This is a genomic window from Polaromonas sp. (assembly GCF_029945925.1).
Lineage (GTDB): Bacteria > Pseudomonadota > Gammaproteobacteria > Burkholderiales > Burkholderiaceae_C > Polaromonas.
Genome location: NZ_JAQSDN010000049.1, coordinates 111,248 through 168,918, shown reverse-complemented (window position 1 = coordinate 168,918; position 57,671 = coordinate 111,248). Strand labels below are relative to the sequence as shown.

The window sequence follows — 57,671 nt, the reverse complement described above, 5'->3', positions numbered from 1 at the left end:
CGCACCGGTCAATGTGATGGCGTGATCGCCACAGCATTCCGCACCCGCCAGTTCAACCAGGTGGCAGGAGCCATCGATTCACTGGGTGCCACCACCATCGTCAAGGATGGCAAGATCGACATGGCGGCCAGCTACGAAGTGGTGCGCCGCATCGTGCAAACCTACTCCGATCCCAAGGCTGGCAAGCTGATGATCGATGGCAACTACGAAGTGGGTGGCGTGATCCCACTGGGCGCGGCCTACCCCGTCGTCAACGACCGCAAGATCAACACCGTGGAAGCCCTGGCCGGCAAGCGCATTGCCTCGTTCGACTACGACAAGGCCCAGGCCGTGATGATCCAGAAGATCGGCGCGCAACCCGTGTCGGCCGACATCATGAACTTCTCGTCAAAGTTCAACAACGGAGCGGTGGACTTCATCGCCGCGCCCACGCTGGCCTACAAGCCCCTGGAACTGTACAAGGGCATCGGCAAGAATGGCGCCATGGTGCGCTTCCCGATCCTGATCCTGACTTACCAAGTCATCCTGAACAGGACCAAGTTCCCCGAGGGTTTTGGCGACCAATCACGCGACTACTGGCTGACCCAGTTCGACCGCGCCTTGCAATTGGTCAAACAATCCGACGCCAGCATCCCTCCATCCACCTGGATGGAGTTGAGTTCTGAGAATGCTTACAAGTACACCCTGATGCTGCGCGAGTCACGCATCGACATCGCTCAGAAGGGCCTGTATGACAAGCGGGGGCTGAAAATCATCAAACGCATTCGTTGCAGCGTGAATCCTGCAGATCCTGAATGCGCGACCAAATCAGAAGAAGACTGGAAGTAAAAATTCAGGCCCCATGAAGGCCTGACTTCAAACCAAACCGGGGGCTCAAAGCCCCCTTTTTCCTACTGGTGGACGCATTTTGCTGCGATGCACCAACTGAGCGATCATGATCACTTCCAACCCTCGACAAATTTTGGGCCGTTCCCCGCTGGAATGGTTCTCTAGCCTACCGGTGTTTGCACTGCTGCTGCTGACCTTGATCATTGGCACCGGTGAAATGATGCACGGCCAGTTGCTCCGACTGGGTGAGTCCATGTTCGGCGATCCGGCCGCACAAGTGCAGTATTTCATGCTGCGGGCAGAGCCGACCAAGCCGTCGTGCGATGCCAATCAAGACATCGAGGTGGAGCTCCAGAAGCAGGCCGCAGCCAAAGCCAGCGGCAGCACCGCTGGCGACGACGTTGATGATCTCTTCGGCGAGCAAGCTCCCCAAGATCCGACCGTGGCGCGCAAGTCCATGGAACAAGCCATCCAAATTTGCAAGGCCAAGCACGATCTTTATCGCCGCGTGCAAGAGCATCAGACCACCCAGGTCAAGATCTACCGCACCATCGAGACCAGCTTCTTCGGTCTGTTCCAGGTGGGCACTGAGAACCGCCCTCTGATTCTGCTGCTGATGGTGTCCATCGCCGCCATCACCACCACGCTGGGGTTCCACCACATCGGGATCCGTCCCGGCCACTACACCCGAGACTACCTGGTGCAATCCATCTCCCAGGCCGTTGCGGCCGGATTGCTGCTGTACTCGTGTGTCAGCTACTACCAGATCCTGCAAGGGTCCGGCGTGCCGATCGAACACCCTCTGCTGCACTACGTGTGGATGGCCTTCTCCGCCTCTATCCTGGTGATCAACCTCAAGCGCATCGTGATCCCGGTGAAGTCGGAGCATGGCGAAGGCACCTGGGGTGCCGCCTTGCTGGCCATCCCGCTGTATGCATACATGGGCATCAACGCAGGCCTGTACTTTCTGCTGAATAAGCACCCCGCTGGTCTGGCCATCTACGTCAACCAGCTGATGGAGCTGCCCACCATCTTCCTGAATCTGGGCCTGTTCATTTGGGCGGGCATGCTGCTCAAGCAAAGCCGCATCATCGACTTGTTCATGGACCTGCTGCGTCCGTGGCGCCTGTCGCCTCAGTTGCTGACCTACATCATCCTGTTGGCCGCTGCCGTGCCCACCGCCTACACCGGCGCCTCGGGCATCTTTGTGATCGCCGCAGCCGGCATCATCTACCACGAGGTGCGCGCCTCGGGCGGTTCGCGCCAGTTCGCATTGGCCGCCACGGCCATGTCAGGCTCGCTGGGCGTGGTGCTGCGCCCTTGCCTGCTGGTAGTGCTGATTGCCGCGCTGAACAAAGAAGTGACGACCAACGGCCTGTACCACTGGGGCTTCTACGTCTTCCTGCTGACCTCAACACTGTTCTTCCTGACCTCCCAGATGCTGCGCACGCAGCGTGCCTCGATCGAATCGTTCCGCGTGGCGATCCCCGGCACCCTGCGCGCCGTGATTCCCACCCTGCCCTACCTGGGCGTGGTGGTCGTCGTGGTGGCCACGTACGAATACGCGCTGGACACCAAGCTGAACGAAATCACGGCGCCCACGATCATGCCGGTGATGCTGTTGATCATCCTGATCTTCGACAAGATCATCAACAAAGGCAAAACCGAGATCACGCCCGACTACGCCAGCCATCGCCAGCCCGGCGTGGAGCGCTCCATCCGTTTCGCCACCAACGAGACCATCGGCCACATTGGCGCCCTGCTCAGCCTGATGACCTTGTCACTGGCAATGGGCGGCGTGATCGAGCGCTCGGAGATCATGAACCACTTCCCGCACGTGTTCGAGAACCATTGGACGGCCATGGCTTTCCTGGTGATCACCATGGTGTTCCTCGGCATGATCATGGATCCGTTCGGCGCCGTCGTGCTGGTGTCTGGCACCCTGGCCCCAATCGCTTTTGCCAATGGCATCGATCCAGTCCACCTCTGGATGATGGTGCTGGTGGCGTTCGAGTTGGGCTACCTGTCCCCCCCCGTGGCGCTGAACCAATTGCTGACGCGACAGGTCATCGGCGAAGCCGAGGTCAAGCTGGCCGACGGCGAAGTCAAACACCTGGGCTTCTACCGACGCCATGAGCGCTGGATCCTGCCCCCGGTGGTCATGGTCATCGGCCTGGCCATCGTGGCCTTCGGACCGTTGGCGGTGCAGGACTTCCCGGAGTTGGCCTTCGTGAAAGATTGGTTCCCGCTGCCGCCCCCCTAAGCCAGCGGGGTAACTTCTCGACCAACCCGGTCCCTGTGCATGCAAGGGCCGGGTTTTTTCTTTGATACTGGCTGCATGAACTTGCCTCCCCCCCGTTCTGCCTTGTGGGCCCACCGACTGGCACTGCTCTTGGTTTTACCCCTGTCAGCGTGCAGCACCCTGCAAAGCGGCGCCGTCCAGTTGATCGGCTGGACATCGCCGCCCACCGTCCCGCCGACGGCGGCCACCCCCGCCCAGATACCCGTCCTCGGGCAAGCCCCGGCTTTTGACACGGTCATCAAAGGCGCGGAGCGCATGGACGGCCTGCTGCCTTTGTGGAAACGGCAAGACAAGGTCTGGATCGAACTGGTGCCTGCCAATCTGGGCCGCGCTTTTTTCTTGTCACCCACGGTGGTCACTGGCATTGGCGAGGCCGGTGTTTTTGGTGGGCTGATCACAAGCCGTTCCGCCCAGGTCGGTCGCCCACAGTGGGTAGAGTTCCGCCGAGTACAACAGCAAGTGCAACTGCTGGCCATGAACGCGGCCTACACGGCGCAAAAAGGCACGCCTCAGGAATTGGCGGTTCAGGCCGCGTTTTCGCCCAGCCTGTTGGCCAGCGTGGGCGTGGCCAGTGCACCACAGGCCCAGACGGGGGCCATCCTGATCGAAGCCAACCCCTTGTGGGTGAACGACATGTTGGGCTTGGGGCTGCAGCTTCAGCGCGCCTACAAACAAAACTATGCGCTGGATTCGCGAAATTCGGCGCTGTCGGTGGCGCGCACCCAAAGCGACCACTTGAGTTTTGACATCCTGCACCATTTCGCCACCAGCGCCCTCGCGGCGGGCAGCGGCACCGCGGGCGGAGTGGCGCCAGGTGTGCCCACCTCCGTGCCAGACCCACGCAGCCTGTTCATCAATGTGCGCTACAGCCTGAGGTCCTTGCCGGAAACCGCCATGAAACCGCGCGCTGCAGATCCCCGCGTTGGTTACTTCACCACCACGGTGGCCGACTTCACGCAAGACCTGGCACGCACCCCGCGGCAGCGCTTCATCAGCCGTTGGAGGCTGGAGAAAAAGGACCCGGCCGCTGCCCTGTCCGAGCCCACGCGGCCCATCGTCTATCAGCTCGACCCCAACATTCCGCTGGCCTATCGTCAGGTCATCACCGAAGGTATCCTGGCCTGGAACCAGGCCTTTGAAGCCATCGGCATCAGAGACGCGATTCAGGTGCGCGCGCCGTCGCCCGGCAAGGCGGACGAGGCGCTGGGTTCAACCCGGGCCACTGTGCGCTGGATGACCAACAGCCAACCCGGTTTTGGTGCCATCGGGCCCACGCATGTGGACCCACGCACTGGCGAAATCCTGCAGGCGGACATCGCCCTGGAAAGCCTGTCATCGCGTTCGATTCGCACCTTGCGCAGCGAAATCATCGCCGCACCATCCGCCCACTCGGCCGACGATCAGTGCACGCATGCGGCTGAAGCGGCCGAACAACTGGGCTATGGCCTGGACCTGCTGACGGCATCAGGCCGCCTGGACCCGGACAGCCCAGACGTTCAGGCCTTCGTGTTGGCCTATCTGAAAGACACGACCATGCACGAGGTGGGACACACCTTGGGTTTGCGGCACAACTTTCGGGGCTCGCGCTGGCACACCGCAGAGCAACTGGCCGATCCCGCTTTGACGCTGCGTGAAGGCAATAGCGCCTCGGTGATGGACTACGCGCCGATCAACCTGCCGCTCCCAGGCCAACCCGCACCCGCCGCTTTCCAGACCACCTTGGGGCCTTACGACCATTGGGCCATCGAGTATGGCTACAAGCCTTTGGGCAGCGCTGAGACGGCCGAGTTGCAGCGCATCGCCGAGCGCAGCGCCGACCCGATCTGGTCAGACAAGTTGGACTTTGGCACCGACGAGGACGATTACCTGGGGCTCGACCCCCAATCGCTCACCTTTGACCTGGGCCGTGACCCCCTGGTCTTTGCCCGCCAGCGTTTGACCATCGCCAAAGACTTGATCGCCCGCCAAGCCCCGGAAAAAACGGGCGCAGCCCACGACCCCAGTTTGTTGCGCCGACGGGTCACCTACGCTTTGCGCGACGTGGGACGCACCTCGCAAATCCTGTTGCGCCAGGTTGGCGGCTTGATCACTCGGCGCAACCCGAGCGACAACGGGCGGGATCCCCTGGACCCCTTGCCCGCCGCCACGCAGCGAACGGCCCTGGACCTGATTGCCCAGGAGCTGTTGTCACCGCGGGCCCTGAGCCTGTCGCCCGCCCTGCAACGTCGCATGGCGCCCGACTACTTTGAGCGGAGCGAGGGCAGCGGCACCCGGACCGACTTCTCCCTGGCCGACACCTTGCTATCGTTGCAGCGCCTGGTCCTGGACACGCTGATGGCCGATGGCCTGGGCGAGCGCATGTTGGACAACATCGACCGCACACGCGACCGCCGTGAAGCGCCGCTGACGCTGCGCGAACTGCACCAGCGCGTGACGGATGCCGTTTGGGGCACATCCGGGACCGCTCCCACGGGCGATGATGCGCCTTGGCGGCGCAATCTGCAGCGAGAGCACGTGAACCGGCTGTCCGCCTTGGTGCTGCGATCGGCCAGCAACCGGGCCGATGTGCGCTCTGTGGTTCGCGAGCAAGCCAGAAATTTGCTGACCACGCTTCGGTCCAGGCCATGGGGCGGCAGCCCCTCCAGCACCTCCGAGGCACACCGTCGCGATTGCGTTGAGACCCTGGAGCGAGCCCTCAACGCGTCGGTGGTTCGCGCAAGCCCCTGAAGGAGGGAGATCGGCAGGCCTGACAATGGGCGCTGCCACTTTTTGCCCACCATGGACCTGCCCACGATTTTCTCCGCCTCCGGCCCCCTGGCCCGCGCCTTCGATGGCTACCACGTGCGCCACGAGCAAATCGAAATGGCGCAGGCGGTGGCGCAAGCCATCCACGACGCCAGCACCGTGGTGCTGGAGGCTGGCACTGGCGTGGGCAAGACCGCGGCCTACTTGGTGCCCTCGCTGCTGGAAGGCGGCAAGGTCATCGTGTCCACCGGCACCAAGGCGCTGCAAGACCAGCTCTTTCACCGCGACCTGCCCGCCGTGCGCGCAGCCCTGGCCGTGCCGGTCAAGGTGGCCTTGCTGAAAGGCCGCAGCAACTACCTGTGCTGGCACCACCTGAACGGCGCCAATCAGGACGCGATGCTGAGCACCCGCCAAGAGGTCAAAGACCTGGGCCTGATCAACCGCTTCATCCACCTTAGCCCCACGGGCGACAAGGCCGAATGCCCGACCGTGCCCGAGCACGCCACCATCTGGGCCCGCGTCACGTCAACGCGTGAGAATTGCCTGGGCAGCGAGTGCAAGCACTACACCGATTGCTTCGTGATGAAAGCCCGGCGCGAAGCCCAGGATGCCGACGTCGTCGTGGTCAACCACCACCTGTTCTTCGCCGACCTGATGCTGCGTGAAGAAGGCGTGCCCGAGTTGCTGCCCAACGCCCAGACCGTCATCTTTGACGAAGCACACCAGTTGCCCGACACCGCCACGCTGTTCTTTGGCGACTCGGTCTCGACCGCGCAGTTGCTCGACCTGCTGCGGGACGCCCTGGCCACCGGCCAGACCCAGGCTCGCGATGGGGCGAAATGGAATGATGTGCTGGCCCCGCTGGACCGCGCCACCCGTGATCTGCGCCTGTGTTTTGGGCCTCAAACGCAGCGGTTGGCCCAGCCCCAATTGGGCACGGCCCATCCTTTGCACGCCGCCCTGCTGACCTTGCGCGAAGCCTTGTCCGAGGTGCGAGACGCGCTGGAATCACAAGCCGACCGCAGCCCCGACCTAGCCCAGTTGCAGCGCCGCGCCCATGCGTTGATGCAACGCCTGTCGGCCTGGGGTGCGCCCGAGCGGGCCAACGAGCCCGAGCTGTGCTGGGTCGATGTGGGCACCCATGGCCTGCAACTGCACCGCACGCCCATCTCCGTGGCCGACGTGTTCCGCCGCCAGCGCCTGGGGCTCACCGACAACGCGTTCGAGTCTGACGAGAACCCTGGCAACGAGGCCGGGCCTGACACAGACGAAGCCAAGAATGAAGTCCCGCGCAGGGCCTGGATCTTCACCTCGGCCACCCTGGCGGTCAAAAACGACTTCACGCATTTCACGCAGGCCCTGGGCCTGGAAGATGCGCACTGCCAGGCTTGGTCCAGCCCCTACGATTACCCGACGCAGGCCATGCTGTATGTGCCGGAAGGCCTGCCACCGCCAAGTGCCGCGAACCACACCGAAGCGCTGGTGGAATCCGCCTTGCCCCTGATCCGTGCCAACCGGGGCCGCGCCTTTGTGCTGTGCACCAGCCACCGCGCCGTGCAGCGGGCGGCTGATCACCTCAAGAAGCTGTTCGATCAAGGCGGCGATCCGTTCCCCGTGATGCGGCAAGGGGATGCGCCCCGCACCACCCTGCTGGACGACTTCAAGCGCGCGGGCAATGCGGTGCTGGTGGGCAGCCACAGCTTCTGGGAAGGCATCGACGTCAAGGGCGATGCACTCACGCTGGTGGTGATCGACAAACTGCCCTTCGCACCACCCGATGACCCAGTCTTGGCCAAGCGCCTGGAACTGCTGGAGCAAGAAGGCGGCAACCCCTTCATGGAGCACCAGGTGCCGCAAGCCATCATCGCGCTCAAGCAGGGCGCTGGTCGGCTGATCCGCAGTGAGACCGACCGGGGCGTACTCATGATCGGCGACGTGCGTTTGATCGAAAAGCCTTACGGCAAGCGGATCTGGCAAAGCCTGCCGCCCATGAAGCGCAGCCGCAAGGAAGACGAGGTGGTGGCTTTTCTGAGCACCCTCTGACGAGGCTTGTTGGCGCACAAGCCCGGCCAAGCTGCTCGGTCAAACTTCCAAGTTGTCGATCAGGCGGGTCTTGCCCAACTTGGCGGCGGTCACCACCACCAGGGGTTCGCTGCCCAGCAATTCGGAGGCTGAAGGCGGCAGCAAGTCGCGCTGGCGGCGGATGCTGACGTAGTCTGGCACCCAGCCCTGCTGCGTGAGCTTATCCAGGGCCTGCGCCTCGATCTTTGCCAGGCCATCGCAGGGCAAGCCAGTGCGGCCTGCCAGGACGAGGTCCCGCACCCGCTGCAACGCCTGGGACAACTGCACCGCCTGGGCTCGCTCTTCGGCACTCAGGTAACCATTGCGTGAAGACAAAGCCAGGCCATCCTCGGCGCGCGCGGTGTCACCGCCCACGATGTCGATGGGCAGGGCCAGCTGCCGCACCATGCCCTTGATGACCATGAGTTGCTGGTAGTCCTTCTTGCCAAACACCGCCGCGCGCGGGTGCACGATGTTGAACAGCTTGGCCACCACCGTGCACACGCCCGTGAAAAAGCCAGGCCGGAATTCGCCTTCCAGCAAACTGGCCAGCTCTTCCGGCGGCAGCACCTTGTAGCCTTGCGGCTGCGGGTACAACTCAGCTTCATCGGGCGCGAAGACCACGTCGCAACCCGCACCAGCCAACAACTCGGCATCACGGGCCAGGGTGCGCGGGTAGCGGTCGAAGTCCTCGTGGGGCCCGAACTGCAGGCGGTTGACGAAGATGCTGGCGATCACCAGCCCACGGCCCCAAGCCGCCTGGTCGGCCAAGCCGCGAGCCTGTCGGATCAAGGCCAGGTGGCCTTCGTGCAGGTTGCCCATCGTGGGCACGAACACCGGCGCATTCGGGGCTTCGGCCACGGTGGTGCGCAACTCGGCAATGGTGTGGATGATCTTCATCGGGGGCGACAACCGTCAATCAATAACCGTGGATGGCTTCATCGGGGAAGCTGCCGTCTTTGACGGTCGACACAAAGCGGCGGATGGCATCGTCGATCGAGCCGCCCTCGGCCATGAAGTTGCGCACAAAGCGCGGCAGCTTGCCCCGCGTGATGTTCAGCATGTCGTGCAGCACCAGCACCTGGCCGGCCGTGCGTTGGCCCGCGCCAATGCCGATGGTGATCATGCCCGGGTTGTCGGTCTGCACGGCGGCGGCGACATCGGAGGGCATCAGCTCAAGCACCGCCATCGCGGCGCCGGCCTGCGCCAACTCCTTCGCATGGCGGCGCAGGGTCTCGGCCCCGGCCGCATCGCGACCTTGGATGCGGTAGCCCCCCAGCGCGTGCACGCTTTGCGGCGTCAGGCCCAGGTGGGCGCACACAGGGATGCCACGCTCGGTGAGGAAGTGCACGGTCTCGGCCGTCCAGCCGCCACCTTCGAGCTTGACCATGTGGGCACCGGCTTGCATCAAGGCCACGCTGGAGCGCAAGGCTTGCTCGCGGCTTTCCTGGTAGCTGCCAAAGGGCAGGTCGCTGACCACCCAGGTGTGGCGGTTGGCACGCACCACACAGCGTGTGTGGTAAATGATGTCGCCCAGGGACACGGGCACCGTGCTGGACTGGCCTTGCACGACCATGCCCAAGGAGTCACCGATCAGGATGCAGTCCACCCCGCAATCGTCCAGCAGGCGGGTCATCGACGACTCGTAGCAGGTCAGCATGGTGATTTTTTCACCCTGCGAATGCATCTCGCGCAGGCGGTGCAGGTTCAAGGGCTTGCGGGCGGGCAAGGCAGCGGGGGTCACTGAACTCATGTCGCGGGGGTCTGGTGCCAAAGTGGCGCGATTCTAGGCCGACAAGCCGCCGCGTGCGCGGGAAATTCTGCAAGCGCCCACCGGGGAGTGGGACTAGCATGTCAGTTCGTGGTGGATGAGGCTTGGACCAGACATGGCCGCTTGGTGGACAACGTTGAATCAAATCGGGCTGGAAAAGGTTTTCCTGCTCCTGATGGGTCCGATTTTCATGGCCTGCATGGCATTCGAGGCCTGGTGGCTGAACCGTCGGCAGCAACAGACTTACACGGTCAAAGGCACCGCCATCAACACCAGCCTGGCCCTGAGCCACGCAGTGGCCGACGGCATCGCCTGGGCCTTATTGGTCGGCCTGTTTGATCTGATCTACCAGCATCGCCTGTTCAACATCGCCATCACCTGGTGGAGCGTGGTCGGGCTGCTCGTGGCGCAAGACTTTTGCTATTACTGGTTTCACCGCGCCAGCCACCGCGTGCGCTGGATGTGGGCCAGCCATGTGACGCATCATTCTGGCGAAACCATGAACCTGTCGACCGCCTTGCGGCAAAGTCCCACTTACCCCATCTCTGGCATGTGGGTGTTCTGGCTGCCCCTGGCCTGGCTGGGGTTCGAAACCCGCCACGTGATCCTGGTGGTGGCCGTGAGCTTGGCCTATCAATTCTTTGTGCACACCGAGTCCGTGCGCAAGCTGCCCCGGTGGTTCGAGGCTGTCTTCAACACGCCCTCGCACCACCGCGTGCACCACGCTCGCAACCCACAGTACCTGGACCGCAACTACGCGGGGGTGCTGATCATCTGGGACAAGCTGTTCGGCAGCTTCGTGCCCGAAGAGGCACCCTGCGATTACGGCATCGTCAAGCAAATCCACACCCACAATCCCCTGGTGATGATGTTCCACGAGTGGCAGGCCATGGGGCGCGATGCGAGGCGGCCCGGGCCGCTGTGGCTGCGTTTGAAGCACCTGTGGGCGCCGCCCGACTGGGAGCGCGTGGAGCGCAAGGCGCGCCGATGACCGATCAGGCCGGGTGGTAGGCCAGGCGCACGTAGATGGGCGCAAACGCCTCGGCCTGCGTGATCTCGAGCAAGCGCTCCTTACCCAACTCCAGCAGGGCGATGAAAGTCACCACCAGCACGGGCGGGCCCCGCGACACGTCGAACAGGTGTTCAAACTCCACAAAACGCTGGCCCTGCAAGCGTCGCAGCACGATGCCCATGTGCTCGCGCACCGACAGCTCTTCGCGCGTGATGATGTGGTGGGTGTTGAGCTTGGCGCGCTTGAGGATGTCGGCCCAGGCCTCGCGCAAATCCACCAGGGCGACATCGGGGTGGCGCACGCGCACCGACGGGTCGTTGTGCACCTGCACGCGCAGAAAATCGCGGCCCAGTTGCGGGATCCGGGTCAGCCCCGCCGCGGCGAGCTTCATCTGCTCGTATTCGATCAGGCGGCGAACCAGTTCGGCGCGCGGGTCCTCGGCCTCTTCACCGTCTTCCGACTTCTTGGGCGGCAACAGCATCCGAGACTTGATCTCGATCAGCATGGCCGCCATCAGCAGGTAATCGGATGCCAGCTCGAGGTTGTGCTTGCGGATCTGATCCACGTAGGCCAAATACTGGCGCGTCACGTCGGCCAGCGGGATGTCCAGGATGTTGAAGTTCTGCTTGCGGATCAGGTAGAGCAGCAAGTCCAGCGGGCCTTCAAAGGTCTCCAGGAACACCTCTAGCGCGTCTGGCGGGATGTACAAATCCAGCGGCATCTGGAACAAGGGCTCGCCATACAGGCGCGCCATCGCCACGCGGTCAACGACCTCGGGCAAACGGTTCTCGTCCAGGACTTGTTCGCTCACGCGCGTCTTTCAATCAAACCGAAAAAGCTCAGTCGCCCTTGGTTTGATAGACGTAGGGCTGCTGGGCCACGTTCGATTCGCGGAAGTCGAGCTGGGCGTCGCGGTCAACGGCCTTGTCCCAGAGCAATGAGCGGCCCTGGCGCTGGCGGTCTTCCAGCTGAGGGTCGCGCTGCTTCAGGCTGTCGATGAACTGCGTCACGTCAGACTTGTAGGGCTTCCAGAAAAGCGGCATGGTGGGCACCAGTCAAAAGAGAGAATCAATCCGGCATTTTATCGGCCTGCGCCGCGCTTGAGGGCCAGGGCCGCCGCCACAATCAGCCCTTATGCAGGAAATCGAACTTAAATTTCAGATCCCGGCCGATTCGCTGGGGCATTTGTCGGCCGAGATTGAACGCTTGCCGGGTCACGCGCGGGAGCGTCTTCAGGCGCATTACTTTGACACGCCGGATCGCCGCCTGGGCCAAGCACGCAGCGCCTTGCGGCTTCGCAAGGAAGGTGAACGCTGGGTTCAGACGCTGAAAGCGTCGGGCGCGAACACGATGATCCGGCTGGAAGACAACCAGCCCGCGCGGGCGCCCACCGAGGGCAGCGCCGCCCGAATTGACTTGAGCCTGCACCTGGGCTCGCCAGCCGAAGCCTCGCTCGTCAGGACGCTGGGCTGGCATCCAGACCAGGACCGGCAAGGCGAACAGACCGGACTGGTCGAGCTGTACCGCACCGACATTTGGCGCCAGACTGCCCGCGTGGCGGTGGGCCAAGGCACGCCCAAGGCCGGCGTGGTCGAGCTGGCCTTGGACCTGGGGCACATCCACGCGGGCGATTTGAGCGTGGCGGTGCAAGAACTGGAGATCGAACTGGTGAGCGGCCACCCGATGGCCGTCATCGCCATGGCCCGAGATTGGGTGCTTGGCCACCACCTTTGGCTGGACACCCAGACCAAGGCGCACCGGGGTGATCGCTTGGCGCGCCAGGCCGCGGGCGAGGCAGCAGTGGCTGTTTCGCCATCGAAGACCCGCGTCGGTGTCGACCTGGCCCAGGCTTTGGAACAACTCACGGACGCCATGAGCGCCGTCGCCGCCAGCCCGGCCCCTGACCTGCGGCAGGTCAAATCGTGGCGGCAGTCATTGCAGGGCCTGGTTGTGATGAGCCAGGCCCATCCAGCCGGGGGCTCGACCGACCCGCAAGCGTCGCCCTTTCCCCATGGCGCCATGCCTGAGGTTCAAGCCTTGCTGCTGGCGCTGCAAGACCATGGACAAAGCGCCGCTTTGGCTCGCGCGCCCCGCACCACCCTGCTTTGCCTTGACCTGTTTGCCGCGCTGCTGTGAGGCCCGCGGCTCACAGCAAGGCACGCATGGCACTCACCAAATCACTGAATCAATTGATGCGCCCGCAGCAAGGCCGAGGGCAAATCCTTGACCACATTGGCCGCGCCCAAAGTTTCATCATGGTGAGCCCGGTGGATCAAGCCCAGCGGTTGCTCGTTGACTTCGCACAGCACCAGTGGGATGTCCTGGCGCGCCAGGGCACGCCGCAACTGGAGCAAAGCCTCCAGCCCGGAGGTGTCGATCGCGATCAGCCGGTGAGCTTCCAGCACCACCACGCGGGCACTCGATGGCAACTGGTCGGCCAGGTCCTCGACCTTGCCCACCGCGCCAAAAAACAACACGCCATACAACTTGAACACCGCGATTTGTGGATCGACCATGGCCAATGGCTCGATGCGGAAGAGCGTGCTCATGCGGTAAATGAAGAACACGCAGGCCAGCACCAGGCCCACCTCCACCGCCACGGTCAGGTCAAAAATGACGGTCAGCAAAAAAGTGCCAACCAGAATGGTTCGGTAGGTGTAGTTGAAGTGGCGCAGCTTGATGAACTCGCGCCACTCACCCATGTTCCAGGCCACGAACAGCAAAATGCCCGACAGCACCGGCAAAGGCACGTGAACAGCCAAGGGCGCGGCCACCAGCACGATCAGCAGCAAAGCCAAGGCATGGACCATGCCGGCCACCGGGCTGGTGGCGCCGGCCCGCACATTGGTCACCGTCCGGGCGATGGTGCCCGTGGCCGGAATGCCGCCGAAGAACGGCGCCACCATGTTGGCCACGCCTTGCGCCATCAGTTCCTGGTTGGGGTTGTGACGCCGCAGGTCCGTGAGGTTGTCGGCCACGCGGGCACACAGCAAGGACTCGATCGCGCCCAGCAAGGCAATCGTGATCGTGGGAATGAACAGATTGCGCACGCCCTCCCAGCTGAAATCTGGCCAGGCCAGGTGCGGCAAGGCCTGGGGGATGCCACCAAAACGAGAGCCGATGGTGGCCACCGGCAGTTGCAGCAACGTGGCCACCACGGTCAGCACCAGCAAGACCACCATGGGCGCCGGCATGCGAGACGCCAGGCGGAAAGAGCGGGCCTCCAGCATGATCTTGGGCAGCATGCGCCCGGGCGAGAACATCCGGGGCCAAGCCCACAGGCACAGCACCGTCAACACACCCAGCCCCAAGGCAAAGGGATTGAACTCATGCGCATGGGCGGCGATGGTCATGATCTGCCCGACAAAATCAGCCGGCATGCGCTCGGGGCTCAAGCCCAGCAGGTCCTTGAACTGAGACAAGGCGATCAGCACCGCGATGCCATTGGTGAAACCGATGACGATGCTGACCGGGATGTACCGCACCAGCACGCCCAGGCGGAACAGGCCCAGCACGAACAACAGCATGCCCGCCATCACGGTGGAGATCAGCAGGTTGGCCACGCCGTAATGCTGAACGATACCGTAGACGATGACGATGAAGGCGCCCGCCGGCCCCCCAATCTGCACGCTGGATCCGCCCAGGGCTGAGATCAGAAAGCCCGCGATGATGGCGGTGAACAAGCCTGCTTCTGGCTTGACCCCCGAGGCGATCGCGAAGGCCATGGCCAATGGCAAGGCCACGATGCCCACCGTGAGGCCCGCCCCCAGGTCGGCCATGAACCGGCCCCGGTTGTAGCCCTTCAGGTCGTCCAGCAGGCGGGGTCGGAAAGGGGCCAGGTCAAGGCCCAAACGCCTGATCCAGGTCGTCGGCAAAAGGCGGCTCATAGGGCGTTCAGGTGAGCAAGCCTTGTGCCAGATCTCGGTTTAGCGGACGCGCATACCGGGTTGTGCGCCGGGGAAGGGTTCCAGCACGTAGATGCCGGGATGGGCCTTCTCATCGGCGTGCGAGCCGGCCAGCACCATGCCTTCGCTGATGCCGAACTTCATCTTGCGCGGCGCCAGGTTGGCCACCATCACGGTCAGCTTGCCGACCAAGTCTTCGGGCTTGTAGGCCGACTTGATGCCGCTGAAGACATTGCGCATGCGGCCTTCGCCCACATCCAGCGTCAGGCGCAACAGCTTGTCGGAGCCCTCGATATGCTCGGCGTTGACGATCTTGGCAATGCGCAGATCGACCTTGGCGAAATCGTCGATGGTGATCGTGGGGGCGATCTCCTCGCCGCCGGGCCGCCCCAAGGCCAGGTGCTCCCCCTCGGGGGGCATGGGGGCTTTAATCCCGCCGCCGGGCTTGGGGGCCTCGACCACGGCAGGTGCTGGGGGCTCGAACAGCGCTTCCAGCATCTTCGGATCGACCCGGGTCATCAGGTGTTCGTACTTGCGGATGGTGGTGACCGGCGTGGCACGTTCGGCCCAGTTCAAGGGCTGGTCAAAGCCCAGGAAGTCAAAGGCACGGCGGGTGACATCCGGCAGGATGGGGCTGAGGAACAGCGTCAAATACTTGAAGCCTTCCATGCAGGCCGAGAGCACTTCGTGCAAGGCGCTGTTCGCGGCATGCTGGGCGCTGTCCTTCGCCAGCTCCCAAGGCTTGGCCGTGTCGAAGTACTGGTTGATCTCGTCGGCGGCGGCCATGATGTCGCGCAAGGCCTTGCCGAACTCGCGCTTGTCGAGCGACTCGGCGATCACGGCTTCGCGGCTGATCACGGCCTGCAGCGGGATCATCTCTTGCAGCTTGCCTTCGTCGCCCGCATCCAGGTGCGCCAGGTTGCCTTCAAAGTACTTGTGGATGAAGTTGGAGCAGCGGCTGGCGATGTTGACGTACTTGCCCACCAGGTCGCTGTTGACGCGCGCCACGAAGTCTTCGGGGTTGAAATCCACATCTTCGACCTTGCTGTTGAGCTTGGCGGCGATGTAGTAACGCAGCCATTCGGGGTTCATGCCCAGGCTCAGGTACTTGAGCGGGTCCAGGCCGGTGCCTCGGCTCTTGCTCATCTTGTCGCCGTTGTTGATGGTCATGAAGCCATGCACATTGACTTGCGACGGCAGCTTGCGGCCGCTGAACTTCAGCATCGCGGGCCAGAACAGGGTGTGGAAGTAGGTGATGTCCTTGCCGATGAAGTGCACCTGCTCCACCGCCGGGTCGGCCATGAACTCATCAAAACTGCGGGTCTCGCCATACTTGGCCTTGGGGCCACCGTGGGCGAAATAACTTTTCAGCGAGGCCAAGTAGCCTACCGGCGCGTCCAGCCACACGTAGAAATACTTGCCCGGCGAGTCCTTGGGTAAATCAGGAATCTCGATGCCAAAGTAAGGTGCGTCGCGGCTGATGTCCCAATCGCTCAGGCCACCCTCGCCGTTTTCATCTTTGGTGAACCACTCGCGGATCTTGTTGCCGACCTCGGATTGCAGCTTGCCATCTTGCGTCCAGGCCTCCAGGAACTCGGCGCAGCGCGGATCGGACAACTTGAAGAAATAGTGGTCGCTGGTCTTGCGCACCGGCGTGGCACCGCTCAGGGCCGAATAGGGGTTCTTCAGTTCGATGGGCGAATACACCGCACCGCACACCTCGCACGAATCGCCATATTGATCCTTGGCGCCGCACTTGGGGCACTCGCCCTTGATGAAGCGGTCGGGCAGGAACATGCTCTTCTCGGGGTCGAAGAACTGTTCGACCGGACGCACGGTGATCAGGCCCGCCTCGCGCAGGGCCCCGTAAATCTCTTTCGCCAGCGAATGATTTTCCGGGCTGTCGGTGGACGACCAATGGTCGAACGCGATGTGAAAACCGTCCAGGTAAGGCTTGCGGCCCGCCGCGATGTCGGCCACAAACTGTTGCGGCGTCTTGCCAGCTTTTTCAGCCGCGATCATGATGGGGGCGCCGTGGGCATCGTCCGCCCCCACGAAGTGAACGCGGTGCCCTTGCATGCGCTGGAACCGCACCCAGATGTCGGCCTGGATGTACTCCATGATGTGGCCCACGTGAAAGTGGCCGTTGGCATAAGGCAGGGCTGTCGTGACAAAGAGCTGACGTGGCATGGCGACAAGGGCTTGGGGAAAGTCCGTGATTTTAGGCCGCGCTAGACTGACTGCCTGGATTAGTTTTCACATCCATCTTCCCTCCTCGCCTGCCCACCGACTTTGCCAGCATGACCCTACCCGCACCATCCGCCTTAGAAACCGCCGCACGCGCCGCGCTCAGCGCCGTCATCGACCCCCTGACCGATCAGGATTGGGTCAGCGGCAAGCAGCTCAAATCGCTGCGGGTGGAACAAGGTCAAGCCACCGTGGACATTACCCTGGGCTACCCGGCCCCGTCGCGCTGGCCCGCCTACACGGCCCTGGTCATGCAAGCGCTTGACGACGTGCCCGGCATTTCCAACGTGGAAGTGAACTGGAGCACCAAGGTTCAGACGCATGCCGCGCCGCGCGGCCAAGCCCCTCTGCCGGGCGTGAAAAACCTGATCGGCATCGCCTCCGGCAAAGGCGGTGTGGGCAAAAGCACCACCGCCATCAACCTGGCCCTGGCCCTGGCCGCTGAAGGCGCCAGCGTGGGAATGCTCGACGCCGACATCTACGGCCCCAGCCAACCCCTGATGATGGGCCTGAGCGGCCGCCCGGACAGCCCCGACGGCAAAAGCATCGAGCCGCTGCGCAATCACGGCCTGCAGATGATGTCGATCGGCCTGCTCATCGACGAGAACGCACCCACCATCTGGCGCGGCCCCATGGCCACCCAGGCGGTTGAACAACTGCTGCGCCAGACCCGCTGGGGCGCCACCGATGAGCCACTGGACTACCTCATCGTCGACATGCCACCTGGCACCGGTGACATCCACCTGACCCTGTGCCAACGCGCCCCGCTCACCGCCGCCGTGATTGTCACCACCCCGCAGGACATCGCCCTGCTGGACGCCCGCAAGGGCCTGCGCATGTTCGAGAAAGTGGGCGTGCCGGTGCTGGGCGTGGTCGAGAACATGGCCACCTACCACTGCCCCCAATGCGGCCACGAAGCCCACATCTTTGGCGAAGACGGCGGCAAACGCCTGGCCGAAGAGACCGGCGTGCCCTCGCTGGGCTCCATGCCTTTGGACCTGAACATTCGCCAGCAGGCCGACAGCGGCAACCCCACCGTCGCGGCCGACCCGAACGGCAGGCTGGCGGGCCTGTACAAGGACATGGCCCAACGCCTGGCCGCCGGCTTGTCCAAGTTGCCCAGAGACTATTCGGGCAAGTTGCCGGGCGTGACCGTCGCGCCCAAAGCCTGACCTCCTTCAAGACCCGCCGCCCAGTCATGAGCAACCGCCTCGACGACGCTTGGTTCGATCTGGTGCCCCAGGCCTTGGTTGAATTCGACGAACATGGCCGCCTGCTGCGCAGCAACGCGGCCTTTGCCACACTGATGGGCAAAGCCGTGGCCCCTGGCGCGCTGCTGGGCCATGAGTCTGAAGCGCTGCAAAAACTCACCGGCTGGGATGCCCCACTGGCCTTGCTGGGCCTGGCGCCTGGCGCACCGCCCTTGAGCAACCTGGCCTGCGTCGCCCAGGGCACCGCCAACCAACGCTATCTGCGCAGCGAGGTCCATGCCCACCCACGCTTGGCAGGCCAGCCCGAGCGCTTTCTGTGTGTGGTGCACGACACCAACCCCATGGCCTTCGTGGTGCAGACGCCGCGCCCACCCGACTTCACCAACACCAGCGGCGAACCCACCGGCATGATGGGGTTCGACCAGGACCAGTTGCTGCACGAGTTGCGCACCATCCTCGAAAGCAGCCCCGCCGGCATCGCCTACCTGCGCGACAACATCCTGGTGCGTTGCAACCGCCGCTTCGAACGCATGCTGGGCTTGAGCCCCGGCACCTTGACTGGGCAGCACCTGGACGCCTTGCTGGACAGCGATCCGCGCATCCGCCGCGTCGTCGATCAGTCCAAGGTCGAGTTGCTGAGCACCGGCCAGTTCGAAAGCGAGCTGGAAATCGTCGCTCCGGGCTACCCCACGCGCTGGTATGCGCTGTCGGTGCGCCGCATCGGCCCCCGCACCGACACCCTGGAAGTGATTGCCGTGCTGTCGGACATCACGCGCATCCGCTCGCAACAAGCCCAGTTGGAAGCCCTGGGCCGCGACCGCGACCTGATGTTCACCATGTCCGGCGTGGGCATCGCCTTCGTGCGCGACGGCCTGGTGCACAGCGCCAACCCGGCCCTGGCCAGCTTGCTGGGACTGGACCACCAGGACATGGCGGGCCGGCCCCTCGCCAGCCTGTACATCACCGATGTCGATACCAGCACCCTCGCCAGAACCGACGACCAGATCCTGGCGCAGCTCAGCGAGCAAGGCCACTGGCAAGGCGAGCGGGCCCTGCGGCATCCTCGCGGCACGCCCTTGTGGGCCGAAGTCAACCTGCGCCTGGTCAAGCCCGACCACCCTGAAGAAGGTTTCATTGCCTCCTTCGTCAATGTCGACGACCGCCACCGCGCCGAGCAGAACCTCACACTGCAAGCCGACCGCACCCGCGCCATCCTGGACTCGGTGTTCGTGGGCATCGTCACGCTGGATTCGGGCGGCATCGCCTGGATGAACCGCTCAGCCCGGCGCATGTTCGGTGGCGACCTGCCCGACTTTCTGGGGCACCCGCTCAGCACCGTCGCCACGCCCGACATTGACCACCCCTTCCGCCTGACCGGCTACCTGGACGACCTGCTCGATGGCCAGTCCCACACCTTCGAATGCCAAGTCATGGGCCGGGACGGGCGCGTCTTCTGGGTCGTCGGCAACGCCGTGGTCACCCTCGGTGAGTTCAACGAGCGCCAGATCACCTATGCCCTGATGGACATCGACCGGCGCCGCGAAGCCGAGGCCCTGACGGTGGAAGCTCAAGCCACCCTGCAGCGCATCATCGAGATGGCACCCATGACCATCACGCTGTGCGACGCCAAAACCCTGACCGTGATCCAGGCCAACCAGGCCGCCTCGGCGTTCATGAAGATCGAGCCCGCCAGGGCACCCGGCTTGACCCCAGAGCAGATCCACGGCGCAGACCGGGGGCGGCAATTGCGCGCGGACATGCTCAGGGCCCTCGATTCGGCCAAACCACTGCAGCGCGAGTACAAATTCGAGCAAGGCTCGGGCATGCAAACCTGGGACGTCAGCTACCTGCCCTTGTCACACGATGGCCAGACCGCCGACCAACTGCTGCTGGTGGCCTCGGATGTCAGCGAGCAACGCGCCGCCGAGCAAGCCCGGCTGGAGGCCGCCATTGCGCAGCGTGAAATGCTGGTCAAGGAAGTGCACCACCGCATCAAGAACAACCTGCAAGGCGTGGCCGGACTGCTGCAGCAGATCGCGGCCCGCAAGCCGGAAGTCGCCTCGGCCATCTCCGAGGTGGTCGGCCAGGTTCAGGCCATCGCCCAGGTCTATGGACTACAGGTGGGCGCGGGCGGCCCATTGCGCCTGAAAAACGTCATCGAAGCGATTGCACAGTCGGTGCAGCGCACCTTCAACCGAACCATCACCCTGGTGGTGGAAGGCTGCAACACCTCGGATTGGCAACTGCCGGAAGCCGAATCCATCCCCATCGCGCTCAGCCTCAATGAACTGCTCACCAACGCCCACAAGCATGGGCAGGCTGGCGAGTCCCTGACCTGCTCCATGCTCTGCAGTGAACAACAGGTCTGCATCGAGATCCGCAACACGGGCGTGCTGCCCGAAGGCTTCAACGTTCACCGGGTTCCTGGCGGCGTGTCTGGGCTGGGGCTGGTCCGAGCCCTGCTGCCCCGCCGCAGCTCCAAGCTCAGCATGACGCAGGAGGGCGAACAGGTCGTGACCCGAATCGAGCTGAACCCGCCGGGCGTCAGTTTGGTGCTCACCCCCCACATCCCGGGTGCTCCCTCTGGCCAGCAGATTGCACTTTGGCCACAATGAGGGAGGAATGCCGTGCAAAATGGCGAATCAGTCTTGACGTGATCTGAGGCCCTGGGCCTTCGCCGCGTTCCAGGGCTTCTCGGCCCAACGAGGATGGACGTGAATCACAAAGGCAAAATTTTGGTGGTAGACGATGATCGGCTGGTGCTGGCCACGTTGACCCATGGCCTGTCACAAGCCGGCTACGAGGTGATCGACGCCGACAACGGCGACGACGCCATCCTGCTGGCCCACGAACACAAGCCCGAACTGGCCCTGCTGGACATCCGCATGGAAGGCAAAACCGGCTTCGACGTGGCCGCCTACCTGCGCGAGTATTGCCAGATCCCCTTCATGTTCCTGTCGGCTTTTGCCGACGAGGCCACGGTAGCGCAGGTCAAGGAGCTGGGCGCCGTGACCTACCTGGTCAAGCCGCTGGACATCCAGCAGATCGTGCCTGCCGTGGAATCCGCCTTCGCCAACCGGCGCAAAAACGCCGCCGAAGCGGAAGCCCAGGCCACGCAGACGGCCACCCAGGCCAAAACGTCCGCATCCGCGTCAAGCGCAGATCCTTTGGCGCAGACCGTGGCGCTGGCCGTGGGCATCGTCATGCACCGGCATTCGCTGGGGCGCGGCCAGGCCCTGGATCGCTTGCGCAAACAGGCGCAGCAAGAAGGTCGCACCACCGAGGCCTGGTGTGAACGCCTCTTGGACGCTCAGGAAGTTTTGTCCGGCTTGGGGCCGCTGAACTGACCGAACCGAAGCATTTCAGTCCAGGCGCCTATGGGCTTGCGCTTGTGCGGCGCTGATCAGCGTGAAGTAGAAGCAGGCGCCCTTCCCTGACTGGGCTTCGGCCCACACACGGCCTTCGTGGCGCGCGATGATGTTCTTGACGCCCGCCAGGCCCACCCCGGTGCCTGGGAACTCCTTGGCACTGTGCAGCCGCTGGAACAAGCCAAACAACTTGTCAGCGTGCTGCATGTCAAAACCGGCGCCGTTGTCCTTCACGTAAAACACCGCTGGATTAGTGGCTGGCATCACCCCAACTTCGATGCACGGGTGATCCACCTTGGCGCTGTATTTCAAGGCATTGCCCATCAGGTTGTCCAACACGCGCCGCACCAGCGTGGGATCGGCCTCGGCCACCATGCCATCGGCCACCCTGAACTCGGCGCGCCGACTCGCCTGACCGGTCGCCAACCCTTCGTCGCGCTCCAGATCGGACAGGTCCTTGACGACCTCTTTCGCCAGCAAGCTGAGGTCAATGCACTCGCGCCCCACGGGCTCCCGTGCCAGTTGAGCCTGCGCCAGGATAGCGTCGATCATGCCGCTCATGCGGGTGGAGGCTGCAAGCACACGGTCCAGGTGGTCATTGCCAACCCGGTCCAGCACCTTGCCGTAATCCTCTTTGAGGATGCGCGTGAAACCATCGACCACGCGCAACGGCGCCCTCAAGTCGTGTGACAAGGCATAACGCAAGACTTCTTGGTCGGCCTCGCTCAAGGCGGGCACGCGGTCGTCGTCAGACACCGCCGACTCAGGAGCACTCATCACCTCAGTCGGTGTAATGGGTGGCGCAGCTGGGTTGATCCCTGCTTCTGGCGCAGGCAACCATGCCAAGGCCGTTCCCCACACCACGCACCATAGCAACAGGAACAGGCTGTGTGCCCAAGCAGGCGCCTCCAGCAGCACCATCACGACGAGCGTCACCAAACCCGCCGCGCCCCACCCCATTAACTGGATTTGAGACCGCCGACGGAGCGACACCCGACTTAAAAAAGAATGATTACCCGGCATTCAAATGATTGTAAGAAGGACCGCAAGGGGTTTCTTCTGCTGGTTGACCATTTCACTGTGCCTGTAAAGTCCGTGATTAGTTAACGATTGGACACAGTATGCCCCTGCGGTCCCCTGGCAACGGGGCTGACTTACCCAAGGATCGTCACGCGATATCCCCGGACAAGGAAATCATGCGCTTACCGTGGACCTTTATTCTCGCCCTGAGCGCCCTGGTCATGACGACCGTGGCGACCGTGGGCTGGGGTTTGAGCGGGCTTGGGCTGGCTTTGGCTGGTTGGGCATCCGCTGGCATCGGCTATTTGGCGCGCCAAGGGCAGAACCCAGCGGCCGACCAGCCGGGCACGACACGGCCCCCCGAAGCGGTCATGGACGAAGAATTGCTGCCACAAGTGTCGTCTCACGACAACGCGGAGGCACAACGCTGGCTGGCCCTGAGTCAAGAAATCGCCGAAGCCGCCCATGGCGCCAACTCGCTGGCCCAGGCCTTGCAACGGGTCGGCCAAACCCTGCACCAGCACATGGGCTCCAAAGCGTGGGTCTGCCTGCGGGTGGACGGGTGGAATGGCGAGTCGGCCTTGCTGCGCCCTTGGGTGAATGCCGACAGCGATGCCGGGGACATCATTGACGTCACGGCCATCGCCACCACCCAACGCGATGAACGCCCACTCGGTCAGGCCTTGAGCACCCTGAGGCCCAGTTCGGCCCAGGGCGAAGATGAACTGTCGGCGTTGTCCACTTGTCCCTGGCGCTCGCCCCAAACCCACAAAGTGCTGGCCGTGCCCGTCTCGGTCGAAGGCTGGCCGCTGGCCTTGCTGGAGTTCGACGACCCGCAACAGGACTGCATCGGCCTGTCGCACGTGCTGGACATTGCCGCCATCCAGTTGGGTTTTGTCGCCCAGCGAGATGCCAACCTGGCCCACATGGCCACCAGCGCCGAACACCTGGGTCGCCTGGCCCTGGTCGCCTCGCGCATCAGCAGCGGCGTGGCCATCACTGACCGCCACGGCACCATCGAGTGGATCAACAGCGCCTTCGTGGCCTTGACCGGTTGGCCGGAGGAAAAAGTTTTGGGCCGCAAGCTGGGCGACCTGCTGGAGCAGGAAGTCAGCGCCCCCAACACGGTGCGAGAGCTGGAAGACCACCTGTCCCGGGGCGTGCCTTTCCGCCTGTCCTATGAGGCGGCGCGTCAGGGCGGCCAGCTCATCACGCGCTACTGGGGCGAGATCGACGCCATCCAGATGCTGGACGAAACCGGGGGGCGCAGCCAATACGTCTGCCTGTTCAACGACATCACCAAGCGCAAGGCGCAAGAGCATGTGCGCGAGCAGGAGCGCGAATTCCTCGAAGCCTTGCTAGGCAACCTGCCCGTCAGCCTCTTCGTGCTCGACCCGGTCAACCTCAACGTGGTGGCCATCAACCGCTATACCGAGATCGAATTCAAGCTGCAGCGCGACCAAGTGGTGGGCAAATCCATCACGGCGGCACTGGGCGAGTCCGTCCTCAAACTGACCGAAGGCCCGATGCAGGAGGCCCTGGAAACCGGCCAAACCATTGAGCACGATTTCCAGTGGCAAAACGCTTCGCAGCAACGCATTGTCAACGCCCGGCACTTTGCGCTGCGCCACAGCAATGGCCGTCCGCGCCTGCTGATCTCGCTGGTGCGCGACATCACCGCCGCCCGACAAGCCCAAGCCGATCTGGAAGAGTCCGAACGCCGCTTCCGCGAGCTGGTCGAATCGATGGACGACTGCGTCTATGTGGCCAGCGAGCACCGCGCCAGCTACCTCTACCTCAGCCACCGCACGCAAGACCTGTGGGGCGTGTCGGCCGAAGACATCCAGGCCCACCCGGATCGGCTGAAGTCCCTGGTCGTGCCCGAAGACCGCCCTTTGCTGATCGAGCAAGAGGCCATGGAAGACCAGGACCAGCCGACCGACGCCCTGCTGCGCCTGCAGCACCCGGAAAAAGGCCTGCGCTGGTTGCGCCACCGCACCCGCGCCCGCCGCCTGCCCGACGGGCAATCGCGCATCTACGGCCTGGTGTCCGACGTGACCGACGAGCATGGCCAAGCGCTGGAGTTGCAACGCGCCCGCGACATGGCCGAGGCCGCCAGCCAGGCCAAGAGCCAATTCATGGCCAACATGAGCCATGAAATCCGCACCCCCATGAACGGCATCCTGGGCATGACCGAGTTGCTGCTGGGCACGCCACTGAGCGACAAGCAGCGCCGTTTTGCCCAGGCGGTGTACCGCTCCGGCGAAAGCCTGCTCGAGATCATCAACGACATCCTGGACTTCGCCAAGATCGAAGCCGGTCGGCTGGAGTTGGCCACCTGCGACTTCGTGCTGCGCACCCTGGTGGAAGACACCCTGGAGCTGATGGCCCCGCGCGCCCACGAAAAAGGCCTGGAACTCAACTTCCGCGAGCAACCAGGCCTGCCCTCCGTCATCCATGGGGACCCGCTGCGGCTGCGCCAGATCCTGACCAACCTGGTGGCCAACGCCATCAAGTTCACCGAACACGGCGAAATCGTGGTCGACATCCGCCGCGCCATCGGTGGCGCCGTGGAACTGCCCAAGCCCGGCAGCACCGACACCATGCTGCTGGAATTCATGGTGCGCGACACCGGCATTGGCATTCCATCTGAAGTCGTGCCCCGCCTGTTCAGCGCCTTTGTGCAAGCCAACGGCGGCATGGCGCGGCGCTACGGCGGCACCGGCCTGGGTCTGGCGATTTCCAAGCAACTGGTCGAGCTGATGGGCGGCCAGATCGAGGTGCACAGCGCGCCCGGTGTCGGCTCGGAGTTCCTGTTCCGCGTGCCCGTGTGCATCGGCACCACGCAAGCCGACATGGCCATGCTGGAAGAACCCGACATGCCCTCTTTCAACGTGCTGGTGGTAGACGACAACGACACCAACCGCACCGTGATCGAGAACATGCTGACCGCCTGGGGCATGCACGTGGTGCTGGCCGTGGATGGCCGCGAAGCCCTGAAGGTGCTGATGGCCCACCCCTCGCAAGACGCGCCCTTCGACCTGGCCCTGGTGGACATGAACATGCCCCACCTGGACGGCATGGGCCTGGCCGAAGCCGTGCGCACCAGCGGCCGCTACCCCAAGCTGAAGATGATCCTGCTGTCGTCGGTGTCATCACCCGACGACGTGCGGCGAGCGCAAGACGTCGGCTTCCAGCGTTTTGTGGCCAAGCCTCTGCGCAAAGCAGAGTTGCGCCAGGCCATCCTGGGCATTTCGGCGGAGCGTGGCGACGTGGCCCACGAAGCCACTCGCATCAACAAGGCCGTGCTGGTCATCGAAGACAACACCGTCAACCAGGAGGTGTGCTCGCAGATGCTCAAACGCCTGGGTTGCGAAGTGCGTGTCGCGAGTTCAGCCCTCGAAGGTCTGCGCCGCCTGGGTGAACAGCGCTTTGACCTGGTCCTGATGGACATCCAGATGCCCGGCATGGACGGCGTTGAGGCCCTGGGCTGGTTCCGCCGGGGCTCCAACAACCGCTTCTCGTTCATCACACCGTCTGACACGCCGGTGATCGCTGTCACGGCCAATGCGCTGGAAGGCGACGAAGAACGCTTCCTGGGCCTGGGCTTTGACGACTACCTGTCCAAGCCCTTCCGGCAGAGCCAGTTGCACAAGGTGTTGGTGGAACACACCCACATCGACCCCAACGACCTGCCCGAAGCCCCCATCACCGTGCCCACGCCACTGCACGATGGTTTGGCAGATCACACCGCGCCACAAGACCTGCATGGCACCACCGACGAATCGCTCAGCGCAGGCTGGGAAGAGGTCCTTGACCGCCAGGCTTTGCAGCGTTTACAAGACCTCGACCCCAAGGGCGAGAACAAATTGATTGAGCGAGTGTCAAAAGCTTTTGAAAATTCTGTCGGGCGGATGCTGCCGCAACTCGAAGATGCCATCAAAGTCGGCGATCATGCAGGGATCGCGCATGTGGCGCACACTCTCAAATCATCGTCAGCCAGCATCGGCGCGCTCAAGTTGTCGCAAATGTGTGCCGAAATCGAATCCATGATCAGGCGTCCAACAGGTGAAGATCTGACTAATCGCATCAGCGCCATACGGCCCGAGGTGGAACGGGTGACCGCGAGCTTGCGCCTCTTGCTGGAGGCTCAACTGTGAACCTCCTTAGCTCCGTCGGGACCGATGATTCACAAGAGCAGCCGAAAGTGCTGCTGGTGGATGACGACGAAGTCAACCTGCTGTTGACCTCCATCGCCCTGCGCGAGCGCGGTTTCGCGATCACCGAGGCCAGTTCCGGCGAACAAGCCCTGCAAATCATCAGCGAATGGTTGCCCGACGTGGTCGTGCTGGACGCCGTCATGCCCGGCCTGGACGGCTTTGCCACCTGCCAGGAACTGCGCCACCTGCCCGGCTACGAGTCCGTGCCCGTGCTGATGCTCACCGGTCTGGACGACGAGGCCTCGATCACCCGCGCTTACGAAGTAGGCGCCACCGACTTTTTCATCAAGTGCACGCAGTGGAGCCTGCTGGCCGGGCGCCTGCGTTACCTGTTGCGCGCCTCGCGCACCCGCCACGAGCTGGAACGCAGCAAGGCCACACTGGCTCGCGCTCAAGACCTGGCACGCATGGGCAGTTTCGACTGGCGCCAAGGCGTGACCGACATCGTTTTCTCGATGGAAGGCATGCGCGTGTTCGGCCTGGGCGGGCGTGATCGCCTGGGCCTCAAGCGCATCCTGCGCATGATCGGCCCCGAAGAGCGCCAAAGCTTTGAACGCATCCTGCGTGAAGTGTTGGACCACGGCACCGTGCTGTGCAACGACATCCAGGTCAACCTGCACGATGGCCGCCAACGCATCCTGCACATCGAGGCCGAGCCCGAGTTCAATGAAGTGGCCGCCCTGATCGGCTACACCGGCATCGTCCAGGACGTGACCGACCGCCGCGTGGCCGAGGACAAGATCAAGCACCTGGCCAATTTCGACACGCTCACCGGCCTGCCCAACCGCCGCCAGATCTTCTGGCGCAGCGAGCGCGCCATCGAGCACGCCAAGCGCCTGAACCACCACGTGGCCCTGCTGCAAATCGGCGTGGACCGCTTCAAGATCATCAACGAGAACCTGGGCCACCATGCCGGCGACGAACTGCTGATCGAGGTCTCGCGGCGACTGCGCTCCTGCGTGCGCCATTCCGAGCAGGTCATGGAAGGCAATATGGAGATGACCGGCACGCGCGGTCACCGCACCCTGGAGGCCGTGGGCCGCCTGGGCGCCGATGAGTTCGTGGTGCTGTTGCCCGAGATCGTCAACGAAGCCGAGGCCATGGACACGGCCACACGCATCCTGCAAGCCCTGCGCGACCCCATGATGGCCGCCGGCCAGGAATGCTTCATCACCGCCAGCATCGGCATCGCCCTGTTCCCGGCCCATGGCCTGAGCGTGGCCGACCTGCTGCGCAACGCCGACGTGGCCATGGACCTGGCCAAGAGCCAGGGTCGCAACACCGCGCTGGTCTATGACCTGCAACTGGCCAGCAAGGGCCGCGTGCGCCTGGATCTGGACACTGCCCTGCACAAGGCCCTGGAGCGCGACGAACTGGTGCTGTACTACCAGCCCAAGATCGACGTGCGAACCAGCAAGATGGTGGGCGCCGAGGCCCTGATGCGCTGGATGCGCGACGGCAAGATCATCCCCCCGATCGACTTCATCCCACTGGCCGAAGCCACGGGCCTGATCAACGCGATGAGCCTGTGGGCCATCACCCAGGCCGCGCGACAGGCCAAGATCTGGCAAAAGCAATTCGGTTTCGACGCGTCAATCGCCGTCAACCTGCCCAGCCGACTGTTCGAACTGCCCGACCTGGTCGACAAGATCCAGGCCATCCTGACGCAAGAAGGCGTGCCGCCTCATTTCATCGAGCTGGAAATCACCGAAACCGGCCTGATGAAGGACCTGCAGGGCGTCATGCCCTCGCTGCAACGCCTGAATCAGATGGGGATCGAAATTTCCATCGACGACTTTGGCACTGGCTACTCGTCGCTGGCCTACCTGACCACCCTGCCCATCAGCGAACTCAAGATTGACCGCTCCTTCGTGCACGACCTGGGCACCACGCCTCAAAGCTCGGCAGTGGTGTCGGCCATCATCGCGCTGGCGCGCGCGCTGGGCTTGCGCGTGATCGCCGAAGGCGTGGAAGAGGTCTCGCAAATGGAAGTGCTCTACAACCTGGGGTGCCACATCTGCCAAGGTTACCTCTTTGCCCGGCCGATGCCGGCGGCCGACATCGACACCTGGCTGACCAACACCGAGGCCGACCAAAGCTTGCCCCGTGTCGCACTGCTCAGTGGCGACATCGGCGGCTCGGCCATCAGCAGTACCCCCGTCTAAAATCACCGAGGAATCGACCATGGGCAGTTCATCGGGAAGTGGCGCTGCACAGCAGGCCCCCGCGCAACTGGCCAAGGCCGCCCTGCGCCAACTGGCCGAACAAAGGCTGGAACCCACGCCAGAGAATTTCCGCAAGGCCTACGAGGCCGAGCAAGGTGGGAGCCCTGCGCCCACCGAACCCACGGTGGCCCCCGATGCGGCCCCTGCCCTGACACCGGCCGCTGATGGCGAGCGCTGGTCGCAATTGATCGGCCGCATCGTGCGCGGTGCGGAGCGCGGGGGGCGCCAATGGACGGCCGCCCGCAAAAAAGACAGCTTGCAGCGGGTGTTGGATGGCAGCAAGAATTCCGCCAGCCGCTTGCACCAGCGCTTGACCCAACTGGTGGGGGGCTGGGACAGCGACACGCTTGACGACAGCTTGCTGGAGGTGGTGGACACCGCCGATGCAGACACGGCACCGCCCGACACCACCAGCTCGGCCTCCGCGCCACCAGCGGTCACATTGACGACGGACGCACCTCCCGCCACGATGACGCCCACCGCCAGCCCGGGCGAAGCCTGGCCCCCGCTGGCCGAGCATGCCCTGGCCCAAACCCATGGCGTCCTGATCACCGCCCTGCCCGACAACCTCGGCCAGGCCCTGGAAGCCAAGGCCGCTTTGCAAAGTGCCCTGAGCCAGGGCCGCCAATCAGGCCTGGGCCAGCCTGAGCTGGAGGCCACGCGAGACCAGATCACCCAGGCCTGCGACCAGGCCCGGCGCATCATCGAACACCGCTACCACCTCGTCGAACAACTCAACGAGCTGTGCCACACCTTGACCGACAGCCTGGTCGAATTGGCCGAGGACGATTCCTGGGTGCAGGGCCAGTGCCAGGCCATGCAGTTCCAGTTGGATGAAGGGCTGAACAGCCGTGGCGTCAAGCACATGCAGGATTTGCTGGACAGCACCCGGCAGCGGCAAAAGGAACTCAAGCTGGAGCGTGATTCCGCGCGCCAGTCGCTCAAACAGTTCATCCACCAGATGTTGCAAGAGATCGCCGAGTTGGGCAGCACCACCGACCGCTTCCAGCAAAGCCTGGGGCGCTATGCCGACACCATCGGCCAAGCCGACTCGCTGGAGAGCCTGGCGGGCGTGGTCCGCGACATGGTGGACGAAAGCCGCGCCGTGCACGGTCTGGTCAACCAGGCCCAGACCCGCATGCAAGCAGAGCACGAACGCGCCACCGAACTGACCGACCGCGTGCGCTCGCTCGAAGACGAAATCCGCCGCCTGTCTGACGAGGTGTCCACCGACCCGCTCACCCAGATCGCCAACCGGCGTGGCCTGGCCAAATCCTTCGAGACCGAGCGTGCGCGCATGCAACGCAGCGGCGGCGCCCTGGCCATCGGCTTGCTGGACGTGGACAACTTCAAGAAGCTCAACGACCAGATGGGCCACCACACGGGCGACCTGGCCCTGCAGTTTCTGTCGCGCCGCGTGAGCGAGTGCCTGCGCCCCAGCGATTCACTGGCCCGCTACGGCGGCGAAGAATTCGTGGTGCTGTTGCCCGACACGCCGGTGGACGAAGCGCAGCTGGTGCTGACCCGCCTGCAACGCACCTTGAGCGCCGAGTTCTTCACGCAGGATGAGAAGAAAGTGTTCATCACCTTCTCCGCCGGCGTCACCCAGTACCGCACCGATGAGGCCATCGAGGCCGCCCTGGACCGCGCCGACGTGGCCCTGTACGAGGCCAAGCAAACCGGCAAGAACCGCACTTGCGTCGGCTGACTTGAATCAGCCGGGTTGCAGCAGTTTTTGCAGCACGGCCGGCAACTGATCAGGCAGGTCATCGGCGATCAGGCCAGCGCCAAAAGCCCGTGCCGCCTCGCCATGCAGCCAGACTGCCGCGGCGGCGGCATGGAACACCGCCATGCCCTGCGCCAGCAGCCCTGTGATCAGGCCCGCCAGCACATCGCCTGCCCCGGCGGTGGCCAGCGTTGGAGGCGCGTTGGTGTTGACCAATGCCATCCCATCTGGCGCGGCAATGACCGTGTCCGCGCCCTTGAGCACCACCACGGCCCCGCTGCGATGCGCCGCCCAACGCGCCCGGCTGAGCTTGTCAGTAGCAGGCAAGGCCTTGGCCTGCGGAAACAAGCGCGCAAACTCACCCTCATGGGGCGTCATCACCACCGGCCCACGTGTGGCCTTGATCAAGGCGAACAAAGCATCGGGGTCGTCTTCAAAGGCTGACAAGGCATCGGCGTCCAGCACCACTGGGCGCCCACTGGCCAAGGCCACTTCCGCCAGGGGACGCACGCCCCGGGCCAAGCCACCTGCCGCTCCGGGGCCCAGCAACACCGCGCTGATGCGGGCATCGCGCAAGACCTCTCGCAGGCTCGCCGCCAGCTCCACCGAATCCTGGCCGCTCAGGGGATGCACCATGATGCTGTTCAAGGCCGCGGCATAGACCGGCCAGGCCGATTCAGGCACCGCCACCGTGGTCAAGCCTGCGCCTGCACGAGCGGCCGCCCGCGCCGATAAGCGCGAGGCGCCGGTCATCACGCCGCCGCCGTAAACCAAGGCGTGGCCACGTTGGTATTTGTGGTGATCGGCCGTCAGCGCTGGCCAATCACTGCGCCAGTACTCCGGCGTGTTTTCAAAGGTGGCTGGCTTGACGAAGTCACCCACATCCGCCCGCAAGCCAATGTCGGCCACCGCCACCTCGCCGCACAAAGCCCTGCCCGGCAGCAAGACATGGGCAGGCTTCTTGCGGAAGAACGTCACCGTCAAAGCGGCCTGCACCGCACCTGCGCTCTCTCCCGTGTCACCAAACACACCGCTGGGCACATCCACGGCCACCATCGGCACCCCGGACTGGGCCACCGCTTGCAGCGTGGTGGCCGCCATGTCGCTCAAGGGTCGGCTCAAGCCCGAACCAAACAAGGCATCGACCACCAAGCTGGCACCCTCCAGCGCATCGGGGTGCAAGGGCACACAAGAGGCCGGATCCCAATACCGCGCCTGGATCAAGGCATCGCCTTTGAACGCTGCCCACTCACCCAGCAAGGCCACGCGCACAGGCCAGCCCGCCTCGCCCAAGCACCGGGCGATCACCAGACCATCTCCGCCGTTGTTGCCCGGGCCGCACAGCACCACCACGGACCGGTTGGTCCAGCGCGCCAGGATCGCTTCGGCCACGGCCTTGCCTGCCTGCTCCATCAACGCCTGCCCAGACGTCCCCGCTTGCATGGTCAAGTTCTCTGACTGCACCATCTCTGCCACGGTCAACAGTGCCGTACGTTTCATGCTTTGTTTCACCTTGTCAGCCCAATCACCCGAGTCTGCCTTACATCCCGTTACCGGCGGGAAAAGTCGCGCAGCTTTTCACGTCCAAGCCAGCGACGTGCCTGTGGCCTCTTGCGCCCACAGGCGCACTTGATTCACACTGCAATGGCGGTGAACGATGGGATCTCCATCAACCGCAAGGCACACCGGGTAACGGTGGCTTGAACGGGTGCAGCGCTTGCGTTATTGCAAGCTGGCAGGGTGGATCTGCCAGCATCACGCCGTCGGTGAGACGGCTCCCCTGATCGTCTGGGGGCATGATCGGCCAGGACCCACCCCGGCCGGTAAGTCGACCCGATCGTGGTCGTCGACCCAGGAGCCCGGCGTTTTTAAAACGGCCGGGCTTTTGCTTTGGGGAAAATGCCCTCGACAATCCCAGCCTTGCCCCATTTCCAGACAAAGGCGCCCCGCATGCCCACCCCGCACGATCAATTTTTCAGCCTGGTGCATGAACACCTCAATCAGCAGACCCTGGTCAAGCTGGTGCTGGGCAATTACGTCGGCCCGGTCGCCGACCTGGTCCGTGTGCAGGTGCGGCCAGTCACCATCAAGGGGCAAGCCTGCCTGTCTTTCGTCCACCGGCACCAAACCAAGGACATCATCAAGAACCTGCCCGTGGCCGAAGGACTGGCCGCACTCCAAACCATGGTAGGCCAGGACTTCAGGAATGCCCACCTGCTGACCCCGACCGAAGAAATCCAGTTGGCCATCAGCAAGAAGGGCAAGGCCACGCTGCGCTTTGGCAAGAGCGAGCAGCACGAACCCACCAGTCAGGAACACAACCGCCAGAAAGAACGCCTGCTGGCGCTGGACCGCCCTTTCCTGACCGCCTTGGGTGTGACCGACGCCAAACAGGCCTTGATCCCGGCCATGTCGCGCAAGTGGAAGCAGATCAACAAATTCATTGAGGTGTTCAGCCGCGCCCTGGCCTCATCACAACTGGCCCAGGCCCAGAACATCCACGTGGTGGATTTTGGGTCGGGCAAGGGTTACCTCACGTTCGCCATCCACGACTACCTGCAAACCAGCCTGGCCCTGACCGCGCAGGTGACAGGGGTTGATTTGAAAGAGGACATGGTCGAGTTGGGCAACACTGCCGCGAGCAAGTTGGGCCTGAAGGGCCTGCGCTTTGACCATGGCGATGTGCGCAACTACCAGGCTGGCACAGTGAACGTGATGATCGCGCTGCACGCTTGCGACATCGCCACCGATTACGCCATTCACATGGGCATCCGCACCGGAGCTGACATCATCATGTGCTCGCCCTGCTGCCACAAGCAGATCCGGCCCCAGTTGCTGAGCCCTCATCCGCTGCGCCCCATCTTGCAACACGGCGTGCACCTGGGCCAGGAGGCGGAGATGCTGACCGATGGCCTGCGGGCGCTGCTGCTGGAAGCCTGCGGCTACGACACGCAGGTCTTTGAATTTGTCTCGCTGGAGCACACCAACAAGAACAAGATGATCCTGGCGACCAAACGGGCTTCAGGCGCACCAGACAAGGCGGCTGAAACGTTGACGCAAATTCAAGACATCAAAAACTTCTATCAAATACAGGAACATTGCCTGGAAAGCCTGCTGAAGGCTGAGGGGATGTTGCCCTCAGCCTCTTCGGCAAAACTCACGCATCGTGCGTAGCCCGTTTGGCCAATGCTGCACCGCCGCGCAGGCCAAGTGCCGTGCAAACCGCCACGACGGCCACCGTGGCAATGATGCTCAACCACTGAGGCGCGCCAAGTTCCGCCAAAGGGGCATGGATCAAACCGACACCCACGGGTAAACCGACCAGGAAACCGGCGATCACGCCCAGCTTTTCGTAGCCCAGGCCTTTGCGGCTGGCATCAGATTCGTATTTCAATGTGTGTTGCGTCATGATTCACCCCAAAAAAATTGTTGCGATGCAGCAATCCTAGCTGAATACGGGCCGTTATGGATGTAAACCCTAGGTAACAGTGTGTGGATGACCGAAAACCACCTCGAACCGGGGGGATGCCACGTTGTTTTTCGGACCCCGTTAACTCAAACCGACGGAGTTTGCTGGCCGACCAACCAGCGGTGCAAATTGACTTTGCGCCCGCTTTGCAGATCGCTGGCCTCCACGATCTTGCTGATTTTCAAGACGCATTCCCGGCCCAGGGCATCGCACCACACGGTCAGGCGCCGCAGGTCGGAGTGCAGCGTGATGACGCGCACGGTGGACTTCTGCAGAACGCCGTTCTGATCGATGAACATCACCTTCCAGTAAAACGGACCTGGATCTGGGGACCTGGGCTCAGCCGGTGCACTCGGTTTGAAAAGGGCACGGCCCAGTCCGTCCATGAAGGCAAACATGCCCATCGCTGTCATCGGGTTGAAACTGATCCTCATCGCACTCTCCTGCACACGTCTTGTGTGATGCAGGAATCGTAGCCAGAGGCCTCCCACTTGAAACCCCCACAAAGAGCGAGTGGGCGATGCCAAGTTAGGGGGCTCGGTCAGTCCCTGATGCCCAGGCTTCGCCAACTGGCCACTTCGCGCTCGGCGGCGTCTTCGGGGCCCAGGCTGGGGGAATCGCACCAGATGTCGGCGGCGAGTTGCTCGGCCTCGTCAGGGCTCAGACTGGGTCGGAAGGCCCGCAACTCGGCTGAGCAGCGGTCAATCCAGGCGTCACGGTCGTCATCATCATTCATGGTGATACTTCGTGTGAGCACTCTCGCAGTGCTGGTCGCCTTCAGTCTAGCCTGAAGGCGCGCCATCCGGCCAAGAATCTACCCGCGCTGGGGCTTCACGCACAATCCCCTGCACAGCGTGCTCAAGGAGACCGAATTGGATTGGAGTCAAGAGCTGGTTGCCAGCCTGGTGTGGTTGGCCCAGGCATTCGCACTCACGAGTGTGGGGTTCGTGGCCGTGGGGTTTTTCGTCACGCGCAGCACCCGTTGGGGGCGCCAGTTTTTGCGCCTGGGCTGGCCCTACCTGACGCCCAAGCGCAGCTGGAAACCACTGCTCACCGTGGCCCTGATCCTGTTCCTGGCCATGTTCTCGGTGCGCATGAACGTGCTGTTCTCGCTTTGGTACAACGGCTTTTACAGCGCCCTGCAGGCCCTGGACCAAAAGGCCTTCTGGTTCTTCCTGGGCATCTTCAGCATCCTGGCCGCCGTGCATGTGCTCAGGGTGCTGCTCACTGCCTACATCAGCCAGGTCTTCGACATCGACTGGCGCACCTGGTTGAACGAACGGCTCACCAAGGACTGGCTGGAGGGCGACGCCTACTACCGAGGCCACTTCCTGAACGAGCCGGTGGACAACCCCGACCAGCGCATCCAACAGGACATCGCCACCTTCGTGTCTTCGTCTCGCAAGCTGTCGATTGGCACAGCCGATGCCGTCGTCTCGCTGGTGGCCTTCACGGGCATGTTGTGGGGGTTGTCGGGCGCCTTGGCCATCATGGGGGTGGAGGTGCCGCGCGCCATGGTGTTCCTGGTGTACGTCTATGTGCTCGTGGTCACCGTGGTCGCCTTCAAGCTGGGTCGTCCGCTGATCAGCCTGAACTTCCTGAACGAACGATTGAGCGCCAATTTCCGCTACGCCCTCATGCGCCTGCGCGAGAACGCCGAGAACATTGCTTTTTACCAAGGTGAGCGCGTAGAACGCGCCACCTTGATGAACCGTTTCGCGGCCGTCATCGCCAATGTGTGGGCACTGCTGTTCCGGGGCTTGAAGTTCGATGGGTTCAACCTTGCCGCCAACCAGTTGGCCGTGGTGTTCCCCTTCATCTTGCAGGCACCGCGCTTCTTCAGCGGTGCCATCAAGCTGGGTGACGTCATGCAAACCTCGCAGGCCTTTGGCCAGGTGCAGGATGCGTTGTCCTTCTTTCGCATGTCGTACGACGAGTTCGCGCAGTACCGTGCGGCCCTGGATCGCTTGACCGGGTTCATGGACGCCAATCAGCAGGCGCGCGACCTGCCCAGCATACAGATCAACGGCCGTGATGACGCTTTGGTGATCGCTGGCGTGGGCGTGTCACGGCCCGATGGCCATCCCTTGGTGCAAGGCTTGAGCCTCACCTTGCAGCCGGGCCAAAGCATGCTGATCAAAGGTGCGTCAGGAAGTGGCAAAACCACCTTGCTGCGCACGCTGGCGGGGCTTTGGCCCCATGCCCAGGGGGCCGTCGACCGACCCGTGGGCCCACACGCCCTCTTTTTGTCGCAACGACCTTACCTTCCCCTGGGCAATTTGCGCAGCGCGCTGATCTACCCGGCCCTGGTGCTGGACGACGCCTTGATCCACGACGCTTTGATCAAGGTGCAACTGGGCCATTTGCAGACTCACCTGGACGAGCCGGCCGACTGGTCGGGCATCCTGTCGCTGGGCGAGCAGCAACGGCTGGCCTTTGCGCGCGTGCTGTTGAACCAGCCCCGCATCGCCTTCCTCGATGAAGCCACCTCGGCCACCGACGAAGGGCTGGAGCACGCCCTGTACACCTTGCTGCGAAAAGAGCTGCCGCAATGCATGTTGGTGAGCGTGGGACACCGCAGCACGCTCGACGGTTTTCACTCTCACCGACTGGTCCTGAACCAGGGTGGCCAATGGGCCTTCACCGCGGCATGACACGGGTGGCGGTGTAGGATCGTGGCCAAGCTTTGACCTGCTGCTTTTGACCACTGTCGGCGGGCCGTCCTACCTCCTAGATTTGTTGCCACCATGTCCATCCAAGACCGCCTCGACACCCTGGGCATCACGCTGCCCCCAGTGACCGTGCCCGCCGCCTCTTACCTGCCCTTCATGCGCACGGGCAACCTGGTGTTTTTGTCGGGCCACATCGCCAAAAAAGATGGGCACGTGTGGGTCGGCCAGTTGGGCAAGACCATGACCACCGCCGAAGGCCAGCAAGCCGCGCGCGCCGTGGCCATCGACCTGATGGGCACTCTGCAGGTGGCCGCTGGCGGCCTGGACAAGGTGGTGCGCATCGTCAAGGTGATGAGCCTGGTCAACAGCACCCCTGATTTCACCGAGCACCACCTGGTCACCAATGGCTGCTCCGAGCTGATCGCCCAGGTGTTTGGCGAACCCGGCCGGCATGCGCGCAGCGCTTTTGGCGTGGCGCAGATCCCGCTGGGTGCCTGCGTCGAAATCGAACTCATCGCTGAAATTGTCTGATCCATGCGTTCACTCAACCTCCGCCCCGCCCCATCTGGTCGCCCTGTGCTGGCGCTGATCGCTCTGGCCTGCGTGGCCTCTGTGGGTTTTGCCCTTTTGGCCCAGTACCAACTGGACATGCAGCCTTGCCCTTGGTGCATCCTGCAGCGCGTGCAGTTCCTGCTGATCGCGATCCTGGCGGGGCTGGGTGCCCTGATCGGTGGCCGGGTGGTTACGCTGCTGACATCGGTGCTGATCGTGCTTGCCGCGGCGTCAGGTGCGGCCTCGGCTTGGTACCAGCACTTCGTGGCGGCCAAGACTTCGTCCTGCAACCTGACTTTGGCAGATCGCATCGTCTCCAGCCTGCACCTGGACACCACGCTGCCAGCGGCCTTCGAGGTGCGCGCATCATGCGCCGATGCCGCCGCCAAGCTGATCGGTGTGCCTTTCGAATTCTGGAGCCTGGCGCTGTTCGTGGTGCTGGGCCTGGCAGGCCTGTGGTGTGCCCTGCGCGCACGCGGCTGAAGCGATTTCGCTCGCTGCCATGAGCATCAGTGCGGTGCCTTCGCCACCCCCAGTGGCCTTGCTGGACTTTCCCGCGGCACAGGGCGGCCGCCAAAAGCACGCGTTCGGCCCAGCCGTGACATGGCTGGTGGCCACTGAACTTGCGGAGGTGCGCAGCGTCATCGATGCGGCCCACGAGCACGCCCGACAAGGGCGCTGGTGCGTGGGATGGGTGGCCTATGAAGCGGCCCCCGCCTTTGACGACCATCTGCCCGTTTGCCAGCCCGAGCCCGGTCAAGCACTGGCCATGTTCGCCGTGTTCGACCAGGCCTTGCCTTGGCCCACCGCGACTCACCGGGGCGCCTGGCAAACCACGCCCTGGCAATCCAGCTTGAGCCCTCACGCCTTCACGGCACAGATCGAAGCCATCCATGAATTGATCCGGGCGGGCGAGGTCTACCAGATCAACCTGACCACGCCGCTGCGCAGCCAACTTGAGCCGAAGGCGCCGGAGACCGCGCTCCAGTACTTCCATGCCCTGCACCGCAGCCAGCCCGATGGCTACGCGGTCTACCTGGACACCGCCGAGCAACCCTCCGCCACAGGCCTCAGCCATGTACTGAGCGTTTCGCCCGAGCTGTTCTTCCATTGGCAGGGCGACCAGATCATCACGCGCCCCATGAAGGGCACGGCGGCGCGTGGCAGCACGCCGGATGAAGACGCCGCCGCCGCCCGGCACCTGCAAACCAGCGACAAGGAGCGCGCAGAGAACCTGATGATCGTGGACCTGCTGCGCAACGACCTGTCGCGCATCGCGCAGGTGGGCTCGGTGCAGGTGCCCTCGCTGTTTGACGTGCAGGCTTTGCCCACCGTGTGGCAGATGACATCCACCGTGCAGGCACGCACGCGCGAAGGCTTGCGGCTGTCCGATGTATTCGCCGCGCTGTTCCCCTGTGGCTCGATCACCGGGGCGCCCAAGCGGCGCGCCATGCACCACATTGCTGCGCTGGAAGGCTCGCCTCGCGGCGTGTACTGCGGCGCTGTGGGGCTGATGACACCTGGGGGTGAAGTGACCTTCAACGTGCCCATCCGCACCGTCGTGCTGCGGCCTGGATCGCAGCCAGGCTGGGATGCCCATTGCGGCATCGGCAGCGGCATCACCCTGGATGCCACGGCCGAGGCCGAGGCCAGTGAATGGCGGCACAAGCAGGCCTTCTTGAAGCGAGCCGCCCAACCTTTTGAACTGCTGGAATCACTGCGGCTGGAAGAGGGGTGCATCCCCAGGCTGGAAGGCCACCTTCAGCGCCTGACGCGCACGGCCAGGCATTTCGGTTTTCCCTTGGACGTGGCAGGGGTCCGTGGCACCTTGACGCGACATACCAAGGCGCACCCCCAGGGCATTCACAAGGTCCGCTTGCTACTAGACGCCCAGGGCCAGGCGACCTGCGAATCCAGCCCCCTGGCGGCCAGCCAGTTGCCCATCCGGGTGGCCTTGGCGGTTCAAGCCATGCCTTTGGCCGACGAGTTCATCGCCCACAAGACCACCCAGCGCAGCGCCTACGCGCCCTTCCACCCGCCACCCGGCTGCTTCGACACCCTGCTGTGGAACGCCCAAGGCGAGGTCACCGAATTCACCATCGGCAACCTGGCCGTGAAGCTGGCGGGTGGGTGGTTCACGCCGCCCTTGTCTGCCGGACTGCTGCCCGGCGTGATGCGCGAAACGCTGTTGGCAGAAGGCCGTTTGCGCGAACGCAGCATCACCTTCGATGAACTGCGCCAAGCCCAGGGCCTGGCCTTGATCAACAGCGTTCGCGGCTGGATGGACGCCGAACTGCTGCCCACCGAACAACCTGCCGGAGATTGAAAAATGCGCTTTCTGCACACCATGCTGCGGGTCACCAACCTGCAACGCTCAATTGATTTTTACACCCAGGTGCTGGGCATGACCCTGCTGCGCACCACCGATCGGCCCGAGCAGCAATACAGCTTGTCTTTCCTCGCTTTTGGCGGCGGCAACCCGGGGCAGGCGGAGTTGGAGCTGACCTACAACTACGGCATCGACAAGTACGAGCTTGGCACGGCTTATGGCCACATCGCCATCGGTGTCGATGACATCGTGGCCACCTGCCAGGCGGTGCGCGACAAGGCCGTGGCCCTGGGCGGCGCCATCACGCGTGAACCCGGCCCGGTCAAGGGCGGCAACACGGTGATCGCCTTCATCACTGATCCGGATGGCTACAAGATTGAGTTGATCGAGCGCGGCATCACGGACTGAACACAGCCCGGCCAGTCAGTCAGTCAGTCAGGCCGCTGCGCCGCGATCTGCGGCGTGCTCACCACCACATCGCCACACTGCGCACGGTGCATCAAGGCATGGTCGATCAGGACCAGGGCCAGCATGGCCTCGGCGATCGGCGTGGCGCGGATGCCCACGCAAGGGTCGTGGCGGCCAAAGGTTTCCACCGTGGCGGGCTGGCCATCCAGGTCGATGGACTGTCGCGGCACGCGGATCGAACTGGTCGGCTTGATGGCGATCGACACGCGCAGGTCCTGCCCAGTCGAGATGCCGCCCAGCACGCCACCGGCGTGGTTGGAGCCAAAGCCTTCCGGCGTCAGCTCGTCGCCATGCTCGCTGCCCTTCTGGGCCACCACGCCAAAACCATCGCCGATCTCAACGCCCTTGACGGCATTGATGCCCATCATGGCGTAGGCGATGTCGGCGTCCAGTTTGTCGAACAAGGGCGCGCCCAGGCCAACGGGCACATTGGTGGCTTCGACCGTCAGTCGCGCGCCGCAAGAGTCGCCCTCCTTGCGCAGGGCGTCCATGTAGTCTTCCAGCGCCTCGATCTGGCTGGTGTTGGCTGCGAAGAAGGGGTTGTGGTGCACGTGTTCCCAGCCCTCGAAGGCGATGGGCACGTTGCCGAGCTGGGTCATGCAACCGCGGAATTCGGTGCCGTACTGCTCACGCAACCACTTCTTGGCCACGGCACCGGCTGCCACCATGGGCGCAGTGAGGCGCGCCGATGAACGACCACCGCCGCGCGGATCTCGCAGGCCGTATTTATGCCAGTAGGTGTAGTCGGCATGCCCCGGGCGGAAGGTCTGCAGGATGTTGCCGTAGTCCTTGCTGCGCTGGTCGGTGTTGCGGATCAGCAGGGCTATGGGCGCACCAGTGGTCTTGCCTTCGTAGACACCACTGAGGATTTCAACCGCGTCGGGCTCGTTGCGCTGGGTGACGTGGCGGGAGGTGCCAGGACGGCGGCGGTCCAGCTCAGGCTGGATGTCGGCCTCGGACAAGACCATGCCGGGCGGGCAACCATCGATCACACAGCCGATGGCCGGGCCATGCGATTCGCCAAAATTGGTGACGGAAAACAAGAGTCCGAGGGTGCTGCCAGCCATTGCGCGAACCAGGTAATTGCGAAAACCGCGAGACCGCCATTGTCCCCCATACGACAACGCCCGGACAAAGCCGGGCGTTTGAGCGGAAGCGCTGCGCGACTTCCGCGGGAGGGGGCACGCTGATTTTTAGAGCAAAGCCTGGCGCTCACCAGCCTCTTCTTCAACCGGCCAGTCGCGGATGTAGGCCTTGAGCATCCGGTTTTCAAAATCCTGGCTGTCAACCACGGCCTTGGCCACGTCGTAGAACGACATCACGCCCATCAGGGTTTTTTGCGTCATGACCGGCATGTAGCGCGCGTGACGACTCAGCATCATGCGGCGCACTTCGTCAATCTCGGTGTCGGGCGTGCAGGTGAGCGGATGGTCGTCCATCACCGAGCGCACGCGGGTGTCGCCCATGACGCCGCCATTGCGCACCACGGCCTGGATCACCTCCCGGAAGGTCAGCATGCCGACCACGTCACCGTGTTCCATCACGACCAGAGACCCGATGTCGAACTGGGCCATGGTGTTGACCGCTTCAGACAGGAGCTGTTCGGGTTGCACGGTGTATAGGGTGCTGCCTTTGACTCGCAGGATGTCGCTGACTTTCATGGTCGGTCTCCTCTTGTTCAGGGGTTGCACAGTGCGTCTGACGCTGTTGAGTCATATTGCCGCAATATGTGGCAAACGCCAATGGGTGATCGGGCTCAAACCCGCGCAAATTCTGAGCTTTTGAAGCGCAAACCGTGCCCGAATGCCCAACAGGCACGCGGTCGGCTGGGGTTCACCCTGCATTGGCTCGCACAGTGTTACGTTAAAGACTGTCGCAGGGTCAATTCGTCCAGTTTGGCGGCTGCCCAAAATCCATCGGTGAAGCCGTCGGGCTTGAGTAAAAGGCGCCCCACCAGGGGCGCCATGACCGCCTGGTCAGGATCGCACAGAAGCACAAAACGGCCGCCGCCTTCCGCATCAGGCTCGTCCAGCCGAGCCACCCAGTCCAGCTCCACCAGGGTCTCCAAAATGGGCTCGATCTGCAGCGGATCGGTGCGCAGCAGGGCAGCCAGTCCCTCTGCGGAATGACCTTTCTGCTGAGCATGTTGCACGGCGGCCAAAGCCTTGAGCAAGGCCAGGCTCAGCTGAAATCGGTGCCCCGGCGTGTCGGGCCACCGCTTTACCCGCGACAGCAGGCTGGGGGTGTAGGCGGCGATCACCGCCCCCATCAGCACGATCACCCAGCTCAGGTAGATCCAGACCAAGAAAATGGGCACGGCCGCGAAGGCACCATAAATGGTCGAGTAGATCGGCACCTTGCCAAGGTACAGGGCCAGCGCCTTTTGCCCCAGCTCCAGCGTGCCCGACACAAACAGCGCCCCGCCCCACGCGTGCTCCCAACGCACGTAGGTGTTGGGCACGAATCGAAACAGCGCGGCAAACCCCGCAGTTTGCAAGCTGAAGACGATCAGCCCCAGGAAAAACTCGACACCACCCGGCAACTCGTCTACCAGCCCCCGCGAGGCCGACAGCAAGTAAGAGGTCACCGACAAGCTGGCACCCAGCACCAGCGGCCCCAGCGTGAGCGCCGACCAGTACACCAGCACGCGCTGTGCCATCGGCCTGGGCGTGCGCACGCGCCAGATGGCGTTGAGCGTGCGGTCGATGGTCAGCATCAAGGCCAGGGCGGTCACGGCCAGGACGATCAAGCCCATGCCCCCCAACTGGCTGGCCTTGAGCGCAAATTTGGTCAGCGACAACAGCACTGGCTTGGCGATGGCATCGGGCACGAAGCCCTGGATGAACTGCAGCTCCAGCGTCTTGCGAAACCGTGCGAACACCGGGAAGGCGCTGAACAAGGCCAGCATCACCGTGAACAAGGGCACCAGCGCGATGGTGGTGGTGAAGGTCAGGCTGCCAGCGGTGATGCCAAGGCGATCTTCCCGAAAACGCTGACGCAAGGTCACCAGGGTCTCGGCCCAGGGCCACTGCTTCAAGGCCAGGATCAGGGCCGACCAACGCTGATGCGCCGCCTTCCACACGGTCAATTTCGAAATCATCTGGCTATGATGCCAGCCATGGTGCGCCAACGACGCCACTGCCCCCAACCTGCCCCACTTTGATGCCTGACAACTTCGATCCCTTGCCCGTCATCCCACTGGGTCAGCACCCGGCCTCGCGCCTGCGCGCCATCAACCACGTGCGCTGGATCGCGTTTGGCTCGCTGGTCGGCCTGATCGTGCTGGGCTTGCTGTGGGAGTTGCAATGGGCCCCGCTGAAGGGTGGCACGGGCATGCTGGCCCTGAAGGTCTTGCCACTGGTCTTCGGGCTCACCGGGTTGATCAAGCACCGCATGTACACCTTCCGCTGGCTGTCCTTGCTGGTGTGGTTGTATTTCACCGAAGGCGCCATGCGGGCCACCAGCGACACGGGCCTCAGCCAGATCCTGGCAGGCATTGAAGTGGCCTTGAGCCTGAGCCTGTTCACCGCCTGCGCGGTCTATGTGCGCCTGCGCCTCAAGGCAGGCAAGCCCGCCCCTGCCACCCCGGCCTAGACCGCCGTTCAGCCCATGTCCAGCAACCACGTCTTTCTGGAGTCCTTGCGCCAGTTGCTGGGCGACGACGGCTTGATCCTGCCCGGCAACGAGGCCACAGGCGTGCTGGCGCCGTACCTGCACGACTGGCGGGGTCGCTATGTGGGCCAGGCCTTGGCCATTGCCCGCCCGCGCGACACCATGCAAGTGGCCGCGGTGGTCAGGCTGTGTGCCCGCCACGGCGTCAGCCTGGTGCCTCAAGGCGGCAACACCAGCCTCGTCGGCGGATCCATCCCGAATGGCAGCGGCACCCAGTTGCTGCTCAACCTGCAACGCCTGAACCAGCTTGTGGCCGTGGACCGCGCCAACCTGTCGATGACCGTCCAGGCGGGTTGCCTGCTGGCCCAGGTTCAAGAGGCGGCTTCGCAAGCCGGACTGCTCTTCCCCTTGAGCCTGGCGGCCGAGGGCTCTTGCACCGTTGGCGGCAACCTGGCCACCAACGCGGGCGGCACCCAGGTGCTGCGTTATGGCACGGCCCGAGAGCTGTGCCTGGGCTTGGAAGTCGTCACCGCCCAGGGCGAAGTTTGGGATGGCCTGACCGCCTTGCGCAAGGACAACAGCGGCTACGACCTGCGAGATTTGTTCATCGGCAGCGAAGGCACGCTGGGCATCATCACCGCCGCCACGCTGCGCCTGTTCCCTCAGCCTGTCGGGCAAGTGACGGCGCTGGCGACCTGCCCCAGTTTGGACGCTTGTGTGGCGCTTTTGCAAAGCGCGCGCGCGCGGCTGGATGCGGGCCTGACCGGTTTCGAAGTCATGCACGCCTGGCCCCTCGCCCTGGTGCGGCAATACTTGCCTGAACAGGCACGCGCCATGGCACCTTTGGTGAGCGACGCCATCGAAGGAATCACAGGCCCCGTTCCCGAGTGGACGGTCCTGATCGACACCACTCATGCGGAGTCCGATCTGGCGGCCCGCACTGCCCTGGAAGCCTTGTTAGCCCAGGCCGTGAGCCAGGGCCTCGTCCTTGACGCCACCATCGCTCAGAACCACACGCAGAACCACGCCATGTGGGCCCTGCGCGAGGCGATCCCCATGGCCGAACGCCAGGAAGGGCTCATGGTCAAGCACGACATCGCGGTGCCCACCTCGGCCATTCCGGAGTTCGTTCGCACCACTCAGGCTCTATTGGCCCATGCCTTTCCAGGCTGCAAGATCGTTTGTTTCGGGCACCTGGGCGATGGCAATCTGCACTACAACGTGCAGGGTCCGCCCGGCCTGCCCAGCGCCACCTTCCTGGCCGAGCACGAAGCCGAGGTCAACCGCCTGGTCTACGACACGGCCTTGCAGTTGGGGGGCACGCTGTCGGCCGAGCATGGCATTGGCCAGCTCAAGCGCGATGAGCTCGCGCGGCGCAAATCAGCGGTTGCCTTGGGCATGATGAAGGCGATCAAGCAGGCCTTGGATCCTGGGGGTTTGATGAACCCGGGACGATTGATCAGTGTTGACCAGCTTCCTGGGCCAAGCACCTGAGTGCGAAGGTCAGTCAGGCGATCTCTTGCCAGTCCAAGGGCCAGACACCAGCCAGCCACTGCTTGAGCCACATCATCCCGACGATGGTCTTGGCATCGGTCAGCAAACCTTGTTGCATCCACACGTCCAGCTCATCGGCCGTGGCCGTGAACACGTCCAGGAACTCGCCGTCGTCCAGGTGGCGCTCACCCAGCGTCAAGTCATCGGCGAACCAGATCTCGATGATCTCGGTGGCATAGCCAATCACGGGGTGCATGATGCCGGCCTTGGCCCACCGCTTGGCGCGGTAGCCGGTTTCTTCCCACAGCTCGCGTTGCGCGCAGGCCAAGCCGCCCTCGCCCCCATCCAGCTTGCCGGCGGGGAACTCGATCATGGTCTGGCGAACAGGATAGCGGTACTGCCGCTCCATCACCAGGCCGCCATCGGGCAGGATCGCGACGATCATCACGGCGCCTGGATGCACCACGTACTCGCGCCCAGCTTCCCGGCCATTGGGCAAGCGAACGCGGTCACGGCGCAGGTCAATGAAATGACCTTGGTAGACCTGGTGCGATTCGATCGTTTCTTCGCGCAGGTGGTCGTCGTTGAAGGCTGGCGTGGGCTGGTTCATCAGCTCAGTGCACCGCATTGCGACGCAGGTAGCGCCACACAAAACCGGGAAAAGCCAGGGTCAGGAAAGTCAGCATGCCCACGGCATAGAACTCCCAGCGCTGGGGGCTGGCTTGGCCCAACTGCCCCTCCAGGGCTCGCCCCAGGCCAAAGACCAGGCTGGCGTACACCAGCAACTCCAGCAGCCGCACGAAGAGTGACTTGGGCACGCGCGTCGGGCCCAGCAAGAACAGCCGGTTATTCAAGAAAGGGGCGTTGGCCGCCAGCATGGCCACTGCCAACACGGCGACCACCGCCCACACCGGGATCAAGCCGCCCATGCTCGATCAGCCCGCCAGCGACTGGGTGATGGCGCGAGCGCACAAGGCCATCAAGCCGCCAGGCAGGATGCCCAGGCCCAACACCGCGATGGCATTGACCGACAGCAAGGCCCGGGCCTCGCCACTGGCCGTGACCGGGGTGGTGTCGGTGGGCTCGTCAAAGTACATGACCTTGACGATGCGCAGGTAGTAAAAAGCGCCCACCAACGAGAGCATCACGGCAGCAATGGCCAACTGCAGGTGCAAAGCCGAGCTGGTGGTCACCAGCGACTGCAGCACCGCCAGCTTGGCGTAGAAACCCACGGTGGGCGGCAAGCCTGCCAACGAGAACATGAAGATCGCCATCACAGCGGCCATCTGGGGGCTGCGTTTGTTCAGGCCCGCCAGGTCAGAGACCTGCTCGGATTCGAAACCGGGGCGCGACAGGAACATGATGATGCCGAAGGTGCCCAAGGTGGTCAGCACATACGTCAGCACGTAGAACAAGGCCGAGCCATAGCCATTGCTGGATGACAAGGTATTGCCCGACACCACGCTGGGCACGAAGCCCAGCAACATGAAACCCAGTTGCGCAATGCCGGAGTAAGCCAGCATGCGCTTGAGGTTGGTCTGTGCAATGGCCGCCAGGTTGCCCAGCGCCATCGAAGCCACGGCGAGGATCATCAGCATCTGCTGCCAGTCGGTGGCGGTGTTGATCAGGCCTTCCACCAACAGTCGGATGGTGATCGCGAAGGCGGCCAGCTTGGGGGCACCTGCCACCATCAGCGTGGCAGCGGTGGGCGCACCTTGGTACACGTCGGGGATCCACATGTGGAAAGGCACGACCCCCAGCTTGAAGGCCAGGCCCGACACGATGAACACCAGACCGAATACCAACACCTGCTTGTTGATCTGGCCCGACAGCGTGGCCTTGTAGACCTCACCCAGGTCCAGCGAACCAGTGGCGCCGTACATCATCGACAGGCCGTACAGCAGGAAGCCACTGGCCAGCGCGCCCAGCACGAAGTACTTCATGGCGGCTTCGGTCGATTGCGAATGGTCACGGCGCAAGGCCACCAATGCGTACGACGACAGCGACATCAGCTCCAGACCCAGGTAAATGGTCAGGAAGTTGTTGCCGATGATCATGATCGAGATGCCCAGCAAAGCGAACATGCTCAGGGTGAACAACTCGCCCTTGAGGATGTCGCGCGCACCGGCATAGGTCTGCGCATAGACCAGGCTGGCCATCACGGCCAAAGTGGCGCAAAAGCTCAGCAAATGCCCCATCGGGTCGGTCACCACCATGCGCTGCATGGCATAGCTGGAACTGCTGACGTCCAGCGCGCCCAGGTGCAGGCCCGCCACGGCGGCCAGCGACACCATGGTCAGGATGTAGGTCGGCAAGCGACGCGGATGGGTCACGAACAGATCCACCAGCGCAATCACGCAAGCCATGGTCAGCAACAAGATCTCGGGGGCGACCGCGAGCCAGTTCAGTTGTGTCATGTTGTTCTCGGGCCTCAGTTCAGCTTGCTTTGTGCCACGTGCTTGAGCAGCTCGGTCACGGACACGTGCATCGCATCGGTGAAAGGCTTGGGCTGGATGCCCATCCACAGCACGGCAACGGCCAGGATGGCCATGATCAGGAATTCGCGGGCATTGAGGTCGGTCAGGCCACGCACATCGTCATTGGCGATGTCGCCCAGGTACACGCGCTTGTACATCCACAGCGTGTAGGCCGCGCCAAAGATCAGCGCGGTGGCGGCCAGCAGGCCGATGAGGAAGTCGAACTGAACCGCACCCAGGATCACCATCCACTCGCCGACGAAACCCGCGGTGCCCGGCAGGCCGCAATTGGCCATCGAGAACAGCAAGGCAAACGCCGCGAACTTGGGCATGGTGTTGACCACCCCGCCGTAGCTGGCGATTTCGCGCGAGTGAACCCGGTCGTACAGCACGCCGATGCTCAGGAACATGGCGCCCGACACGAAGCCGTGGGCAATCATCTGCACCAGGCCGCCGGACATGCCCAGCTCATTGAAGATGAAGAAACCCAGGGTGACGAAGCCCATGTGCGCGATGGACGAATACGCCACCAGCTTTTTCATGTCCTGCTGCACCATGGCCACGAGGCCGATGTAGATCACGCCGATCAGCGACAGCGTGATCACCACAGGGGCGAACTCACGGCTGGCATCCGGGACGATGGGCAGCATGAAGCGCAGGAAGCCGTAGCAACCCAGCTTCAGCATGATGGCGGCCAGCACGACCGAACCACCCGTGGGCGCCTCGACGTGGGCGTCGGGCAACCAGGTGTGCACCGGCCACATCGGCACCTTCACGGCAAAGGCCGCGAAGAAAGCGCCGAACAGCAGCGACTGAGCCAAGGCCGGAAGGGGCAGCTTGTGCCAGGTCAGGATGTCGAAGCTGCCACCCGACTTGTAGTACAGGAAGATCAGCGCGATCAGCATCAACAGCGAGCCGAGCAGCGTGTACAGGAAGAACTTGAACGCCGCGTAGACCCGGCGCGGTCCGCCCCACACGCCGATGATGATGTACATCGGGATCAGCGTGGCTTCGAAGAAAACGTAGAACAGCAGCCCGTCGATGGCCGAGAACACGCCGATCATCAGGCCCGACAGGATCAGGAAGGCGCCGTAATACTGGTGGGGACGGTCTTCAATGACCTGCCAGCCCGCCAGCACCACGATGATGGTGATGAACGCCGTCAGCGGCACGAACCACATCGAGATGCCGTCAACGCCCAGGTGGTAGAACACGTTGAAGCGTTCGATCCAGGCGGACTTCTCGACGAACTGCATGGCCGCTGTGCCATTGTCGAATTGAGCCATCAACGGGATGGTGGCCAGGAAGCCGACGATGGCGCCGATCAGCGCAATCCAGCGGGTGACCTTGGCGTTTTCCTGACGGCCGATGGCCAGCAGCAAAGCCCCGAACGCCACCGGAATCCAGATGGCCAGAGAAAGGGTATTGGACATTGTTTGCATGAACTGGTCCCGCGCTCAATGTTGCATGAACACGAACCATGTCATGAGGGCGAACACCCCCAAGATCATGACCAGCGCGTAGTGATAGAGGTAACCGGTCTGGAACAGGCGCACCAGCGAACTGATCAGGCCGACCAGCTTGGCCGAACCATTCACGGCCAAGCCGTCGATGAGGGTCTCGTCGCCGATCTTCCACAGGCCACGGCCCAGCAGACGGGCGCCAGCGGCCAGCACGTTTTCGTTGAACCAGTCGAGGTAGTACTTGTTCTCGCCGATGACGATCAGCGGACGCAGCACGCGAGCAAAGAAGGCCGGGATCTGCGGCGCGACCATGTAGAACACGTAGGCCGTGACCACACCGCCCAGTGCCAGCCAGAACGGCAGCGTGCTCAGGCCGTGCAAGGCCATGGCGGTGGCGTCGTGGAACTCGTGGGCCAACTCTTCCATGGCGGGATGGCGTTCCAGATCGACAAAGATCGCACTCTTGAGGAACTCGCCAAACAGCATGGGCTGGATGGTGAACCAGCCGATCACGACCGAGGGAATCGCCAGCAGCACCAGCGGCACCGTCACCACCCAGGGTGATTCATGCGGTGTGTGCGCATGATGGTGGTCACCGTGGCCATGGGCATCAGCGTGGTCGTCGTGATGGTCGTGCTCGCCCGGGAAAGGCTTGTGGTGGAAATGTTCCTTGCCATGGAAGACCAGGAAATACATGCGGAAGCTGTAGAAGGCGGTCACGAAAACCCCGGCGATCACGGCGAAGTAGGCAAAGCCTGCCGCTGGCAGATGGCTGGCGTGCACGGCTTCAATGATGCTGTCCTTCGAATAGAAGCCCGAGAAGAACGGCGTGCCAATCAGGGCCAGCGAGCCCAGCAAGGACGTGATCCAGGTGATGGGCATGTACTTGCGCAGGCCGCCCATGTTGCGGATGTCCTGATCATGGTGCATGCCCATGATGACTGAACCCGCGCCGAGGAACAGCAGCGCCTTGAAGAAGGCATGCGTCATCAGGTGGAACACGGCCACGTTGTAGGCGGACACGCCCAGGGCCACGGTCATGTAACCCAGTTGCGACAGCGTGGAATACGCCACCACGCGCTTGATGTCGTTCTGGATGATGCCCAGAAACCCCATGAACAGCGCCGTGATCGAACCGATCACCACGATGAAGTTCAGCGCGGCATCGGACAACTCGAACAGCGGCGACATGCGTGACACCATGAAGATGCCCGCCGTCACCATGGTGGCGGCGTGGATCAGAGCGGAGATGGGGGTCGGGCCTTCCATCGAATCAGGCAGCCAGACGTGCAGGGGGAACTGCGCCGACTTGCCCATGGCGCCGATGAACAGGCAGATGCAGATCACCGTGATCAGCGACCAGTCGGTCTTGGGCAGCGTCAGCGCGGCCAGGTCGCTGCCCTTGGCGAAGATCTCGGTGTAGCTGAGCGAGCCGGTGTAGGCCACGATCAGGCCAATGCCCAGGATGAAGCCGAAGTCGCCCACCCGGTTGACCAGAAAGGCCTTCATGTTGGCGAAGGTGGCCGTGGGCTTTTTGAACCAGAACCCGATCAGCAGGTAGGACACCAGGCCCACCGCTTCCCAGCCGAAGAACAGCTGCAGCAGGTTGTTGCTCATCACGAGCATCAGCATCGAGAAGGTGAACAGCGAGATGTAGCTGAAGAAGCGCTGGTAACCGTCGTCTTCTGCCATGTAGCCGATGGTGTAAATGTGCACCATCAGCGAGACGAAGGTCACCACGCACATCATCATGGCGGTGAGGCCGTCGACCATGAAGCCGACTTCCATCTTCAGCGACCCGAGGGTCATCCATTCATAGACCGTCTGGTTGAAATGCGCCCCGTCCTGGACCACCGCTTGCAGCGTCATGGCCGAGAAGATGAAGGCAATCAACACACCCAGGATGGTCAACACGTGGGATCCGCGGCGGCCAATGGCCTTGCCGAACAGGCCGGCCGCGATCGAACCCACCAGCGGCGCCAAGGGCACGACCAGCAGGTTGTTGAGAGTGAGCTCTGACATTGTTATGGTTCTCCTGACGCCCGCCGATCAACCCTTGAGGGTGTCGAGCTCGTCCACGTTGATCGATTGCCGATTGCGGAACAGCACCACGAGGATGGCCAGGCCAATCGCCGATTCGGCGGCTGCCACCGTCAGGATGAAGAACACGAAGACCTGCCCGTCCATGTCGCCCAGGTAGTGGGAGAACGCGACGAAGTTCATGTTGACGGCCAGGAGCATCAGCTCGATGGCCATCAGCAGCACGATCAGGTTCTTGCGGTTCAAAAAGATGCCGATCACGGACATGGCGAACAAGATCGCGCCCAGTGACAGGTAGTGTCCAAGGGTCACAGCGGTCATGCCTGACCTCCAGAGGGATTGGCGGGGGTGGAGGAGTCCACAGGGGCAGCAGGCTTTTCAACCACGGCATCGACCTTGACGATGCGCAAGCGGTCGGCCTTGGTGGCTTTGACTTGCTCAGCCGGGTTTTGATAATGCGAGTCCTTGCGGCGACGCAGTGTCAAGGCGATGGCCGCGATGATGGCCACCAGCAGGATGACCGCCGCGATCTGCACCGGGAACAGGTAGTGCGTGTAGAGCTCAATGCCCAGCGCCTTGGTGTTCGGGTACTTGGCCACTTCAGGCGGGAAAGCCTTGGGCAGGCCCAAATCGAACCCCCGGGTCAGCACGAAGGCCATTTCCAGCGCGATGACCACACCGATCAAACCGGCCAGTGGGAAGTGCTTCCAAAAGCCTTGGCGGATCGAGTCGATGTTGATGTCCAGCATCATCACCACGAAGAGGAACAGCACCATGACCGCCCCCACGTAGACGAGCACCAGCGCAATGGCCAGGAATTCGGCTTGCAAGAGCATCCAGATGCAGGACGCGCTGAAGAAGGCCAGCACCAAGTGCAGGGCCGCGCTGACCGGGCTTTTCGCGGTGATCACGCGAAAGGCCGCATACAGCAGCACGAAGGAAAAAACGTAGAAGAGCGCAGTTAAGGTGTCCATGTGTTTGTCGGATCAGCGGTACTTCGCGTCCGCCTCCTTGCTGGCTGCGATTTCTTTTTCGTAGCGGTCGCCCACGGCCAGGAGCATGTCCTTGGTGAAGTACAGATCGCCACGCTTTTCGCCGTGGTATTCAAAAATGTGCGTCTCGACGATCGAATCGACCGGGCAGCTTTCTTCGCAGAAGCCGCAGAAGATGCACTTGGTCAGATCGATGTCGTAGCGCGTGGTGCGGCGCGAGCCGTCGTCACGCACTTCGGACTCGATGGTGATGGCCATGGCCGGGCAAACGGCTTCGCACAGCTTGCAGGCGATGCAGCGCTCTTCGCCGTTGTCGTAACGGCGCAGGGCGTGCAGGCCACGGAAGCGCGGCGACATGGGCGTCTTTTCTTCCGGAAACTGCACCGTGATGTGTGGTTTGAGGAAGTGGCGGCCCGTCAGGGCCAGGCCCTTGAACATCTCCGCGAGGAAGAAGCTCGAGACGAAGCTCTTGAGAGAGAAGCTTGCAGTGGTGCTCATGGTGGCGGCCCCTTACTTCCAGATGTTCCAGGGAGACATGATCCAGCCCCCCACGATCACCAACCACACGAGGGTGATCGGGATGAAGATCTTCCAGCCCAGACGCATGATCTGGTCGAAACGGAAGCGGGGAAACGATGCCCGCACCCACAGGAACATGGTCACGATGAGGAAGGTCTTGCCAAACAGCCAGATCCACCCGGGGATGAAATTCAGGGCGTGCACTGGCGCCAGCCAGCCACCGAAGAACATGACGGCAGCCAAGGCCGACACCAGGATCATGTTGGCGTACTCGGCCAGGAAGAACATGGCGAAGGCCATGCCCGAGTACTCGACCATGTGGCCGGCCACGATTTCCGACTCGCCTTCCACCACGTCAAAGGGGTGGCGGTTGGTTTCAGCCAGGCCGGAGATGAAGTAGACGACAGTGATGGGCAGCAAAGGCAGCCAATTCCACGACATGAAGCTCCAGCCCTCGCTGGCGAACATGCCCTTGTCTTGCGACAGCACGATGTCGCTCATGTTCAGAGAGCCCGACACCATCAGCACGATCACCAAGCAGAAGCCCATGGCGATTTCGTACGACACCATTTGGGCCGAAGCGCGCATGGCGCCCAGGAAGGCGTATTTGGAGTTGGACGCCCAGCCCGCGATGATCACGCCATAGACTTCCAGCGAGGTGATCGCCATCAGGAACAGCAGACCGGCGTTGACATTGGCCAGCACCACTTCAGGACCAAACGGCACGACCGCCCACGCGGCCAGCGCCGGCATGATGGTCATGACAGGGCCGAGGAAGAACAGGCCCTTGTTGGCGGCCGACGGAACAATGATCTCCTTGAAGATCAGCTTCACGGCGTCTGCGATGGGCTGCAGCAGGCCATAAGGACCTGTGCGGTTGGGACCGGGACGCACTTGCGTCCAGCCAATGAACTTGCGCTCCCACAAGGTCAGGTAGGCCACGCATCCCAGCAAAGGCAGCAAAACGCAGACGATCTTGATCAGCGTCCAGACCACGGGCCAGGCGCCTCCCAGGGCACCTTCGCCAGCTGTGTAAATGGTATCGATCATGTGATGTTCCTTGGCCTCAGACCTTGTCGACGCCGAGTTTTTCAACCCGAATGGCACCGAACTGGGCACCCAACGAAGACGTCAGGGCATGGCCTGCGGGCACGCGCACCACATTGGCAGGCAAGCTGGCATCCAGCTCGGCGCTCAAGGTGGCGGAGCCCTTGTCTTGCGACACCCTCACCTGCGCACCATCGGCCAGTCCCAACTCGGCCCACAAGGCCTTGGACAGGCTGACCACGGGTGGCTTGGCGTCAGCCGTTTTTTGCAGGGACTCAGAGCGGCGCACCAGGGCATCGGCGCTGTAAATGGGCACATCGGCGATGCGCTCCAGCCCACCTGTTGAGCCTTGCAACTGGATCGTGGCCGTGCTTTGGTTCGACAAGCGCGAAGGGATCGCGGCCAAGTCGCCCAGCGCGGCAGCGCGGACTTCTTCGGAGGTCTCGAACTCGAAGCCCGGAATACCGAGCATGTTGCCCAGCACGCGCAGCACCTTCCAGGCCGGACGGGTGTCGCCCAGGGGCTTGACCACGCCATGGAAACTTTGCACGCGGCCTTCGGCGTTCACGAACGTGCCGGAAGTTTCGGAGAACGGCGCGATGGGCAGCAGCACATCGGCGTAGTCGTTGGCGCCGGACTTGAAGGCCGAGAGCGACACGACCATTTGCGCGTTGTTGACCGCAGCGCGGGCCGCCGAGGGATTGGCAGCATCGAACTCGGGTTCGGCGTTCAGCAGCAGCACGGCCTTGATCTGCTGGCCGGACAGCATCTGACCAGCGTTCAAACCGCGCTGCTGGGGCTGAGCACCCACCAGTTGCGCGCCGACGGTGTTGGCTGCTTCACCCAAGAAGCCGACGGTGGCGCCGGTTTGCTCGCCAATCCAGTTCGCCAGGGCGTGCAGGACCCCAGCTTGCGGGTGATGCACGGCGGCATTGCCCAGCAGGATGGCTTTCTTTTCGCCAGACAGCAGCGATGCCGCCACGGCCTGGGCCGCTGGGGTGGCATTGCCTTGCGCAGGGGCCGACACGCCCTGACTTTCGGCCACGGCCACGGCCACATCGGCCAGGGTCTGGGCCCAGGCGCTTGGCGCCACGACGATGCGTTGCGAGATGGGCAGCAGCCAGTCGTCGGTGGTGGCGCCGATCACATTGACCTGCGCACCGCGCTTGGCGGCATGGCGCAGGCGCGACGAGAACAGCGGATGATCCTTGCGCAGGAAGGAGCCGATCACCAAAGCCCGGTCCAGTGTGGACAGCTCGGCGATGGGCAGGCCCAGCCATGTCGCGCCTGGCGTGATGGTGAAATCAGATTGACGCAGGCGGGTGTCGACATTGTCGCTGCCCAGACCACGCACCAGTTGACCCAGCAGGTACAACTCTTCCACCGTGCTATGGGCCGTGCCCAGTGCACCAATGGCTTCGGCGCCATGGTCGTTCTTCACGCCCTTCAGGCCGTTGGCAACGTATTCCAGCGCGGTGGTCCAGTCAACTTCGCGCCACTGGCCGCCCTGCTTGAGCATGGGCTTGGTCAGGCGCTGGTCGCTGTTCAAAGCTTCGTAGCTGAAGCGGTCGCGGTCGGCGATCCAGCATTCATTGACGGCTTCGTTTTCCAGAGGCACCACGCGCAGGACCTTGCCGCTCTTCACTTGAACGATCAGGTTGGCGCCGGTGGAGTCATGCGGCGACACGCTCTTGCGGCGTGACAACTCCCAGGTGCGAGCCTGGTAGCGGAAGGGCTTGCTGGTCAACGCGCCAACGGGGCAGATGTCGATCATGTTGCCCGACAGTTCGGAGTCGACCGTGTTGCCCACGAAAGTGGTGATCTCGGCGTGCTCACCGCGGTGGATCATGCCAAGCTCCATCACACCGGCGATTTCCTGGCCGAAGCGCACGCAGCGGGTGCACTGGATGCAGCGGCTCATCTCTTGCATCGAGATGAGCGGGCCCGCCTCCTTCTTGAAGACCACACGCTTTTCTTCTTCGTAGCGCGAAGAAGAAGCGCCATAGCCCACGGCCAGATCCTGCAACTGGCACTCGCCGCCCTGGTCACAGATCGGGCAATCCAGCGGGTGGTTGATCAGCAAAAACTCCATCACGCCCTGTTGGGCCTTGATGGCTTTGTCGCTCTTGGTGCGCACGATCATGCCTTGCGTCACTGGCGTAGCGCAGGCCGGCATCGGCTTGGGCGCCTTTTCGATGTCCACCAGACACATGCGGCAGTTGGCCGCGATCGACAACTTCTTGTGATAGCAGAAGTGCGGGATGTAAGTGCCGTTTTGCTCGGCCGCATGCATGACCATGCTGCCTTCAAGCACCTGGACTTTCTGTCCGTCGAGTTCGATTTCAACCATGTTTGTACTCACCTTTACCCGCGTGCGACCGGCCTTCCGCCGGGCCGCCCCAAGGAAGGCCAGCCCCCTCGGGGGGCAGCGAGGTATTCCGAGCGTGGGGGCAGTTATACATAGGCAGGGACCACGCAGGTCTTGTGTTCGATGTGATGAATGAATTCATCGCGGTAGTGCTTGATGAAGGCGCGCACCGGCATGGCGGCGGCATCGCCCAGCGCGCAGATGGTGCGGCCCTGGATGTTGTCGGCCACGGAGTTCAGCAGGTCGATGTCTTCGACGCGGCCATGGCCCTTCTCGATGCGGTCAACCATGCGCCACAGCCAGCCCGTGCCTTCGCGGCAAGGCGTGCACTGGCCACAGGATTCGTGCATGTAGAAGTAGGACAGGCGTTGCAGGCTCTTGACCATGCAGCGGGTTTCGTCCATCACGATCAGCGCGCCCGAGCCCAGCATGGAGCCGGCCTTGGCGATGGAGTCATAGTCCATCGTGCATTCCATCATGATGTGCGCGGGCAGCACGGGCGACGACGATCCACCGGGGATCACGGCCTTGAGCTTCTTGCCGCCACGCACGCCACCCGCCAGCTCAAGCAGCTTGGGGAAAGGCGTGCCCATGGGGATCTCGTAGTTGCCAGGACGCTCGACGTCGCCGCTGACCGAGTACAGCTTGGTGCCGCCGTTGTTGGGCTTGCCCACTTCGAGGAAAGCCTGGCCGCCGTTGCGAATGATCCAGGGCACCGCCGCGAAGGTCTCGGTGTTGTTGATCGTGGTGGGCTTGCCGTACAAGCCAAAGCTGGCCGGGAACGGTGGCTTGAAGCGGGGCTGGCCCTTCTTGCCTTCGAGCGATTCGAGCAGCGCGGTTTCTTCGCCGCAGATGTAGGCGCCAAAGCCATGGAAAGCGTGCAGCTGGAAGCTGTACTTGCTGCCCATGATGTTGTTGCCAAGCATGCCGGCGGCGCGCGCTTCTTCCAGGGCAGCTTCGAAGCGTTCATACACCTCGAAGATCTCGCCGTGGATGTAGTTGTAGCCCACGCTGATGCCCATGGCGTAGGCCGCAATCGCCATGCCTTCGATCACGATGTGCGGGTTGTACATCAGGATCTCGCGGTCCTTGCACGTGCCCGGCTCGCCCTCGTCGGAGTTGCACACCAGGTACTTCTGGCCGGGGAAAGCGCGGGGCATGAAGCTCCACTTCAAACCCGTGGGAAAACCGGCGCCACCACGGCCACGCAGGGCCGAGAGCTTCACGTCAGCAATCACTTGCTCAGGCGTCATGCCCTCGCCGCCGTCCAGACCCAGGATCTTGCGCAAGGCCGTGTAACCGCCGCGCGCCTGGTAATCCTGCAGGCCCCAGTTCTTGCCGTCCAGATCAGCGTAGATCTGGGCATTGAGGTGCCGACCGTGGAAAACAGTTTCCTGGCCGGTCGATTGGAATTGGGAAAGGTCCAACATCTGTGTGGTCCTCGATTATTTGGCGTTGGCCTTGAGCGTGTCGACCAACGCATCGAGGCGGTCGTTACTCATGAAGCTGACCATCTGGCGGTCATTGA

46 protein-coding genes (2 of these 46 running past the window's edge) are annotated in these 57,671 nt (G+C 63.3%); 20 read left to right on the top strand and 26 right to left on the bottom strand.

Going from position 1 to position 57,671, the window contains the following annotated elements; translation table 11 throughout:
- The 4 genes from PSV40_RS18065 to PSV40_RS18050 form a co-directional block, all read left to right on the top strand.
- On the top strand, nt 1-828 hold the 3' portion of the coding sequence (locus tag PSV40_RS18065) for a putative solute-binding protein (RefSeq protein ID WP_300540340.1). 225 nt of this gene lie to the left of the window's left edge; the window shows 828 of its 1,053 coding nt (coding positions 226-1,053); the start codon falls outside the window, past its left edge; its stop codon occupies nt 826-828.
- A gap of 106 nt (nt 829-934) precedes the next feature.
- Nucleotides 935-3,091, top strand: a complete 2,157-nt coding sequence (locus PSV40_RS18060; protein WP_300540338.1) for a TRAP transporter large permease subunit — start codon at nt 935-937, stop codon at nt 3,089-3,091.
- Nucleotides 3,092-3,166: 75 nt separating this feature from the next.
- Nucleotides 3,167-5,857 (top strand): zinc-dependent metalloprotease, encoded by a 2,691-nt coding sequence (locus PSV40_RS18055; RefSeq protein ID WP_300540336.1) that lies wholly within the window; start codon nt 3,167-3,169, stop codon nt 5,855-5,857.
- A 51-nt stretch (nt 5,858-5,908) separates the two neighbouring features.
- The gene (locus tag PSV40_RS18050; RefSeq protein ID WP_300540334.1) at nt 5,909-7,918 is read left to right on the top strand and encodes an ATP-dependent DNA helicase; all 2,010 of its coding nucleotides are present in this window, start codon (nt 5,909-5,911) and stop codon (nt 7,916-7,918) included.
- A gap of 39 nt (nt 7,919-7,957) precedes the next feature.
- Here the strand turns inward: PSV40_RS18050 and panC are convergent, their stop codons facing one another.
- Nucleotides 7,958-8,836, bottom strand: a complete 879-nt coding sequence (gene panC, locus PSV40_RS18045) for a pantoate--beta-alanine ligase (RefSeq protein ID WP_300540332.1) — start codon at nt 8,834-8,836, stop codon at nt 7,958-7,960.
- A 19-nt stretch (nt 8,837-8,855) separates the two neighbouring features.
- Nucleotides 8,856-9,689 (bottom strand): 3-methyl-2-oxobutanoate hydroxymethyltransferase, encoded by an 834-nt coding sequence (gene panB / locus PSV40_RS18040; protein ID WP_300540330.1) that lies wholly within the window; start codon nt 9,687-9,689, stop codon nt 8,856-8,858.
- 133 nt (nt 9,690-9,822) lie between these two features.
- On the opposite strand from panB, the gene PSV40_RS18035 reads away from it, so the two are divergent.
- The gene (locus PSV40_RS18035) at nt 9,823-10,698 is read left to right on the top strand and encodes a sterol desaturase family protein (RefSeq protein WP_300540329.1); all 876 of its coding nucleotides are present in this window, start codon (nt 9,823-9,825) and stop codon (nt 10,696-10,698) included.
- Nucleotides 10,699-10,702: 4 nt separating this feature from the next.
- Here PSV40_RS18035 and PSV40_RS18030 read toward each other — a convergent pair whose 3' ends face one another.
- The gene (locus tag PSV40_RS18030) at nt 10,703-11,473 is read right to left on the bottom strand and encodes a ScpA family protein (protein ID WP_300540359.1); all 771 of its coding nucleotides are present in this window, start codon (nt 11,471-11,473) and stop codon (nt 10,703-10,705) included.
- 85 nt (nt 11,474-11,558) lie between these two features.
- A complete protein-coding gene (locus PSV40_RS18025) occupies nt 11,559-11,762 on the bottom strand; it encodes a DUF3460 family protein (RefSeq protein WP_300540327.1) in 204 nt (67 codons plus the stop codon).
- Between the two features lie 91 nt (nt 11,763-11,853).
- Between PSV40_RS18025 and PSV40_RS18020 the strand changes: the two genes are divergently transcribed.
- On the top strand, nt 11,854-12,855 hold the full coding sequence (locus tag PSV40_RS18020) for a CYTH domain-containing protein (RefSeq protein WP_300540326.1): 1,002 nt from the start codon (nt 11,854-11,856) through the stop codon (nt 12,853-12,855).
- Between the two features lie 41 nt (nt 12,856-12,896).
- Here PSV40_RS18020 and PSV40_RS18015 read toward each other — a convergent pair whose 3' ends face one another.
- Together PSV40_RS18015 and metG are read right to left on the bottom strand one after the other, a co-directional pair.
- Complete coding sequence (locus tag PSV40_RS18015) at nt 12,897-14,606, bottom strand: SulP family inorganic anion transporter (RefSeq protein ID WP_300540324.1); 1,710 nt, start codon at nt 14,604-14,606, stop codon at nt 12,897-12,899.
- 39 nt (nt 14,607-14,645) lie between these two features.
- On the bottom strand, nt 14,646-16,814 hold the full coding sequence (metG, locus tag PSV40_RS18010; protein WP_300540322.1) for a methionine--tRNA ligase: 2,169 nt from the start codon (nt 16,812-16,814) through the stop codon (nt 14,646-14,648).
- A gap of 110 nt (nt 16,815-16,924) precedes the next feature.
- Here metG and apbC point away from each other — a divergent pair, with 110 nt between their 5' ends.
- From apbC to PSV40_RS17995, 3 genes are all read left to right on the top strand, one after another.
- Nucleotides 16,925-18,043, top strand: a complete 1,119-nt coding sequence (gene apbC, locus PSV40_RS18005) for an iron-sulfur cluster carrier protein ApbC (RefSeq protein ID WP_300540320.1) — start codon at nt 16,925-16,927, stop codon at nt 18,041-18,043.
- A 26-nt stretch (nt 18,044-18,069) separates the two neighbouring features.
- Entirely contained in the window at nt 18,070-20,697 is a 2,628-nt protein-coding gene (locus tag PSV40_RS18000) for a PAS domain-containing protein (RefSeq protein ID WP_300540318.1), read from the top strand.
- A 123-nt stretch (nt 20,698-20,820) separates the two neighbouring features.
- Nucleotides 20,821-21,429 carry a response regulator gene (locus tag PSV40_RS17995; RefSeq protein ID WP_300540317.1) on the top strand — a complete coding sequence of 203 codons (609 nt, stop codon included), beginning with the start codon at nt 20,821-20,823 and terminating at the stop codon, nt 21,427-21,429.
- Nucleotides 21,430-21,444: 15 nt separating this feature from the next.
- On the opposite strand, the gene PSV40_RS17990 is transcribed toward PSV40_RS17995, so the two are convergent.
- Entirely contained in the window at nt 21,445-22,227 is a 783-nt protein-coding gene (locus PSV40_RS17990; RefSeq protein WP_300540315.1) for an ATP-binding protein, read from the bottom strand.
- A gap of 419 nt (nt 22,228-22,646) precedes the next feature.
- On the opposite strand from PSV40_RS17990, the gene PSV40_RS17985 reads away from it, so the two are divergent.
- The 3 genes from PSV40_RS17985 to PSV40_RS17975 are packed head-to-tail and all read left to right on the top strand — an operon-like array spanning nt 22,647 to nt 30,623.
- On the top strand, nt 22,647-26,630 hold the full coding sequence (locus PSV40_RS17985; RefSeq protein WP_300540314.1) for a response regulator: 3,984 nt from the start codon (nt 22,647-22,649) through the stop codon (nt 26,628-26,630).
- Nucleotides 26,627-28,855 carry an EAL domain-containing protein gene (locus tag PSV40_RS17980; protein ID WP_300540312.1) on the top strand — a complete coding sequence of 743 codons (2,229 nt, stop codon included), beginning with the start codon at nt 26,627-26,629 and terminating at the stop codon, nt 28,853-28,855. The genes PSV40_RS17985 and PSV40_RS17980 overlap by 4 nt, the downstream gene beginning before the upstream one ends.
- A gap of 19 nt (nt 28,856-28,874) precedes the next feature.
- Nucleotides 28,875-30,623: a diguanylate cyclase gene (locus PSV40_RS17975; protein WP_300540310.1), complete on the top strand. Its 1,749-nt coding sequence runs from the start codon at nt 28,875-28,877 to the stop codon at nt 30,621-30,623.
- A gap of 6 nt (nt 30,624-30,629) precedes the next feature.
- Here PSV40_RS17975 and PSV40_RS17970 read toward each other — a convergent pair whose 3' ends face one another.
- The gene (locus tag PSV40_RS17970) at nt 30,630-32,141 is read right to left on the bottom strand and encodes an NAD(P)H-hydrate dehydratase (RefSeq protein ID WP_300540308.1); all 1,512 of its coding nucleotides are present in this window, start codon (nt 32,139-32,141) and stop codon (nt 30,630-30,632) included.
- Nucleotides 32,142-32,591: 450 nt separating this feature from the next.
- On the opposite strand from PSV40_RS17970, the gene PSV40_RS17965 reads away from it, so the two are divergent.
- The gene (locus tag PSV40_RS17965) at nt 32,592-33,815 is read left to right on the top strand and encodes an SAM-dependent methyltransferase (protein ID WP_300540307.1); all 1,224 of its coding nucleotides are present in this window, start codon (nt 32,592-32,594) and stop codon (nt 33,813-33,815) included.
- Here PSV40_RS17965 and PSV40_RS17960 read toward each other — a convergent pair.
- The 3 genes from PSV40_RS17960 to PSV40_RS17950 all read right to left on the bottom strand — a co-directional run bounded on the left by PSV40_RS17960 (nt 33,799) and on the right by PSV40_RS17950 (nt 34,846).
- The gene (locus PSV40_RS17960; RefSeq protein ID WP_300540305.1) at nt 33,799-34,050 is read right to left on the bottom strand and encodes a hypothetical protein; all 252 of its coding nucleotides are present in this window, start codon (nt 34,048-34,050) and stop codon (nt 33,799-33,801) included. The two genes, PSV40_RS17965 and PSV40_RS17960, sit on opposite strands and share 17 nt — an antisense overlap.
- Before the next feature lie 146 nt (nt 34,051-34,196).
- The gene (locus PSV40_RS17955; protein ID WP_300540303.1) at nt 34,197-34,508 is read right to left on the bottom strand and encodes a hypothetical protein; all 312 of its coding nucleotides are present in this window, start codon (nt 34,506-34,508) and stop codon (nt 34,197-34,199) included.
- 143 nt (nt 34,509-34,651) lie between these two features.
- Nucleotides 34,652-34,846 carry a hypothetical protein gene (locus PSV40_RS17950; RefSeq protein WP_300540301.1) on the bottom strand — a complete coding sequence of 65 codons (195 nt, stop codon included), beginning with the start codon at nt 34,844-34,846 and terminating at the stop codon, nt 34,652-34,654.
- 136 nt (nt 34,847-34,982) lie between these two features.
- Here PSV40_RS17950 and PSV40_RS17945 point away from each other — a divergent pair, with 136 nt between their 5' ends.
- From PSV40_RS17945 to gloA, 5 genes are all read left to right on the top strand, one after another.
- A complete protein-coding gene (locus tag PSV40_RS17945) occupies nt 34,983-36,764 on the top strand; it encodes an ABC transporter ATP-binding protein/permease (protein ID WP_300540300.1) in 1,782 nt (593 codons plus the stop codon).
- A gap of 93 nt (nt 36,765-36,857) precedes the next feature.
- Nucleotides 36,858-37,313, top strand: coding sequence for a RidA family protein (locus PSV40_RS17940; RefSeq protein WP_300540298.1), 456 nt, complete (start codon nt 36,858-36,860; stop codon nt 37,311-37,313).
- 3 nt (nt 37,314-37,316) lie between these two features.
- Nucleotides 37,317-37,817, top strand: coding sequence for a disulfide bond formation protein B (locus PSV40_RS17935; protein ID WP_300540296.1), 501 nt, complete (start codon nt 37,317-37,319; stop codon nt 37,815-37,817).
- A gap of 19 nt (nt 37,818-37,836) precedes the next feature.
- Nucleotides 37,837-39,660, top strand: coding sequence for a bifunctional anthranilate synthase component I family protein/class IV aminotransferase (locus tag PSV40_RS17930; protein ID WP_300540294.1), 1,824 nt, complete (start codon nt 37,837-37,839; stop codon nt 39,658-39,660).
- Between the two features lie 3 nt (nt 39,661-39,663).
- Entirely contained in the window at nt 39,664-40,071 is a 408-nt protein-coding gene (gene gloA / locus PSV40_RS17925; protein WP_300540292.1) for a lactoylglutathione lyase, read from the top strand.
- A 23-nt stretch (nt 40,072-40,094) separates the two neighbouring features.
- Here the strand turns inward: gloA and aroC are convergent, their stop codons facing one another.
- The 3 genes from aroC to PSV40_RS17910 form a co-directional block, all read right to left on the bottom strand.
- On the bottom strand, nt 40,095-41,198 hold the full coding sequence (gene aroC / locus PSV40_RS17920) for a chorismate synthase (protein ID WP_300540290.1): 1,104 nt from the start codon (nt 41,196-41,198) through the stop codon (nt 40,095-40,097).
- A gap of 126 nt (nt 41,199-41,324) precedes the next feature.
- Nucleotides 41,325-41,792, bottom strand: a complete 468-nt coding sequence (locus PSV40_RS17915) for a CBS domain-containing protein (RefSeq protein WP_300540288.1) — start codon at nt 41,790-41,792, stop codon at nt 41,325-41,327.
- A gap of 197 nt (nt 41,793-41,989) precedes the next feature.
- Nucleotides 41,990-43,231 carry a YihY family inner membrane protein gene (locus tag PSV40_RS17910; RefSeq protein ID WP_300540286.1) on the bottom strand — a complete coding sequence of 414 codons (1,242 nt, stop codon included), beginning with the start codon at nt 43,229-43,231 and terminating at the stop codon, nt 41,990-41,992.
- A 62-nt stretch (nt 43,232-43,293) separates the two neighbouring features.
- Between PSV40_RS17910 and PSV40_RS17905 the strand changes: the two genes are divergently transcribed.
- Nucleotides 43,294-43,725, top strand: a complete 432-nt coding sequence (locus PSV40_RS17905; RefSeq protein WP_300540284.1) for a DUF2069 domain-containing protein — start codon at nt 43,294-43,296, stop codon at nt 43,723-43,725.
- 15 nt (nt 43,726-43,740) lie between these two features.
- Nucleotides 43,741-45,237, top strand: coding sequence for an FAD-binding oxidoreductase (locus PSV40_RS17900; protein ID WP_300540283.1), 1,497 nt, complete (start codon nt 43,741-43,743; stop codon nt 45,235-45,237).
- Nucleotides 45,238-45,250: 13 nt separating this feature from the next.
- On the opposite strand, the gene PSV40_RS17895 is transcribed toward PSV40_RS17900, so the two are convergent.
- The 12 genes from PSV40_RS17895 to nuoE all read right to left on the bottom strand — a co-directional run.
- A complete protein-coding gene (locus tag PSV40_RS17895; protein ID WP_300540281.1) occupies nt 45,251-45,847 on the bottom strand; it encodes an NUDIX hydrolase in 597 nt (198 codons plus the stop codon).
- Between the two features lie 4 nt (nt 45,848-45,851).
- Nucleotides 45,852-46,166: a DUF2818 family protein gene (locus tag PSV40_RS17890; protein ID WP_300540280.1), complete on the bottom strand. Its 315-nt coding sequence runs from the start codon at nt 46,164-46,166 to the stop codon at nt 45,852-45,854.
- 6 nt (nt 46,167-46,172) lie between these two features.
- Nucleotides 46,173-47,654, bottom strand: a complete 1,482-nt coding sequence (gene nuoN, locus PSV40_RS17885; RefSeq protein ID WP_300540278.1) for an NADH-quinone oxidoreductase subunit NuoN — start codon at nt 47,652-47,654, stop codon at nt 46,173-46,175.
- A gap of 14 nt (nt 47,655-47,668) precedes the next feature.
- Nucleotides 47,669-49,147 (bottom strand): NADH-quinone oxidoreductase subunit M, encoded by a 1,479-nt coding sequence (locus PSV40_RS17880; protein WP_300540277.1) that lies wholly within the window; start codon nt 49,145-49,147, stop codon nt 47,669-47,671.
- Nucleotides 49,148-49,171: 24 nt separating this feature from the next.
- A complete protein-coding gene (gene nuoL / locus PSV40_RS17875; RefSeq protein WP_300540275.1) occupies nt 49,172-51,199 on the bottom strand; it encodes an NADH-quinone oxidoreductase subunit L in 2,028 nt (675 codons plus the stop codon).
- 27 nt (nt 51,200-51,226) lie between these two features.
- Nucleotides 51,227-51,538 (bottom strand): NADH-quinone oxidoreductase subunit NuoK, encoded by a 312-nt coding sequence (gene nuoK, locus PSV40_RS17870; RefSeq protein WP_230179292.1) that lies wholly within the window; start codon nt 51,536-51,538, stop codon nt 51,227-51,229.
- The gene (locus PSV40_RS17865) at nt 51,535-52,191 is read right to left on the bottom strand and encodes an NADH-quinone oxidoreductase subunit J (protein ID WP_300540273.1); all 657 of its coding nucleotides are present in this window, start codon (nt 52,189-52,191) and stop codon (nt 51,535-51,537) included. Before PSV40_RS17865 ends, nuoK begins: the two co-directional genes overlap by 4 nt.
- 12 nt (nt 52,192-52,203) lie before the next feature.
- Nucleotides 52,204-52,707: an NADH-quinone oxidoreductase subunit NuoI gene (gene nuoI / locus PSV40_RS17860; protein WP_300540271.1), complete on the bottom strand. Its 504-nt coding sequence runs from the start codon at nt 52,705-52,707 to the stop codon at nt 52,204-52,206.
- Between the two features lie 12 nt (nt 52,708-52,719).
- Nucleotides 52,720-53,778 carry an NADH-quinone oxidoreductase subunit NuoH gene (gene nuoH / locus PSV40_RS17855; protein ID WP_300540269.1) on the bottom strand — a complete coding sequence of 353 codons (1,059 nt, stop codon included), beginning with the start codon at nt 53,776-53,778 and terminating at the stop codon, nt 52,720-52,722.
- A gap of 16 nt (nt 53,779-53,794) precedes the next feature.
- A complete protein-coding gene (gene nuoG, locus PSV40_RS17850) occupies nt 53,795-56,125 on the bottom strand; it encodes an NADH-quinone oxidoreductase subunit NuoG (protein WP_300540268.1) in 2,331 nt (776 codons plus the stop codon).
- A gap of 104 nt (nt 56,126-56,229) precedes the next feature.
- Entirely contained in the window at nt 56,230-57,573 is a 1,344-nt protein-coding gene (gene nuoF, locus PSV40_RS17845; protein ID WP_300540266.1) for an NADH-quinone oxidoreductase subunit NuoF, read from the bottom strand.
- 15 nt (nt 57,574-57,588) lie between these two features.
- Nucleotides 57,589-57,671, bottom strand: partial view of an NADH-quinone oxidoreductase subunit NuoE gene (gene nuoE / locus PSV40_RS17840; RefSeq protein WP_300540357.1) — the end only. 403 nt of this gene lie beyond the right edge of the window; the window shows 83 of its 486 coding nt (coding positions 404-486); its start codon lies off the right edge, out of view; the stop codon is at nt 57,589-57,591.

Excerpts from the sequence above, each read along its gene's own strand:
- PSV40_RS18060 (WP_300540338.1), top strand. The coding sequence starts at position 935 with ATGATCACTTCCAACCCTCGACAAATTTTGGGCCGTTCCCCGCTGGAA.
- PSV40_RS18055 (WP_300540336.1), top strand. The coding sequence starts at position 3,167 with ATGAACTTGCCTCCCCCCCGTTCTGCCTTGTGGGCCCACCGACTGGCA.
- PSV40_RS18050 (WP_300540334.1), top strand. The coding sequence starts at position 5,909 with ATGGACCTGCCCACGATTTTCTCCGCCTCCGGCCCCCTGGCCCGCGCC.
- panC (WP_300540332.1), bottom strand. The coding sequence starts at position 8,836 with ATGAAGATCATCCACACCATTGCCGAGTTGCGCACCACCGTGGCCGAA.
- panB (WP_300540330.1), bottom strand. The coding sequence starts at position 9,689 with ATGAGTTCAGTGACCCCCGCTGCCTTGCCCGCCCGCAAGCCCTTGAAC.
- PSV40_RS18035 (WP_300540329.1), top strand. The coding sequence starts at position 9,823 with ATGGCCGCTTGGTGGACAACGTTGAATCAAATCGGGCTGGAAAAGGTT.
- PSV40_RS18030 (WP_300540359.1), bottom strand. The coding sequence starts at position 11,473 with ATGGCGCGCCTGTATGGCGAGCCCTTGTTCCAGATGCCGCTGGATTTG.
- PSV40_RS18025 (WP_300540327.1), bottom strand. The coding sequence starts at position 11,762 with ATGCCGCTTTTCTGGAAGCCCTACAAGTCTGACGTGACGCAGTTCATC.
- PSV40_RS18020 (WP_300540326.1), top strand. The coding sequence starts at position 11,854 with ATGCAGGAAATCGAACTTAAATTTCAGATCCCGGCCGATTCGCTGGGG.
- PSV40_RS18015 (WP_300540324.1), bottom strand. The coding sequence starts at position 14,606 with ATGAGCCGCCTTTTGCCGACGACCTGGATCAGGCGTTTGGGCCTTGAC.
- metG (WP_300540322.1), bottom strand. The coding sequence starts at position 16,814 with ATGCCACGTCAGCTCTTTGTCACGACAGCCCTGCCTTATGCCAACGGC.
- apbC (WP_300540320.1), top strand. The coding sequence starts at position 16,925 with ATGACCCTACCCGCACCATCCGCCTTAGAAACCGCCGCACGCGCCGCG.
- PSV40_RS18000 (WP_300540318.1), top strand. The coding sequence starts at position 18,070 with ATGAGCAACCGCCTCGACGACGCTTGGTTCGATCTGGTGCCCCAGGCC.
- PSV40_RS17990 (WP_300540315.1), bottom strand. The coding sequence starts at position 22,227 with ATGAGTGCTCCTGAGTCGGCGGTGTCTGACGACGACCGCGTGCCCGCC.
- PSV40_RS17985 (WP_300540314.1), top strand. The coding sequence starts at position 22,647 with ATGCGCTTACCGTGGACCTTTATTCTCGCCCTGAGCGCCCTGGTCATG.
- PSV40_RS17975 (WP_300540310.1), top strand. The coding sequence starts at position 28,875 with ATGGGCAGTTCATCGGGAAGTGGCGCTGCACAGCAGGCCCCCGCGCAA.
- PSV40_RS17970 (WP_300540308.1), bottom strand. The coding sequence starts at position 32,141 with ATGAAACGTACGGCACTGTTGACCGTGGCAGAGATGGTGCAGTCAGAG.
- PSV40_RS17965 (WP_300540307.1), top strand. The coding sequence starts at position 32,592 with ATGCCCACCCCGCACGATCAATTTTTCAGCCTGGTGCATGAACACCTC.
- PSV40_RS17960 (WP_300540305.1), bottom strand. The coding sequence starts at position 34,050 with ATGACGCAACACACATTGAAATACGAATCTGATGCCAGCCGCAAAGGC.
- PSV40_RS17955 (WP_300540303.1), bottom strand. The coding sequence starts at position 34,508 with ATGTTTGCCTTCATGGACGGACTGGGCCGTGCCCTTTTCAAACCGAGT.
- PSV40_RS17950 (WP_300540301.1), bottom strand. The coding sequence starts at position 34,846 with ATGAATGATGATGACGACCGTGACGCCTGGATTGACCGCTGCTCAGCC.
- PSV40_RS17940 (WP_300540298.1), top strand. The coding sequence starts at position 36,858 with ATGTCCATCCAAGACCGCCTCGACACCCTGGGCATCACGCTGCCCCCA.
- PSV40_RS17935 (WP_300540296.1), top strand. The coding sequence starts at position 37,317 with ATGCGTTCACTCAACCTCCGCCCCGCCCCATCTGGTCGCCCTGTGCTG.
- PSV40_RS17930 (WP_300540294.1), top strand. The coding sequence starts at position 37,837 with ATGAGCATCAGTGCGGTGCCTTCGCCACCCCCAGTGGCCTTGCTGGAC.
- gloA (WP_300540292.1), top strand. The coding sequence starts at position 39,664 with ATGCGCTTTCTGCACACCATGCTGCGGGTCACCAACCTGCAACGCTCA.
- aroC (WP_300540290.1), bottom strand. The coding sequence starts at position 41,198 with ATGGCTGGCAGCACCCTCGGACTCTTGTTTTCCGTCACCAATTTTGGC.
- PSV40_RS17915 (WP_300540288.1), bottom strand. The coding sequence starts at position 41,792 with ATGAAAGTCAGCGACATCCTGCGAGTCAAAGGCAGCACCCTATACACC.
- PSV40_RS17910 (WP_300540286.1), bottom strand. The coding sequence starts at position 43,231 with ATGATTTCGAAATTGACCGTGTGGAAGGCGGCGCATCAGCGTTGGTCG.
- PSV40_RS17905 (WP_300540284.1), top strand. The coding sequence starts at position 43,294 with ATGCCTGACAACTTCGATCCCTTGCCCGTCATCCCACTGGGTCAGCAC.
- PSV40_RS17900 (WP_300540283.1), top strand. The coding sequence starts at position 43,741 with ATGTCCAGCAACCACGTCTTTCTGGAGTCCTTGCGCCAGTTGCTGGGC.
- PSV40_RS17895 (WP_300540281.1), bottom strand. The coding sequence starts at position 45,847 with ATGAACCAGCCCACGCCAGCCTTCAACGACGACCACCTGCGCGAAGAA.
- PSV40_RS17890 (WP_300540280.1), bottom strand. The coding sequence starts at position 46,166 with ATGGGCGGCTTGATCCCGGTGTGGGCGGTGGTCGCCGTGTTGGCAGTG.
- nuoN (WP_300540278.1), bottom strand. The coding sequence starts at position 47,654 with ATGACACAACTGAACTGGCTCGCGGTCGCCCCCGAGATCTTGTTGCTG.
- PSV40_RS17880 (WP_300540277.1), bottom strand. The coding sequence starts at position 49,147 with ATGTCCAATACCCTTTCTCTGGCCATCTGGATTCCGGTGGCGTTCGGG.
- nuoL (WP_300540275.1), bottom strand. The coding sequence starts at position 51,199 with ATGTCAGAGCTCACTCTCAACAACCTGCTGGTCGTGCCCTTGGCGCCG.
- nuoK (WP_230179292.1), bottom strand. The coding sequence starts at position 51,538 with ATGACCGCTGTGACCCTTGGACACTACCTGTCACTGGGCGCGATCTTG.
- PSV40_RS17865 (WP_300540273.1), bottom strand. The coding sequence starts at position 52,191 with ATGGACACCTTAACTGCGCTCTTCTACGTTTTTTCCTTCGTGCTGCTG.
- nuoI (WP_300540271.1), bottom strand. The coding sequence starts at position 52,707 with ATGAGCACCACTGCAAGCTTCTCTCTCAAGAGCTTCGTCTCGAGCTTC.
- nuoH (WP_300540269.1), bottom strand. The coding sequence starts at position 53,778 with ATGATCGATACCATTTACACAGCTGGCGAAGGTGCCCTGGGAGGCGCC.
- nuoG (WP_300540268.1), bottom strand. The coding sequence starts at position 56,125 with ATGGTTGAAATCGAACTCGACGGACAGAAAGTCCAGGTGCTTGAAGGC.
- nuoF (WP_300540266.1), bottom strand. The coding sequence starts at position 57,573 with ATGTTGGACCTTTCCCAATTCCAATCGACCGGCCAGGAAACTGTTTTC.